General features: G+C 38.1%; 39 protein-coding genes and 3 tRNA genes (1 of these 42 running past the window's edge). 19 read left to right on the top strand and 23 right to left on the bottom strand.

Annotated features, from left to right (window positions below; translation table 11 throughout):
• The 4 genes in view from A6E04_RS09440 to A6E04_RS09425 are tightly spaced (at most 35 nt apart) and all read right to left on the bottom strand, a layout consistent with a single transcriptional unit that may run on beyond the window.
• Positions 1 to 694 carry the 5' portion of a GumC domain-containing protein gene (locus A6E04_RS09440; RefSeq protein WP_017023422.1) on the bottom strand. It extends 65 nt beyond the left edge of the window, so only the first 694 of its 759 coding nucleotides appear in the window; it begins with the start codon at positions 692 to 694; its stop codon lies off the left edge, out of view.
• Positions 695 to 729: 35 nt separating this feature from the next.
• Positions 730 to 972 carry a hypothetical protein gene (locus tag A6E04_RS09435; RefSeq protein WP_012551492.1) on the bottom strand — a complete coding sequence of 81 codons (243 nt, stop codon included), beginning with the start codon at positions 970 to 972 and terminating at the stop codon, positions 730 to 732.
• Positions 973 to 981: 9 nt separating this feature from the next.
• Positions 982 to 2,271 (bottom strand): HlyD family type I secretion periplasmic adaptor subunit, encoded by a 1,290-nt coding sequence (locus A6E04_RS09430; protein WP_065611060.1) that lies wholly within the window; start codon positions 2,269 to 2,271, stop codon positions 982 to 984.
• 14 nt (positions 2,272 to 2,285) lie between these two features.
• Complete coding sequence (locus tag A6E04_RS09425; protein WP_065611058.1) at positions 2,286 to 3,986, bottom strand: type I secretion system permease/ATPase; 1,701 nt, start codon at positions 3,984 to 3,986, stop codon at positions 2,286 to 2,288.
• 181 nt (positions 3,987 to 4,167) lie between these two features.
• Here A6E04_RS09425 and A6E04_RS09420 point away from each other — a divergent pair, with 181 nt between their 5' ends.
• Together A6E04_RS09420 and A6E04_RS09415 are read left to right on the top strand one after the other, a co-directional pair.
• A complete protein-coding gene (locus A6E04_RS09420) occupies positions 4,168 to 5,637 on the top strand; it encodes a DUF3131 domain-containing protein (RefSeq protein WP_244886265.1) in 1,470 nt (489 codons plus the stop codon).
• Complete coding sequence (locus A6E04_RS09415; RefSeq protein ID WP_065611054.1) at positions 5,630 to 6,424, top strand: family 16 glycosylhydrolase; 795 nt, start codon at positions 5,630 to 5,632, stop codon at positions 6,422 to 6,424. Before A6E04_RS09420 ends, A6E04_RS09415 begins: the two co-directional genes overlap by 8 nt.
• Before the next feature lie 74 nt (positions 6,425 to 6,498).
• Here A6E04_RS09415 and A6E04_RS09410 read toward each other — a convergent pair whose 3' ends face one another.
• Genes A6E04_RS09410 through A6E04_RS09385 form a run of 6 tightly spaced genes read right to left on the bottom strand, consistent with a single transcriptional unit; the run spans position 6,499 to position 15,547 of the window.
• Positions 6,499 to 8,652 carry an ATP-binding cassette domain-containing protein gene (locus tag A6E04_RS09410; RefSeq protein ID WP_065611052.1) on the bottom strand — a complete coding sequence of 718 codons (2,154 nt, stop codon included), beginning with the start codon at positions 8,650 to 8,652 and terminating at the stop codon, positions 6,499 to 6,501.
• Complete coding sequence (locus tag A6E04_RS09405) at positions 8,653 to 10,236, bottom strand: ABC transporter transmembrane domain-containing protein (protein ID WP_065611050.1); 1,584 nt, start codon at positions 10,234 to 10,236, stop codon at positions 8,653 to 8,655.
• Positions 10,233 to 11,603, bottom strand: a complete 1,371-nt coding sequence (locus A6E04_RS09400; RefSeq protein ID WP_065611048.1) for a TolC family protein — start codon at positions 11,601 to 11,603, stop codon at positions 10,233 to 10,235. Before A6E04_RS09400 ends, A6E04_RS09405 begins: the two co-directional genes overlap by 4 nt.
• Positions 11,603 to 13,828, bottom strand: coding sequence for a response regulator (locus A6E04_RS09395; protein ID WP_065611046.1), 2,226 nt, complete (start codon positions 13,826 to 13,828; stop codon positions 11,603 to 11,605). The genes A6E04_RS09400 and A6E04_RS09395 overlap by 1 nt, the downstream gene beginning before the upstream one ends.
• Positions 13,829 to 13,834: 6 nt before the next feature.
• Positions 13,835 to 15,163: an HlyD family type I secretion periplasmic adaptor subunit gene (locus A6E04_RS09390; protein ID WP_065611044.1), complete on the bottom strand. Its 1,329-nt coding sequence runs from the start codon at positions 15,161 to 15,163 to the stop codon at positions 13,835 to 13,837.
• A gap of 54 nt (positions 15,164 to 15,217) precedes the next feature.
• The gene (locus A6E04_RS09385) at positions 15,218 to 15,547 is read right to left on the bottom strand and encodes an Hpt domain-containing protein (RefSeq protein ID WP_017023412.1); all 330 of its coding nucleotides are present in this window, start codon (positions 15,545 to 15,547) and stop codon (positions 15,218 to 15,220) included.
• Positions 15,548 to 15,718: 171 nt separating this feature from the next.
• Between A6E04_RS09385 and A6E04_RS09380 the strand changes: the two genes are divergently transcribed.
• The 6 genes from A6E04_RS09380 (at position 15,719) to A6E04_RS09355 (ending at position 28,236) form a co-directional block, all read left to right on the top strand.
• Entirely contained in the window at positions 15,719 to 24,229 is an 8,511-nt protein-coding gene (locus tag A6E04_RS09380) for a tandem-95 repeat protein (RefSeq protein ID WP_065611041.1), read from the top strand.
• Between the two features lie 130 nt (positions 24,230 to 24,359).
• Positions 24,360 to 26,816 (top strand): ATP-binding protein, encoded by a 2,457-nt coding sequence (locus A6E04_RS09375; protein ID WP_065611039.1) that lies wholly within the window; start codon positions 24,360 to 24,362, stop codon positions 26,814 to 26,816.
• 38 nt (positions 26,817 to 26,854) lie between these two features.
• Positions 26,855 to 27,754: a GGDEF domain-containing response regulator gene (locus A6E04_RS09370; RefSeq protein WP_065611037.1), complete on the top strand. Its 900-nt coding sequence runs from the start codon at positions 26,855 to 26,857 to the stop codon at positions 27,752 to 27,754.
• A gap of 160 nt (positions 27,755 to 27,914) precedes the next feature.
• Positions 27,915 to 28,005 (top strand) — tRNA-Ser (locus A6E04_RS09365).
• 48 nt (positions 28,006 to 28,053) lie between these two features.
• A tRNA-Thr gene (locus tag A6E04_RS09360) sits at positions 28,054 to 28,129 on the top strand.
• Between the two features lie 31 nt (positions 28,130 to 28,160).
• Positions 28,161 to 28,236: transfer RNA gene (locus A6E04_RS09355), tRNA-Asn, on the top strand.
• Between the two features lie 210 nt (positions 28,237 to 28,446).
• Here A6E04_RS09355 and A6E04_RS09350 read toward each other — a convergent pair.
• Positions 28,447 to 28,947 (bottom strand): DUF1097 domain-containing protein, encoded by a 501-nt coding sequence (locus A6E04_RS09350; protein WP_012551478.1) that lies wholly within the window; start codon positions 28,945 to 28,947, stop codon positions 28,447 to 28,449.
• 526 nt (positions 28,948 to 29,473) lie between these two features.
• Between A6E04_RS09350 and A6E04_RS09345 the strand changes: the two genes are divergently transcribed.
• On the top strand, positions 29,474 to 32,119 hold the full coding sequence (locus tag A6E04_RS09345) for a beta-N-acetylhexosaminidase (RefSeq protein ID WP_065611035.1): 2,646 nt from the start codon (positions 29,474 to 29,476) through the stop codon (positions 32,117 to 32,119).
• Between the two features lie 85 nt (positions 32,120 to 32,204).
• On the opposite strand, the gene A6E04_RS09340 is transcribed toward A6E04_RS09345, so the two are convergent.
• On the bottom strand, positions 32,205 to 33,035 hold the full coding sequence (locus A6E04_RS09340) for an FTR1 family iron permease (protein ID WP_017023400.1): 831 nt from the start codon (positions 33,033 to 33,035) through the stop codon (positions 32,205 to 32,207).
• A gap of 352 nt (positions 33,036 to 33,387) precedes the next feature.
• Between A6E04_RS09340 and A6E04_RS09335 the strand changes: the two genes are divergently transcribed.
• A complete protein-coding gene (locus tag A6E04_RS09335) occupies positions 33,388 to 36,036 on the top strand; it encodes a molybdopterin-dependent oxidoreductase (protein ID WP_065611033.1) in 2,649 nt (882 codons plus the stop codon).
• Between the two features lie 262 nt (positions 36,037 to 36,298).
• A complete protein-coding gene (locus A6E04_RS09330) occupies positions 36,299 to 37,666 on the top strand; it encodes a GGDEF domain-containing protein (RefSeq protein WP_244886264.1) in 1,368 nt (455 codons plus the stop codon).
• A gap of 185 nt (positions 37,667 to 37,851) precedes the next feature.
• On the opposite strand, the gene A6E04_RS09325 is transcribed toward A6E04_RS09330, so the two are convergent.
• The 3 genes from A6E04_RS09325 to A6E04_RS09320 all read right to left on the bottom strand — a co-directional run bounded on the left by A6E04_RS09325 (position 37,852) and on the right by A6E04_RS09320 (position 39,647).
• Entirely contained in the window at positions 37,852 to 38,400 is a 549-nt protein-coding gene (locus tag A6E04_RS09325) for a disulfide bond formation protein B (protein WP_065611029.1), read from the bottom strand.
• Between the two features lie 8 nt (positions 38,401 to 38,408).
• On the bottom strand, positions 38,409 to 38,564 hold the full coding sequence (locus tag A6E04_RS21295) for a DUF5993 family protein (RefSeq protein ID WP_175286789.1): 156 nt from the start codon (positions 38,562 to 38,564) through the stop codon (positions 38,409 to 38,411).
• A 693-nt stretch (positions 38,565 to 39,257) separates the two neighbouring features.
• Positions 39,258 to 39,647, bottom strand: coding sequence for an LIM domain-containing protein (locus A6E04_RS09320; RefSeq protein WP_244886263.1), 390 nt, complete (start codon positions 39,645 to 39,647; stop codon positions 39,258 to 39,260).
• 397 nt (positions 39,648 to 40,044) lie between these two features.
• Here A6E04_RS09320 and speF point away from each other — a divergent pair, with 397 nt between their 5' ends.
• Complete coding sequence (gene speF / locus A6E04_RS09315) at positions 40,045 to 42,237, top strand: ornithine decarboxylase SpeF (protein ID WP_065611026.1); 2,193 nt, start codon at positions 40,045 to 40,047, stop codon at positions 42,235 to 42,237.
• Between the two features lie 50 nt (positions 42,238 to 42,287).
• Complete coding sequence (gene potE / locus A6E04_RS09310; protein ID WP_065611024.1) at positions 42,288 to 43,601, top strand: putrescine-ornithine antiporter; 1,314 nt, start codon at positions 42,288 to 42,290, stop codon at positions 43,599 to 43,601.
• Between the two features lie 312 nt (positions 43,602 to 43,913).
• Here the strand turns inward: potE and A6E04_RS09305 are convergent, their stop codons facing one another.
• The 3 genes from A6E04_RS09305 to A6E04_RS09300 are packed head-to-tail and all read right to left on the bottom strand — an operon-like array spanning position 43,914 to position 45,608.
• Positions 43,914 to 44,525: a toxin-antitoxin system YwqK family antitoxin gene (locus A6E04_RS09305; protein ID WP_065611022.1), complete on the bottom strand. Its 612-nt coding sequence runs from the start codon at positions 44,523 to 44,525 to the stop codon at positions 43,914 to 43,916.
• A gap of 28 nt (positions 44,526 to 44,553) precedes the next feature.
• Positions 44,554 to 44,682, bottom strand: coding sequence for a hypothetical protein (locus A6E04_RS21565; protein WP_017023393.1), 129 nt, complete (start codon positions 44,680 to 44,682; stop codon positions 44,554 to 44,556).
• 56 nt (positions 44,683 to 44,738) lie between these two features.
• The gene (locus A6E04_RS09300) at positions 44,739 to 45,608 is read right to left on the bottom strand and encodes a LysR family transcriptional regulator (protein ID WP_026025614.1); all 870 of its coding nucleotides are present in this window, start codon (positions 45,606 to 45,608) and stop codon (positions 44,739 to 44,741) included.
• A gap of 113 nt (positions 45,609 to 45,721) precedes the next feature.
• Here A6E04_RS09300 and A6E04_RS09295 point away from each other — a divergent pair, with 113 nt between their 5' ends.
• Complete coding sequence (locus A6E04_RS09295; RefSeq protein ID WP_175365420.1) at positions 45,722 to 46,915, top strand: MFS transporter; 1,194 nt, start codon at positions 45,722 to 45,724, stop codon at positions 46,913 to 46,915.
• A 12-nt stretch (positions 46,916 to 46,927) separates the two neighbouring features.
• Here the strand turns inward: A6E04_RS09295 and A6E04_RS09290 are convergent, their stop codons facing one another.
• The 3 genes from A6E04_RS09290 to A6E04_RS09280 all read right to left on the bottom strand — a co-directional run bounded on the left by A6E04_RS09290 (position 46,928) and on the right by A6E04_RS09280 (position 50,051).
• Complete coding sequence (locus tag A6E04_RS09290; RefSeq protein ID WP_017023390.1) at positions 46,928 to 48,514, bottom strand: sensor domain-containing diguanylate cyclase; 1,587 nt, start codon at positions 48,512 to 48,514, stop codon at positions 46,928 to 46,930.
• Positions 48,515 to 48,870: 356 nt separating this feature from the next.
• Positions 48,871 to 49,410, bottom strand: a complete 540-nt coding sequence (locus A6E04_RS09285) for an adenosyltransferase (protein WP_012552287.1) — start codon at positions 49,408 to 49,410, stop codon at positions 48,871 to 48,873.
• 53 nt (positions 49,411 to 49,463) lie between these two features.
• Positions 49,464 to 50,051 carry a hypothetical protein gene (locus A6E04_RS09280; RefSeq protein WP_065611018.1) on the bottom strand — a complete coding sequence of 196 codons (588 nt, stop codon included), beginning with the start codon at positions 50,049 to 50,051 and terminating at the stop codon, positions 49,464 to 49,466.
• Positions 50,052 to 50,328: 277 nt separating this feature from the next.
• Between A6E04_RS09280 and A6E04_RS09275 the strand changes: the two genes are divergently transcribed.
• From A6E04_RS09275 to A6E04_RS09265, 3 genes are read left to right on the top strand one after another with little or no spacing between them, the layout of a single operon-like run.
• The gene (locus A6E04_RS09275) at positions 50,329 to 51,246 is read left to right on the top strand and encodes an ABC transporter substrate-binding protein (RefSeq protein WP_065611016.1); all 918 of its coding nucleotides are present in this window, start codon (positions 50,329 to 50,331) and stop codon (positions 51,244 to 51,246) included.
• Positions 51,246 to 52,286, top strand: a complete 1,041-nt coding sequence (locus A6E04_RS09270; protein WP_065611015.1) for a FecCD family ABC transporter permease — start codon at positions 51,246 to 51,248, stop codon at positions 52,284 to 52,286. The genes A6E04_RS09275 and A6E04_RS09270 overlap by 1 nt, the downstream gene beginning before the upstream one ends.
• Complete coding sequence (locus A6E04_RS09265) at positions 52,283 to 53,062, top strand: ABC transporter ATP-binding protein (RefSeq protein ID WP_065611013.1); 780 nt, start codon at positions 52,283 to 52,285, stop codon at positions 53,060 to 53,062. The genes A6E04_RS09270 and A6E04_RS09265 overlap by 4 nt, the downstream gene beginning before the upstream one ends.
• Positions 53,063 to 53,144: 82 nt before the next feature.
• On the opposite strand, the gene A6E04_RS09260 is transcribed toward A6E04_RS09265, so the two are convergent.
• Positions 53,145 to 54,515 (bottom strand): L-serine ammonia-lyase, encoded by a 1,371-nt coding sequence (locus tag A6E04_RS09260; protein WP_065611011.1) that lies wholly within the window; start codon positions 54,513 to 54,515, stop codon positions 53,145 to 53,147.
• Positions 54,516 to 54,834: 319 nt separating this feature from the next.
• Here A6E04_RS09260 and A6E04_RS09255 point away from each other — a divergent pair, with 319 nt between their 5' ends.
• The gene (locus A6E04_RS09255) at positions 54,835 to 55,821 is read left to right on the top strand and encodes a zinc transporter ZntB (RefSeq protein WP_065611009.1); all 987 of its coding nucleotides are present in this window, start codon (positions 54,835 to 54,837) and stop codon (positions 55,819 to 55,821) included.
• Positions 55,822 to 55,861: 40 nt separating this feature from the next.
• Here the strand turns inward: A6E04_RS09255 and nfsA are convergent, their stop codons facing one another.
• Positions 55,862 to 56,584, bottom strand: coding sequence for an oxygen-insensitive NADPH nitroreductase (gene nfsA / locus A6E04_RS09250; protein WP_065611007.1), 723 nt, complete (start codon positions 56,582 to 56,584; stop codon positions 55,862 to 55,864).
• A 390-nt stretch (positions 56,585 to 56,974) separates the two neighbouring features.
• Here nfsA and A6E04_RS09245 point away from each other — a divergent pair, with 390 nt between their 5' ends.
• Positions 56,975 to 57,379: a hypothetical protein gene (locus A6E04_RS09245; protein WP_065611005.1), complete on the top strand. Its 405-nt coding sequence runs from the start codon at positions 56,975 to 56,977 to the stop codon at positions 57,377 to 57,379.
• The last annotated feature ends 292 nt before the right edge of the window (positions 57,380 to 57,671 follow it).

The raw sequence follows: 57,671 nt of genomic DNA, 5'->3' as shown, positions 1-57,671 counted from the left end.
GATAATAATTCGAGTCCATTTGGTTTTTCTGTAAATACGTTCTGATGTGGTTTAAGGTGCTTTTTGCTTCGTTATAACGATATAGGTAGTCTTTATCACATTGGTTTTCAACACTTAGATCAACTTGGTAAGCATCGAATTTTTTCATTAATTCTTCTACTCGCTCTTCGTCAATCGCCTTTTGATCTGCGGCGGTGACTGTTTTTTCTGGTGGTGGGGTATTTTTTAATTTCTCTAGCTCTACACGCTGTTGTTCAAGCTCATTTTCTTGAGATTGTAAGGCAACTCGCTCTTTGTCTAACTGAGCATTGAGTTTCTTCTGTTCGTTAGCTAAACGTGATTTCAGGTTTTTATTGTAGCTTGATTTATAGCGAACTAATTTACGTCGCTCGGCCGCCAGTTGTTCTTTAAGCTGACTAATGGTTAAGTTTTTCTCAACTAAGGTTTCACTTATGATACTTAGATCACGGCGAAGGGTGTCATTCTTTGATTGCAGTTCAATGATGACTTTGTCGTAATCTGTTAATGAACTTGATAGTAATTGTTCTGCAATGAGGTCATCCGTTAAGCGTTGAATTGTTTCGTTCTTATTATTAATCGATGAGCTTAAAGAAAGTAGGGTCATACCACTAATAAAAAGACAGGCAATAAGGAACATAAGGAAAATTTGCAGTTTCTTGGTGTGTTTGATCATATAAATGTTCTCTACAATGTTTTATTTAGTGTCTATTAAGTTAGGGCGTGCAGTACTTTGTTATCACAATTTGGGCAAAAATAAGAATGTTTATGGATAAGTGCTTGGCAATGTGGACAGGCCAATTTAAGGCGATTCTTACTTAATAAAATAAGGCATAAACCGACAGGGCCAAGGACATAACCAAGTAAAATACCAGCAATGAGGTTGCCTTTTCGGTACCCAATAAATGCCGTTAAGGCGAAGAAAAAGAAATAAAAACTGAGCCAAAAAATCATGATATATCCTTATTGTTCACGAAATGCTTTGTAGTAAGAGTTAAATAATGGTGCGGTAAAGTAATCCCAGAGCGTCCGATTTTCTAATAAGATTAAAACATCAGTTGGCATACCAGGATAAAGTTCTACGTTAGTGAGTTTGGTTATCTCTTCTTGAAGCAATTGAACTTTCACCAAATACCCGCTTTCTTTCTCCCCTTTTTTATTTAGTCTATCCGCCGCGACATAAATGACTGTTCCCGTAATTGGGGGTGTTTTACGGACGTTATACGCATTTAGCCTTACTTTTGCGGTTTGTCCTGTTCTTACTACATCAATGTCTTCGGGCTTAATAATAGCTTGAACGATAAGTTGTTCATTGTTTGGTACGATTTCCATAATAATATCGCCAGGATTAACAACCCCCCCAATACTATGAATGTTCAAACCAACAATGGTGCCAGTATGCTCACTTCTTACTTTGATGCGTGATCGAACATCTAGAGCTGTTTTTAAGGCCTGATTAGTGTCTAACCATTCTTTTTCTAACTGATTTGATTGAGAGGAAAGGGATTGTTTTAATTCAATGTCTTTGGCTTCAAAATCTTGTTTGAGTGAGGTTAGTTGACGAGTTGAGACATTAATCTTAGTTTGTAGCTCTTCTCGTTGAGATTCAATACTGGCTTGATGACGTTGTATTTCAAACATTTTAGTTTGGGAAACGTATCCTTTTTTTACTAGCCCTTTCATCATGTTAATTTCTTTACTTACCAATTGAAGCTGACGTTTTATGGATTTTAATTGGGATTTAGAACCACGAATTTGTTCAGTTAGTTGTTCTTTATTTTGAGTGTATTGGCTAGTTCGAAGCTCATTACGTAATAAAAATTGCTGAAATTGAAGTGTCTGATTGTTTAAAATGTTCATGACATCAGCACTGTTTGCTTCGTCATGATATTCCTCTGTCCATGACACGATGTTGTTATCGGTTAACTCGGCTTGAAGTCGCTCAATGGTTGCTTTTAAAGAAATAGATCGTAGCATTAGGCGATAGTAATCAGAATCAGCTTTGGTGTTCGCTAGCTCAATTAATAAGTCGCCTTTCTCTACATGTTGGCCTTCAGTGACATGAATTGCTTTTACCCAGCCACCTTGTAGATGTTGAATTTTTTTACGCTGAGACTCGACGATCAACGAACCATTAGCAATAGAGGCAGAGCTTAATTGTGCGGTGGTTGCCCACCAAACAAACCCACCTATGGTTAATAAAATAAAGGCAGAGCAGAGAGTAATAATACGAGTGGTACTAAATTGAGTCATAAGTTCATCCTTGCTTACGCTATTTTAGGAACAGCAACAGAGTTAGGGTTATCAATGGCAGACATCTCTTCTAAAAATAGTTTTGATGGCCCCGCCTTCTGAACTTGTCCTTCTTTTAACGAGATCACCCAATCCATTTGACGTAAAAAACCAGGGCGGTGGCTTATCATAATTACGGTGATTTTGTTTTCTTTACAGTATTGCAGAACAATAGCCAACGCAATTTCACCTTCGGGATCAAGGTTTGAGTTTGGTTCGTCCAACACAAGAATTGAGGGATTGGAAAAAATAGCTCGAGCTAAGGCGATACGTTGTTTTTGTCCACCAGAGAGTTGAGAACTGCCCCCTTCTTCTAAGTAGGTATCGTAGCCCTGAGGAAGAGAAATAATCAGTTCATGAATACAGGTTAAACGAGCGGCTGCGATGATGTCTTTATCTGGAGCTTCGGTAAATCGACAAATATTTTCAGCAATGGTGCCGGATAATAAACCGACTTGTTGCGGTAAATATCCGATGTGTTGACCAAACTGTTTTTCTGGCCAAAGATGAATCGCGGCACCGTCTATTTTTATTGAACCGACACTCGGCGCATGAATCCCCATTAATAATGACGCCAATGTTGATTTACCTGAACCGGAATTGCCTAAAATAGCGAGTGCATTACCATGACCCAATTTGAAATTGATGTTTTGCAAAACGGGTTCTTTTTTATGTGGCAGTTTTAATCCCACGTTTTGAAAGAGAATGTCACCTTTAGGGTTGGGTAGTGTGGTTTTTGCTGCGTACTCTTCAATAAAAGAGAAGTTTTTAAGGCGCTGATACGCTTTAAATGCACTGAACCATGACTTCCAGCCATTAACGGCTTGTTCGAAAGGAGAAAGTACTCGGCCCATAATAATGGAACTTGCGATTATCGCCCCGGTTCCAATCTCTTGTTGTAATGCCAGTATTACCCCAACCGTTAATATAAGCACTTGTAAAATCGTTCTAAAATAGCGGCTGATGGCGAGTAACTGCCCGATACGAGAATTTACTACCCACTGTAAACCAAGCATCTTATGATTTTGTTTATTCCAATATTTACCAATGCTTTCTGCCATTCCCATGGCTTTAAGTGTTGATGCATTACGGAGATAGTCATTTAATTCTAAGGTGGTTTTTGCTGCGACCTTGTTACTTTCAATGGTCGATTCTTTGGCTGAATGCATCATGACAATGGCTAAAATAATGAAAATAACGCAGCCAGATAAGGTGATCAAACCAATTGCAGGATGGAGCATAAATAGAATACCAAGGAAAAGAGGGATCCACGGCATATCAAAAATAGCAGAGCTAGAAGGGGATAATAAGAAACGCCTTATCTCAGACAGATCTTGTAAACCTTGTTTATTAATATTCTTTGATATGGCTGATTGTCGAATACTTTCAGATAACATGATGGAGCTAATAGAAACATCGAGTTTCAAGCCTGAACGCTGTAACAAAGCAATACGGAAATATTCGATAACGGCTTGTGCTGTTAAAAGAAAAACAGCAATAAACAATAAAGCGTACAGGGTGTCTAAGCTAGAGCTACCAAGCACTCGGTCAAAAAGCTGCAAACTGTAAATGGGTAATGTAAGTACGAGAAAGTTGATTGCACAGCTAAAGAGTAAGGCAAACGATATGTCTCTCTTTGTTTCTGACAGTGATTTTTTCAGCTTATCCTTAAACAAAAGCACACCTCAAATATTGTTATTAATCCAGTGTAAGCAGTATAGGAAAAAGAATGCGGTATTCGTAATGAGAAAAGAGGATTTCTTTATATCAAAATATAGAGGCTGTTATTTGACTATTATTCTTACGAAAATGCCTTGAGTTATCCTATGCTTAGGAGATACGCACAAAGGAGGTGTGATGGGGCGAACTAGGGTCTGGATAACGCTAATAGGGATTGTTTTATCCTCATTCACAATATCAGTAAAGGCAGAGACAGATTCCCCTAGTTTTTATGGGAAGCGCTCTGTTGCGCCTAATGAAACTCTCCCAGATCAAGCCGCGCCTACTTTTCAGCGGCGTTCTATTGTTATGGCTCCGCAGATAGCTGAACCCATTGATGAACGTGCCGTGACCGACGAATCAACAGATTTGACACCTGCTTTCGTTCAAGACGCTAAAGACTCACATGATCTTCCTCTTCCGTTAATTGAATTGACTCGTAATGAAAAGTTACTAGCAAAAAAAGCACAATATTATTTTGATCGTAATTGGAATGAAAATACGGGACTGACTGACTCCGTTCAAGGTTATCACCACGTTACGATGTGGGATGTTGCCAGTGATATCAGTGCTCAGTTCTCACTTGAGGGCTTGGGTTTACAATCAAAAGAGTTCACTCATCGTAAATTAAAAAGGTTATTGACTACGTTGCTAGAAGCGCCTTTGTATCAAAGTAAATTACCTAATCGAGAATACAGCACTAAAACTGGGAAGCCATCAGGACGGTACAGTAATACAAAAAGCAATGGCAATGGATGGTCGGCATTAGATATTGGCCGCCTGCTCATTTGGTTGCATATCATCAAACAAGAAAAAGAAGAGTTAGCCCCGTTAGTGGATAATATCGTAAGTAAGTGGTCACTTGCTTCTTCAGTGCACAATAAAACCTTGTATGGCACTAAATTAGGAAAGCAAAGTGAACATTATCGCCAAGAAGGGCGTTTAGGGTATTTACAATATGCAGCGTCTGGTTTTGCTTTGTTTGGTTTTGATGTCAGTGAAAGTTATCAGAAAACAGACATCGATAAAGTGATTATTGATGACATCCCTTTTTATATTGATTCGAGAAACATGCCATTTTCAACACCAGATCCCTATGTACTCACTCGTTTAGAGTTAGGGGAGCCGACAGCGTGGTGGGATCAGCTTGATACTATTTATACCTTGCATAAAGCAAAGGAAAAACAAACTAAAAGACTGTGGGTGTTTGGGGAAGACGCCATGAACCAAACACCATGGTTTGCTTACAATAATATCTTTTTTTATGGTAAAAGTTGGCTAAGTACTTCAGCGGGAGGAAAGCCGATAGAAGTCTTTCAGGTGTTCAGCAATAAAGTCGCCTTTGGGCTCAGTGTTATTTACGATGACGAATACGCTGAACGCTTAGTTGAAAATGTGATAGCCAATAGCCTGTACTCTCGTTCTGTTCCTACGGGAATATACAGCGATGGTTTGACGAATACGGCGCACAACATTAATACCAATTCAATGATTTTGTCTTCTTTGTTGTACAAGAGGAAGAATAATACCGCGATGCTACATACTGACGCTAAGCTTGATAATAAGGCGGTAACGGTACTTGCTGACATTAAGGAAAGTGATGAATAAATACGATGCGTTATTAATTGTCGGATTATCTTCTTTTACTGTGGAGGCGTGTGAAGTGGATGAGTGCGAAGTGAGTTATTTTTCGGAATCACTGAAAGAGTTAAACCGTGATTTGTTTGAACGAGCACACCATTGGAGTAACGGTTTTCCATTTTTGAATCGATGGGAGGCCGGTGCAATTGGTTTTTCTGAAAAAGGAATGAATATTGAGTTGAGTGACGAGCCTCAGAGTAATGAGCAATATAAATATCGTTCAGGGGAGTTACGCAGTCGGAATTTTTATGGTTATGGTTGTTTTTCTATTGAGATGAAGCCTATTTCTTCTCCCGGTATTGTGACGTCTTTTTTCCTTTTCTCGGGTAAACACGATAAATACGAAGGGAGTAACGCCAAGCACAACGAAATTGATATTGAATTTTTAGGTAAAAATACGCATGAAGTTCAGTTTAATTTTTGGACGAATGACGATGAATACCTTAGTAAAAACTCGGTGTTAATTCCATTAGAGTTCGATGCCTCTAAAGACTTTCATCAATATGCAATGTTATGGCAACGAGATAGCATTCAGTGGTTTGTGGATGGTGAAATGCGTTATGAAGTACAGCAATCTAAAGATAATCCAATTCCAGACATGGCTGATTCTCGCTTAAAAATCATGGCTAATGTGTGGCCTGTAGATGATGAGTTATCGTCGTGGGCAGGTAAAGTTAATGTGTTGAATCAACCGTTAAATAGCACTTATCGTAATCTGTCTTTCCAGCCTATAAATGCGTGCGGAACAAAGTAATTCTCCCTTTTGTTCCGCATTATTTTTCTTTTTCTTTTTCTTTTTCTTTTTCTTTTTCTATTTAAATTATCAAATTAAGTCAGCATCACGGGTGCAGCCTGTAGTACTTTATCGGGTGCGCCGTAGAACTTTTGAGATCCATCTTTTTCAAGTAATAAACACTGATCAGAGGTAGCTACCATTGATTTACTTGTGGTGCTAAAAATAACGGTACTGTTGGCTAAATATTCACTGAACAATGAGGTGAGATATTTACTGTTTTCATGCTCAGAGCCGACAAAAGGTTCATCCATGATAACGACTCTTTTTCTGCAATATCCAATGCCAATCGCCAGAGTGAGTTTGCGTTGTATACCATCTGGTAATGTCGAAAGAAAATCAGCACTTAATAGGGTCTTTTTTCCTTGAGGAAGATAAGGCAATAAGTCTAAAAAGTTAAGCATTTCATCAATGAAAGCGGGTGGAACATAACCATTGTACATTGTGTAATTGGCGTGAACCGTACCGTGGTATAAATGCATATCAAAAGGAACATAACAAATGCTGTTTCGGAACCGGAAATTATTAAATTGGTTTACGTTATACCCATCAAACAATAAGCGACCTTGAAAGCGAGGTTCAATGCCACTCAAAATATTCATCAATGTTGTTTTGCCACTGCCTGATGGGGCACAGACAGAGACTTTATTGCCTGATTTAATCGCAAAAGAGAGGTTAGTTAACCCTTTATTTATCCCTTGATAGCGATGAGATAAGCCGTTAATGGAGAGTTCACCACTGAACTGATGAATCGGGGGGCTTTTTTCTATACGACTCTTATCATCATCTAAAGACATTAATGCGTTGATTTGTGCGGTTGAGGCTTTGATGGTATCAATTTTTGCTAAGGAGTTATAAATCCCCATGATTGGGGTTAAGGTTTTCCAGACCAAGATAATGATGGCAAGCATGGCGCCGGGGTTCGTGTCTCCCGCCATGACGGCGGTGACGGCGATCACAATGGTTGTTGTGCCGATGACTTGAATAAAACTGCTGCCCAATTGCTGTATTTTTGCATTGGTTACTGAAACATGATGAGAATCTTGTAAACGCTGAGTTAATGCTGAATTAAAACGAGATTTAATGACCGACAGTAGCGGCAACTTTTGAATTGAACTGACATTACTCAATACTTCATTCCATTGATAAGACACCATTGCATTTGCTCTAGAGCTTTTTGATGTGGCTTGCATATAAATATAGCGTGCGTAAATGCAAAACAAGATCATGATAACGATACCAATAATAACGGTTATCGCGGCGCTGCCAGACATAATGAAAATAGCAATTAAGAAAATAAAGATAAAAGGCAAATCAAAATAGCTCAGGCTAGATTCTGCGGTGACAAGCTGACGGAATTGGTCGATATCTTTCAAACGAGCAAGTTGAGAAGACGTTGCCGCATTAGACGTTAATGCATACGGTAGCCATAGTAACTTTGAGATGACTTGATAAGAAATATAACGGGCTAGCTCTTGGCCTGATGTATTTAAAATGGTCATACGTTGTTTTTTAAATAGATATTCCATTCCCGCTATGACGACGGCTCCAGAAGCAAGCCAATAGAGAGTAGAGGTAGATCCAGCGGTTAAGGCAAAGGTATACACTCCCATAATAAAGAAAGGCTGAAGCGTACCTAATAAACTAATTAAAAGGCTTAATAATGCAAGGCTCTTGAATTCATTGTTGTAGTGATAAAAAACGTGTTTTATCCAATTACGTTTATCTTGTGATTCAGGTGGCGGCTCTCTGAATAAACGTGAATACTTAGAAATCGAACACACTTTAGCTGAGATTTTGCCTTTCGCTTCACTTTCTATGGTGATGTCATTTTCATAGTCATAAAGGTAGAGAATATCGTCATCAAAGTTTAATAAAATATAGTTCTGATCTTGCAAAGAAATAAAACTAGGGCAATCCAATTCTAGAAATTGATCGGCATGAGTAATGTCACTTTCAATGCATTGATAGCCAAGGCGAGTCAGCGTTTTATTAAATGAAAGCGCATGCTCACTGTCAGATAAGAACGCATCAGACAGAATGTCAGGCGTACCTTCCCATTCAAGCGTGACTAAAGTGTAAGCGAGCCCAAGCAGTAATGGGTTTTCAGAATATCGGGTCTGTAAATGCCCATTTTTGAAATGATGAAGACGTTCTTGTATCTCATCAAAAGCAATTAATGTATCCATCTAAGCCACCTCATTAATTGGCGTGTGTTGGATCTTAATGTCGGTGTCTTTAATCTTATTGCTAACAATGACAAACAAATAAGACTGAATGCGCGGACGAAGGCAAGAGAGTAAGTTAAGGCTGAAATCGTCATCAAAAACCAAATCAAAATCGTCAATGAGAATGACTTTTTTATTACTTAATAATGCACGTACAATTAATAATGCAAAATGCACTTTACGAGAAAAAGGCTTGATACCCGTGGTGGTAATGTCGGTATAAAAACCGAGTTTGAGATCATCAATGTCGCTCTTTATCGATAATGCTTCACACAGGGAATACGCCGCTTTGTGTAATTGAGGTCGAAAGCAGGTGATGTTATCAATAATGGTTCCATCCACAAAAGTGCTGTGTTTATCGACCAATACCACGTTGCTAATGGTCTCTGATTGATAATAGTTATCTGCATTTAACCCATTGATAGATAATCGGTACTCTTGTGTTAATGGCTTATTGGTAAAGGCTTTTACAATGGAGGACTTCCCTGAACCAGAAGGGCCAGAGACGATGGATATTTTTTCTGCCGTAAAATGATAGTCTTTACTGCCGTGATAACTCAATACTCTTGGAGTTGGTTGAGGTGCCGTCGTTCTTTGTTGAGATTCTTCCATTGATAAAATGTCATTCAGGCGTTGGATATAACTTTTATTTACACGCCACTGACTAATGGTTCTCATTGTTTGCTGGTATGGGGCAAAATAACGGTTAGTTAATAGAATGATTGCCGCCATGACCCCTTGGCTGATATCCAAATTAATCACCGCCATCGCGCTGCTTACGACAGTAAAAGTAACGGCTAATTGTTGAATTAAATTTAGAGTTAGATTGAAGCGAGATTCTTGTTTCTCAAATTCAGTGGTGTGATGTTCACGCTCATTAACCATCGTTTCCATTAAGTTTTCTAAGCGGTATTCCATTGAGCGGCTTTTTATATCTAAAGGATAAGAAATAATCTCAATCACTTTTGAATTGGTAATGCCTTCAATGTCTGATTTTTTCTCCATTAATGCGATTTTTGTTTTGGATAAATGCAAAGAGATCAGTAACAAAAACAAGGAAGACAGAGTTAAAATAACCCCTGCACCAGGGTTAATCAGACTGATCACCAGAAGAGTGATTAAGCAGGTAAAGGCATTGATGGCCGATCGAATAAGATCGCCACTGAAAAAGGATTTTAGCCCAGGAATTGTGGTCAGTCGCTCTAGGTATTCTCCAGTTTCTAATCGTTTAAACAAAGAGAGATTAGAGTGACAAATTGCGTGAAATAATTGATTGGTGATTTTCTTTTCAAAGCGATTCCCAATGCGAGAAACTATAGCTTCTTCTAGGTTTTTCACTTTGTAATCTAAGAAGATCGCGATCAAGATGATGGCAAAAATGAAATAGAGTGAAGAGCTTGAATTATTCGGCAATATGCGGTCAAAAATAATTAAAATGGAAAAGGGTAAGACTAAGCCGAGCAAGGTTGTTGTTAGGCTTGATGCAAACAAAAAGAAAGCATCAAAGAACCCTAATCTCGGTAAATAATGGAGTTTATTCATCATTTAACTCCTTCTGATGTAAAGCGTTCTAAAATCGAGATGTCAAAGGTGTCACTAATGGGTTCCATTCGATTCGATACCTCTTCAATCGAGACTAAATCTACCGCTCCAAATAGAGCGTAGAGCTTGGTCATATTAATGATGTAATCGTATTGATTGGTATGATATTCACGGATGTTGTCGTATAAATCCGATTCTGAATTGAGTAAATCCGTGAGTGTTTTTGTGCCTAATTTAAACGCGCTTTGATTACCTTTATAGACAAGGTAATTGGATTTTATAATGGATTTTAAAATAGCTAACGATTCTACATTGGTATTGATATTGTAGATAAGTTCTTCGAAATTAACTCGATTGTCATTTACTGCTTGATCATATTGAGATGAGAATTGATTGATTTTCGTTTTACTTTTTTGATAATCGTAATAATCAGAGCCTCCGTTAACAATAGGGATGTCGACGGTGAGGGCGTAAGTCGCGTCATCGCTTCTTGAGCTATCAAAATTACTGTCGGTGTATTCATAATTAGCGGATGCAGATAGGGTCGGATAGAAATCAGAACGAGATTGAGTGAGAGATCGTTTCGATTTATCTAAGTTGGATTTTGCAATCGCAATATCATAATTACTGCCAATGAGATTTTTCTCAAGAGTGCTTTTTTCATAATAATCAATTTCAGCGTATTGATTATTGAGTTTCACATCATAAGACGGTCGAATAGGCGCTTGAGTGGTAGATTGCAATTGAACTAACGCGAGATTAATACGTTTACGAATGTCGGCCAATTGCTTATAGGTTGATTCTTTCTGAGCTTGGGTTTCGTAGACGTCTGTTTTAGGTAAATTACCCAATTCATTATTACGACTTATTTGCTTTAATCGTGCTTCTGATGAGCGAAATTGTGCATCGGTCGCTTTTTTCTGAGAGTGATATTTCAGATATGAAAAGTAGTTTTCTACCACCTGAATAATGATGTCGTTTACGATTTTATCGTGTTTTAGTTTGTTGATTTGTAAATCAATGCCACTTTCTTGATAAGAGCGAATTTTTGACATATCTAAGATGGTTTGGGATACCGAAACGCGATAGCCGTAGCTGTTGTATTCATTGTTTGATGGAGTACTTGAATCGACTTCTGAATCATTCCATGTCGTATTTGCACTGGCATTAATCGTCGGGTAAAAAAAGGCACCACTGATACTTTGGTCAAACTCTGAAGACTCGACTTCGTATTTAGAGTTTATGATTTGATAGTTATTTTTGAGTGCTTCATTTATCAAGGCAGATAATTCACTGGCGTGGCTTATTGGTTGCCATGCCGCAAATAGGCCGACCAGAAAAAAAGCACGAGAGCGGTTTGTTTTTGTCATTAGCCTACTTTCCTTATGGCCATGTACTTCTTAATGACAGCATAGATCTCTTCGTTTTTGTACGGTTTACTGATGACGTAATCCATTCCTGCATCAATACATTGTTTATGTTCTTTATTACTGGTTAATGCGGTAGCACCGATGATTGTGGTTGGTGGTAAATGGTGCTCTTTTTCGTATTGACGAATTAACGATGTTGCTTCCATGCCACCCATGCCCGGCATAATGCAATCCATAAAGATAATATCGAAGTTATTTTCTTTTACTAAAGCTAAGGCTTTCTCTCCGTCATCAACGCCTTCACTTTGGAACTCGAAGCCGATTAGAATTTTGTTTAAGATGAATTGTTGTACTTTGTCATCTTCGACAATTAAGAATCGGCTGGTGATCTCTTCTGCTTTTCCTGAGTCACTGTCGAGCGTCGTTAGAATATTATCGATGAAATCAACTGGGGTGAATGGGTGATAGAACACGTAATCAACATGATTGTATACATCATCAATGTCAGATGAATTTGAAACCGATAAGAAGAGTTTAATGTTTCGCTTGGTTAATCGTGCTTTTAAGGTCTTACAGAAGGAATCAAGGGTAATGCCTTTAATTCTATCGGTTAAGAAAATGCCATCGTTGGCGCTTAATCGTTTCATTGATTTGAAAATATCATTAGCGGTGTGAGCAATAATCACATTCGCCCCTTGATTGGACAAGGTATTGGCAATGACATCTACCTGAATACCGGAAGCACCGCAAAGAAGAATCGTTTTATCTGCTAAGCGATTATTGTGCGTTTGATATTCTGAGGTATTGATATCGAAAGAAACGTGCAGTTTTTGAGCATAGCCTAAATCTTGTGTAATGGCGGTGTAGTTATTAATGCCATTCAATAGATGAGTAGACAATTCATCGTTAGTCACGTTTTTCTCTGGTGCTTGCTCCCACGCTAACGCATCAATGGTTTTCATGGTGTCGTAATCGTCTAAGTACAAGTACAGAGTCAAATGTATGGTGAGTTTATCGACACGGTCAGAACTGCTACAGGTTGCATTAAATAAGATCTTTGGTTGGTTAGACGCAGAGATCATATTTGAAACTTGCAGTAGTAATAACCAAAATAAGCCAGTTTGATTACCGTACATTTTTAGAGGGATAGCATTATCAACAAAGCACTCGATACTCTTTGATTGTTGCTTGGCTTTGGTTGATGTTAAGACGATTAATTCACTGATTAAATGGTAGAAGTGAATGGTCTTATTATGACTCATGGCATCAATGTTTGAGAGACGATTAAAGTTATCTGCTAGGTTTTCAAGTGTATTTGTTGCTGACATGATTTCTTTTGCTAATAACGCACCGCTTTCATCGGCGTCTTTAATTAACAGTTTCACACCACCTTGAATTGTATTTGTGATACCACGAACCTCATAACCTAATAAATTATACAGTCGTTGATATAAATCGGTTTTTGATTTTTGGTCTTCAAGTTGGTCGTAGCTAGAGAGCAGTTTGGCATAGATGTTTTTTTCAATACTACTGGTAGATATATTTGAAATACGCTCTTTTACTTTATCGTGGTCAATGGTTTTTAAATCATTAGAAATGCTTTTAAATGTGCTTGATATGCGGTTCTTTTCGGTATGGGCCGCACGTATTAATTTGGTGTTCAGTAAGTAATAAAGAGCAAACACTAAGATCAAACTGCCGTTTAGCATGAGTAAGGTATAAAGATGATTATCTTGTTTCTCTTTGCTTAATCTGGCGTGGTTTAGTAATAAACTGTCTATGATGGAAGTGCTGTTTGTAAAGGCCACTCCCAACGATTGTTTGAGTTCATTTAAATCAAAAGTACGATTGTATTTTTTGATATAGAGTTGAATTAGGTCAAACCCCAATATGCCACTGGATGAGGCGAGGGATTTTTCATTGGCAATAAGTGCGTGGAAATTATCAATCTCAGAAGAGAGCTCGCTAGTAAATAATTGCACTTGTGCGGTACTGCAACTTGAATCACTTCGGGTACAGACCTCTAGTGTGGCATTTAATCGGCTGATGCCATTGAGTATCTCTCTTGATTTGTTTACTAACAGTATTTGTACTTTACTCTCATTGTTATCGCTAACAGATAATACTTCACGAAGAGAGTAAGCGCCTTGTGCCAATATTATCCCTAGAGTGATAAAAAAAAGGACATGAATAAGAGGTGTGTTCGGTTGAAGAAGTCGTTTCATTACTCATTACCTTTCATCAAAAGATTCATCTAGTGCGGCCATTACGGGTTTCAATGCGTAATCGATAATTTTTCGGTTACCCGTTTTGATGTCAGCCGTGAATTCCATATAAGGGGAGATATGATATTTAATGCCATTACGCTCTAAATAGTTCTGAGTGATGTCTATTTTGGCGAGGTAATATTCTTCTTCTTTTTCTTCATAAGAACTGCGTGAAATAGAAGAAATACTGCCGGTGATCACGCCATATTTAGCGAAATTATAAGCATCAAATTTCAGTTTTACTTCTTGCCCTTTTTCGATAAACCCAACGTCTTTACGAGGGATTTTGACTTCAGCATGAAGTGTGTTTTTTAATGGGGTAATGTCGGCAATACTGTCACCGGGAGAAATGATGGCGGATAAATAGTTATAGTTAACTTTATCAACGGTACCATCAACAGGAGAGAAAACCAATAAACGATCAACTTTATCACTGATGGTTGGTAATTGAGTCAGTTTGATTTTGAGTTGTTTGTTCACTTCAGTCAGCTTGGCATAATAATCTGTGCTACGTGTTTTTTGTGTGTCATCAAGCAATTTTTCAAGGCGAACTAATTGGAACTCTTCGTTTAAAATACCTTCGCGTAAATTCTCAATTTCTCTCACCATGTTCATGTGCTGAACTTTCATGTTAAGTACATCGACATAAGAAGCCATTTCTTCATCAAACAGTTGTTGCTTAATTTTAAGCTGCTGCTTGATCAGTCCTAATTGAGAATTGGATGATTTTACACGGCGTTGCATTGATGCAATTAAACTTTGTTTGTGTTTGATGTCATGTAAGATCAATTCATCGCTAGATCGATTACGATTACTTTCTTCTTCCCATGACAAAGAATGAGTTTCGACCAGCTCTGGAAAATTAATATAAGCGGTAAAATTAGGTGTGCTATTACTGATTAGGGCATTGTATTTTTGTTGCTCGATTTGCAATCCAGTGATCTCGTATTGCGTTGAACTTAATTCGGATACACGGTCTTTGGAAGTCAATAATGCGATTTTTTGTCCTTTAAAAACCAAGTCGCCAGGAGAGACATAAACTTCGTTTAAAATCCCGCCTTCAAGATGCTGTACTTTTTCGACATCAGAATCGAGAAGCGCTTCACCCCGTGTTGAGACAGTAATATCAATACTGGCTTGAGAAGACCAAACCAACAGAAACAGAGCGAATACGACAATAACGATAAAAATCTTATGAGTAGAGACTTTTTTTTCACCATCTTCCGTATGGTTAAATCGCTCGATATGAGTGTTGTTGATGGATCGTTCTATAATTTTATCTAAATTACTCATGGGATAAATCCATCCTTAATTTTTTACCTATGATGTCCTATCAAGTATGCGTACTTATCGAGAAAGATAACTTTCCATTTGTTCTTTGATTTCATTTAGCCCTTCAACCACGGTATTGATTGTTTCTTTGTTCGGCTGATTACTCGTTTTCGTTGCGGCTTCAATTTCTTTAATAGCCGGAAGAATATCCATCTCACATAAGTTCCCTAATGCGCCAGAAAGGGTATGAGTTGTATGGAAAAGTGTTGGTAAGTCATTGGCTTCATATTGTTCTAATATGGTATTGCCCATTGTTGAATTTTCAGAAAGATAGAGTTCAAACAATTGTTGAGTGATCTCTTTATCTCCGCCAAACATTTCTTCTAACATATCTATATTAATCACAGCCACTAACCTATTAATTCAATACATATTGTTAATATAGGACAGAAGTTTTTATTGTCCACAATAAATATGTCTCTTGGTCTTTTTGGATTTCCTTTCCTATGCTCCTTTGTGAATCTCATACTCTTTATTAGTGTGTTTAAGTCAGTACTAGGTGACAAGGAGCAACATATGGCTATTGGTAATAATAACGACAACGAAGATCTAAATGGTGCAGTTGAGCAAGTAGTAACCGAAGATAGCTCATCTTCTTCAAATAGCCCTACGGGTAATCAAAATAATCAACAATCCACAATGGCGAATACAGTTGCAACAGGGACTGATGCTGTTGCTCCATTAATTGCCGATGATGAATCACAACAGAATGACGAAGATGATTCGAGTGGTTCACCAATAGCGGAAAATTCAGAAGAAAGTAACACTGAAGCCGGTAATGACGATGAAAGTAATGAAGCAAATGATGATACTGGTTCAAATGTGGTTGATGGTGAGTTGGGTGAGGATGAATCTACTGACTCTAATGCGCCGGCGGTACCATCTAGCAGCGACACTCAAAATGTAGGGGGCGAGTCTTCAGATTCGGAACCTGCGTCTCAAAATGCTCAAAATCCTGATTCGCCAGCCCCTAACGGCCGCTCGTCTTCTGTCAGTAGTGGTGCCGAAGGTACCAGTTCTGAAGGTGGGGTATTTAGAGATGAAAGCATCGATACTCATACCTTTGGTGTCAATGTAGAGCCTGAACGATCCGTTTATTCAAATGAATTAGAAAACTCAAACGTCACAACAGATACGATGACGTTTGCGGTTAATGTGTCTCCAGTGAATGATACGCCAACCGCGGTTGATAAATTATTTACGATGCAAGAAGATGGTGTTATCACGTTTACGGCAGAAGAATTGTTAGCAGGATCTGCGGATATTGATAGTGAAACGCTACACATTGATACCGTGACTTATACCGGTATCAATGGGGTTCTGTCTGAAAATATGGATGGCAGTTTTTCTTTTGCGCCAAATGAAAATTTTAATGGTCATGTTGATCTGAGCTTTACGGTTTCAGACAGTGAAGCAACGGTTGAGGCCAATATTGGACTAACGATTGAAGGGGTTAACGATATCCCTGTTGCGGGATCGACCTCTTACCAAGTAGATGAAGATCATGTGCTTACCTTTAATAATCAACAGTTACTTGCGAATTCAAGTGATGTTGAAGGCGATGTGGCGGTTCAATCGGTTGTTTATTCTGGTTTTGAAGGTGAATTGGTTGATCATGAGGATGGGACATATTCGTTTACGCCGAATGAAAACTACTTCGGTGAATTAGACTTTGATGTCGTTATTATTGATGAGGAAGGCGCTACCGCAAGCACAACGGCCAATATTCAAATTGTCTCTATTAACGATCCTGTTATTGCTGTAGATGACTCTGAATTAGGGGCAAGTGAACCACTGATTAGACTTGATTCTGCGCCTGAACATGGAACGTTAGAATATCTAAATGATGAGTTTGAATGGGTTGAAATGGTGGTTGGGGAAGAATACTCAGCTGACACTGAAGTTCAATTTGTTTCTGATGCGCTAGAGGTACAATCTGCCACTTGTGATATTGAAGTTGGAAGTTTTGATAATAATACCGAGACCACTATTTTTGATGGTACAGCAAGAACATCTGATTGGGGTGAAGTGAGTGGTAACACTGCGGTATTTACCAAGGAAGGTGTCACGATTACAACCGAAACCACCAATGGTGACTTGTTTGCTTGGAATGGTGCTGGTACAGCAATGGGAGCCGGTATTGGTGATACAAGTGACAATGGGTTATCTAATGATGATAAGTTAATTGTCACCATTGAGGGCGAAGATGTAAACCAAATTACATTCCAACTTGATGGTCTTGGTAGCTGGTTCGATGAATCTGATTCTCATGCTACTGAAGTGATGATTACGGCTTATGACGCAGAAGGTAATGTTATCGATTCTCAAGGTGATTACCGAGAATCGGGTGATTTCCAAGACGAATATTCATTTACGACAAATCAACCTGTACATCATTTTGAACTAGGAACATCTGGCGGCGGTGGTACTTACGTTGTTCAAAATATGACGGTATCTCGTACACTGTCAGAAGAACTTCAACTTGTTACTATTCAACCAGATGGCAGTGAAACCAACAGTGAGCTCACACTTGATTTAAATTACAATACTGCAGGTCAGCCCATTGATGTAACCGAAGAGTTGATCAATGTAGATGGCAGCATTACTTCAACACCGATTCAAGTGCTAGAAGACGGTCAATTAATATTGAATGTCAGTGATTTATTAGCCAATGATACCGATGCCGATGGGGATCCTCTGACTATCGTTGATGTGCATACCACGGATAATTCTCACGGTGAAGTGACACTAACTGAAGATGGACAAATACTTTATACGCCAGATCCAAACTATTCAGGAGAGGCTGATTTCCATTATGTCGTAACCGATGGTAATGGTTCGTTTGATTCAGCAACCGTTACTGTCGATGTTATCCCTCAGCAAGATGCGCCAATTACAACAGGTAACCTTGAGCTTACTATTGATGAAGATGGGTCAATTACCTTAACTCAAGAAGAGTTATTAGCGAATGCTGTCGATGTTGATGGTGATGACTTAACGGCATCGAATCTTTCTGTGGGTGAGAATGCTGTAATTGTTGAGAATGAGGATGGTTCATTTACGATTACTCCTGATGAGGATTTTAATGGTCAGTTAGACATTCGTTTTGATGTGAGTGACGGCATTGATGTTGTTGCAGCGGGAATTGATTTAACCGTCGATGCAGTGAATGATTTAACGGTGGTTTCTGGTGATGTGTCTGCGTCAACGGATGAAGATCATTCGATCACGATTACTCAAGCACAATTATTAGCAAACGCTGCAGATATTGATGGCGATGCTTTATCTGCACTTGATTTGATTGCTGAAAATGCAGAAATAGTGTCGCATGATGATGGTTCATTCACTATTACGCCGCACCAAGATTTTAATGGGATGATTAATGTTAACTATGGTATTCATGATGGAACCGATACCGTAGCATCGAATCTACAGTTAACGGTTGATCCTGTAAATGATGCTCCTGTTATTTCTGCTGATGTCCAAATTATCATTGAAGAAGATGGGTCTTATACGGTTACTCAAGAAGAGTTACTGCAATTTGCTACCGATGTTGATAATGATGACTTAACGGCGAATATTGGGAATCAAGGTTCTGAAACAACAGCGACTGGGGTTGTTGTTAATGCAGAAAATGGCGAACCCATTGCAGGAGTAGAAGTTGAACTAAGTGATGAGTACGGTAACAGTGCGAGTACACTTACTGATGTTGATGGGTCGTATTTTGTTACCGGATTGATTGTTGGCGAAGGAACGGTAACCATCGAAGAAGAGGATTGTATTACTTCATGCTTTACGATTAATGAAGGAGACACATTAAGCAGTGGCACTGTTGCTATATCTGAAGTCATGGATGTGACCGATATGCGCATTGTTGTGACATGGGGAGATTCAAGCGAAACCCGTGATTTAGATAATCATCTGTGGTTATACAATACCGAGACTGGTGCAGAGCTCGATCATATTTACTACCAAGATATGTCGCACCAATTGGGGGACGGAACGGTTCAGCAAGATGTTGATGATACTAACAGCTATGGCCCAGAGACGATCTCTGTACCGAATTACTCTGATGCGAATATGCATTACTCAGTACATAATTATACGGCACGTTCATGGGATGTAGAGGGTGTTGATGACGTTAAAGTTGATGTCTTTGTTGGCGATACCTTAGTGACCTCATTTGTGCCAGATTTACCTACTGATGCGACAGGCGACCATTGGCATGTATTTGATGTCGTTGATGGTATTATCGTTCCTGCTCAATTTACAGGTTCGGAAGATCAATTTACGGTACCAACATCTGCTGAAGTGATCGGAAATCTAGATGCGATTGAAATTAGTGATGTGGTCGATGGTTCTGAGCATGAATCTGAAAATACCAACACTGAAGGGGCTGGTAACTCAGAGCAAGGAGAAGGAAATTCAGGTAATGGCGAGGCGTCTATCGCCGACATTTCAATGCCCAATGGCGTCATTACTGATAATGGTGATGGTACTTACACCATTACCCCTGATGAAAATTTCAATGGTGAATTCTCAATAAATTACAGTGTTGATGATGGGAATGGCGCCGTTGTTCCTGCTCAAGTCGATGTCTCTGTTACTGCTGTAAATGATCTAGCGGTAGTACAAGATCATGAATTTACACTAAATGAAGACGGTGTACTTATCATTACTGATGAGGAGCTTCTTGCGGGTTCATCTGATGTTGATAACGATGAACTGAGCGTTGATTCCGTGTCTTACACTGGTGACGATGGAACGTTAGTTTCGAATGATGACGGTACTCATACCTTTACACCAAATGAAGACTTTAATGGTTCTGTAAACCTTGAGTTTTTTGTCACGGATGGAACAGAAAGTGTCGCGGCAGCGATCAATATTACTGTTAATGCAGTAAACGATGCCCCTACATTTACAGAAGCCAATTTTGTTGTTAATGAAGACGGCTCCATTTTAATCACGGCTTCTGAGCTACTGCAAAATGCATCAGATATTGATGGTGATACACTTTCTATTTCTGGAATTTCAGTCCCTGAAGATCAGGGCATGGTTGTTCAGGATGAAAATGGAGATTGGCTATATACCCCAAACCCTGATGCGAGTGGAGAGGTGGCATTAACGGTGAGTGTTTCTGATGGAACCGTCGCTGTTGATTTCGCTTCAACGATCAGCATAACCCCAGATGCCGATGCTCCTACCTTAACGCTTTCACTGGGTAATGCTTCGATTACTGATTTCCCCACAGAAGATGATGGCAACGTTAATGACATCCTTGCACAGTGGAGCACTGATAATGCGTTAGGTCTCATTGAAACCAATCAAGAGTCTGTTTATACCGGCGTTGATGATGGGCGAGGCCGAGTTATTGAACTTGAAGCTCACCCTGGTGATGAGTCGAATATCTATCAAGACTTGGATCTTCAAGCGGGAGAAACGATCTCTTTAACATTTGATTACTCAGCACGAGAGGGTTATGTCGGAGAAGGGTCACAAATTGATGTTTATTTTGATGGTCAACTGATCGACAGTATTACTCAACCCACGGTTGGTTGGAGTACTTATAACTATGAATTAACCGCAACAACAGACAATCCGCGTCTGGAGTTTGATGCTCCAGGAAGTGACAGTTTAGGCGGTGTACTTGATAAGATACAAATCGTAGAAGTACCCGTTGAAGACCAAAATATCGGAATTGATATTAGTGCGGCTCTAACGGATATCGATGGATCTGAAAGTATGCAATCGGTGCTTGTCGAGAATATACCTGAAGGCGCAATGTTGAGTGATGGTGTTAATACCTTTACCGCAACAGCAGATGAAAACTCGGTAGATGTAAACGGATGGGCGCAAAATGATGTGCAGTTTTTACCAGCAGAAAATTTCAGTGGTGAAGTGAATCTTCAAGTGTCTGCTACATCAGTAGAGAATTCAAATGGAGATACAGAGACAACAACGTCACCATTAACATTTACTGTTGAAGCGGTGGCTGATGCACCAGAGCTAGTGATTACCGATGGCGATGGGCAAGTGATTGAAGAAGGCGATGAAATTAGAGATGATGCTAATATCATCGAGTTGAATTTGGGTGCCGAGTTGGTAGACCAAGATCTTTCTGAAACGTTAAGTGTGACGGTTGGTGGTGCACCAGAAGGCAGTGTGATTCATTATGATGGAAGTACCATTATTAATGATCAAACCAACGGCTTAACCAGTTATGCAGATACCAATATTACCGTGACTTTCGAAGGTGAAGATGCAGGATTCCAAAACTCTGCAGGTTACTACATTGTAGAAGAAGATGGGTCAATTTCGGGTGTTGAGCTGATTTATGATAATGCTTCACAACAAGGTTCCGGTGGGAATTTGATCCCGGGTAGCTCTTCTTTCTCGTTTGCTATTGAAGAAGGACAAAGCTTTAACTTATTTGTTGTGCCAAATGGGTTTAACCATAATAACTTTAACTCGATGCAAAATGGTCAGTTTGTATTTAGAGATGAAGACGGTTCTCAATCAACAATGAGTTCTGTTGACCCACAATTAATATTTATTAATGAGGATGGCATTGAAACTCTGGTTCGGAGCCAAAATGGGGATACGGTTTATCATGGTGGTAACAGCACTAACTTAAATCAAGATGGCGTTGAACATACTCGAACCACGATGAATGAACAAGGTGAACTGGTTTATGGCATTGAGGATCTTTATGGTGGTGGCGATCGAGATTACGATGATTTTACCTTTACCATAGATTTAGGTGAAGTGAATCAATCCATTTATAGCGGTGAAATCCCAGTGATTGGTGATGATCCTATTGTTATCCCTACCGTGATTTTGGACCAAGTATTAACACTTGAATTACCCGAAGGGTTTAATGATGAATTTGATTTAATCATTGAAGCAACATCAACGGAAGAATCGAACCAAGACAGTGCAACAACAACACAAACAATCCATATTGATGCCATTGAGTATGCACCTGAAGTCACGCCAATAAGCGCAGTAATTGATGAAGACAGTTCAATTACACTAACTCAAGATGAGTTGTTAGCAAATGCGACCGACATTAATGGTGATGATTTAATCGCGACGAATCTTGTTGTTACGAATGGGGGGGCAACTGTTGTCTTAAATGAGGATGGTTCATATACCATTACTCCAGATGAAAACGTGAATGGTGCTCTTGAAGTGAGTTTTGATGTGAATGACGGATTGCATACCGTTGCCACAGAACTTCAATTGGCGGTGACTCCAATTAATGATGCGCCTATTGCTCCAACGATAGTGGTAAGTGAAAGTGAAGATGACGTATTACTGATTGACCCTAATTTTATCTTATCTCAAGCAAGCGATATCGATAATGTGGATCTGATCCTTGAAAGTATTAGCATTCGTTCACCAGCACAGGCGTCACTGACTCAGAATCAAGAGGGTTTATATCAAGTTGTTGTGCCTGAACATTTCAACGGGCCAATTGATATTGCTTATGTCGTCAGCGACGGTGAGCTAAGTACCGAAGGAACGGTAAATGTGAATATCATCCCTGTTGATGATGCGCCATTCCAATCGGGGAATGCACATGTAGCGACGGATGAAGATGGTGCAATCACCTTCAATAGCGCGGATCTTATAGACCTATTTGGTGATGTAGATAGTGCATTAACGGTATCAAGGGTGATCACGGCAGAGGGGGAGGAAGCAGAAGGTACCGTCATTGACAATGAGGATGGTACGTGGACATTTACTCCAACAGATGACTTTGCTGGTACAACGGGCCTACAAGTTGTTGTTACCGATGGTTCGACAGAAGTTAGCATGGACATGAATGTGTATATTCGTCCTGTTGCTGACGGCGTTGCTATAACGACCAGTTTTGATGGGCCACTGGTCTTCCCTGAAGATTCAATGGGTCATTTCGGGCTGAACATTGAGCAATTAGATACCTCTGAAATTATGACGAGTGTTGTGATGACAGGGTACCCAATTGGGTTTGTTGTTAGTGATGGCGAGCATACCGTAACGATAACTGAAGAAGGCCAAGGTGTTGATATTGGTGATTGGAACCTCGATAGCATGACAATGGTACCGCCAGCGGATTTCAACGGTAATTTCTTTGTTACCGTGTCGGTTGTGTCATTGGATGAAGTCGAAGATCCAGCAGATAACCCGATTACCCAAGAATTGGGCAGTAATCATTCGGATGAGTCTCCTTTTGAGCTTGATGATGATGGTTATGCTCTATTATTGAGTGCTGATTTACTGAATTCTCTTGATAATAATAACGCTGAGAATGTCATTTCTGATGTGACGTATTCAGGAGACAACGGAACTCTTATTGATAATGATAACGGGACGTGGAGCTTCTGGACAAATCCAGATTATGATGGAGAAGTAAATGTCAATTTCTCAACATCTGACGGTGTAAGTCACCAAGTTATTCTGACACAAGACAGCGTAGATAGTGACTCTGCACCAATAACTCAAACGAATGTTGCAGAGCCTCAAGGAGCACAAACTGAACCAGAAACAGAGGCGGATTATACCGTTGCGCCGGGCGATACTCTTAATATAGATATTCCGACGGAAATATCTGAAAATGCAGACGTTGATCATATTCATATTATTGGCCTACCTGATGGTGTGGAGCCAACTCAAGGTTTATCCGATGGAGAGGGTAATTATATTATCAGTGATACTTCTCAACCGATTACACTTAGTATAGATGAGAGTGTTTTTGGCGATGTCAGAGTTGAGATGATGGGAATGACAGCAATGGATGATCCTATTGATGGTGCGGTTGGTTTCAGCTTGATTGATGTAGATTCAAGCTATGAAATGCAAGGGAGTAGTGCCGATAATGCGGACGCGTCGGTTCAAGGTGGTGATGATTCATCAGGCCAAGATTGGACAACTGCAGACAATACAGACGTTGGTGTCGATGTAATGGATGACAGCTCAAGCTTTGATTCAGCAACTCAAGAAACAACGGCAGACGATGATTTATCGATGCTTAATGATAATTAATTAAGTCATCGTGTCATAAAAAGCCTTGGGATCTCTATCATTTTATGATTAAAGAGGTGCCAAGGTTTTTTTTATTATAAGAAAGTATCCTAAACTGTTTTTAACAACATAAAATGTCATAAGGATATGCATGAAACGTTTAGCTTCTTTTTCAATTCAATTGCTATTACAGACAGCTGGGGCAGTAATCACGGCGCTTTTATTATTGTATTTCTATATGAATTTCCAGTTCCATGAGCACGAAGAGCGACTCACTGAGCTGCAACTCGAAATTAAATTAGCTAAAAATGACATGTTAATGTTACGTCGTAATGAAAAAGATTTTATGAGCAGAAATGAAATCAAATATCACGATCGTCTAGAAGTCGGAATTAAAAGCTTTAAAGGAAAACTCATTAATATTCATCGAGTATTAGTGGTTGAGGGAATAGATATTAACTCTGACAGTTTGGGGTTAATTCAATCGATTGATGAGTATGGGTACTCCTTTCATGAATTGAGTGAATTATTAGGGACACTAAATGGAAAGGGCACAGAACAAGGGTTATTCGGAAAGCTGAAAGATGAATCGATCCAACTAGAAAGAGATCTGCTTGTCTTACATGATATTGAATTGAATCAAATGATGTTGATGTTACAAGAGAAAGTTTACGATTTTTATTCAGAAATGTCAGGGCAAGAAGAAGTAACGGTTTTGTTTAAGTTGGAACAGATCTTTCAATTGCTTAATTTCATGGAAATGGAGATTGCCCGTTTTGATAATGAAGAGATAGACAAGACTTACCTGACATTTAAAAATAGCTTTATTAATATTCAAAAACTGCACAGTGTTGTTGGTTATAATTATCGCTTAGGCCTGCATGGTGAAATACGAGCGACAATTCATGATGTAGAAGAACGCCTTAATGTATTATTTGATACTGTGTCTGTAAAAGCGACAAACAAAATTGAGCGGTTTTATTTTTATAGCCAAGTGCTTTCCGTTGTTATTTTCCTTCTTATTATTAGTGTACTGATTACAGCAGTTGTGATGACTTCTCGTTTAGAAAAACGAATATTGCGATCACAAAACCAAGAAATTAAAGCCAACAAAGCAAAAAGTTCATTTCTGGCCAATATGTCTCATGAGATCCGTACCCCACTTAATGGGATTATTGGTATGACTGAAATATTGTCAGTATCGACATTAACGGCCATTCAAAAAGATTATCTAGCCACTATCAATGCCTCGTCTCAAACCTTATTAATGCTCATTAATGATGTGCTTGATTTGTCTAAAATAGAATCAGGAAACATAGAAGTAAATGCACATAGTTGTAAGATAAAAGAAGTTATTTTTGATACTGCAGCGTTGATTGCCCCTAAAGCACAGCAAAAAGGGGTTAACATTAAAATTATTATGAGTGAAAATTTTCCTACTTATGTAAAAGCCGATGAGCAAAAAATCAGACAAGTTCTCATGAATTTAGCTTCTAATGCGATTAAATTTACAGAGGCAGGCTCTATCTCTTTTGAATTGTCATTAATTGAAGAAACAGACACGTCTTATCGTTACTTCTTCTCTGTAAAAGATACCGGTTTGGGGATTGAAGAGAGTAAACATGAGCAGGTGTTTGAAGAATTTAAGCAAGAAGACGATGACACATCAAAGAACTACGGAGGAACGGGGTTAGGTTTGGCTATTTCGTCTAAAATGATCAAAATGATGGGCGATGAAATTAAATTAAAATCCAGCAAAGGTGTTGGTAGTGAATTTTATTTTTCGCTTGAATTAGAAAAAGACCATGCGCCTGAGAAAGTGTCAAAAACAAGAAGAAATAAAACCATTATTTATTGTTCAAAGTCACCCAAAGAACTGTTTATTAGTGAAGTGAGTGGTTATGGTTACCATGTTGAGAAAGTGTATTCGATTGAAGAAATTAAAGTTCAAGAAACCTCTGATTCTTTGGTTGTGCTAGAAAAAGAAGATTTCCAAGATAAAATTGATGTCGTTAAAGAAAAATACCCACGACTGCCTATCGTACTCGTTCGAAATAACACCGATAACAATGCAGAAATAGACAGTGTGAGTGGCTATGTGACGTATCCATTATTAGGTTCACGTTTAGATAACTTACTGCATTCTGTTTTTGAGCATTCACATGAGAGTGAAACCACAGAGGTTGAAGCAAAAGAAGGAGAAACCGAGCGTGGCAATGGTATGGTTCTTATCGTAGAAGATAACAAAATTAATCAGCAAGTTGTCTCGATTAACCTTAAAATGTTGGGTATAGAATATAAAATTGCTAACAATGGTGCAGAAGCGGTTGAACTGTATAAAAGACATCATGAAGAGATTCTTGTGGTATTAATGGATTGCATGATGCCGGTTATGGACGGCTTTGAAGCAACAAAAGCGATTCGGCAGTTAGAAAAAAATGAAGATATGACGCTTACAACGATTATTGCGCTTACAGCTTCTATATTGGACGATGACATTCAAAAATGTTTTGATAGTGGTATGGATGATTATTTACCTAAACCATTTAGAAGAGAGATTCTTCAAGAAAAAATAGCGAAACTTCAGTTAATCTATAAAAAACGATGAATTAGTATCAGTTGGATAGACGATAAAGGTGACGATGTATGTTAAGCGAACAAAAAATATTAATTGTTGAAGATGATCCAGTCAGTCGTCAGGTATTGCATCATCTATTAAAGCCGTTACCGTCTATTTTAACTCAAAATGGGGCTGAAGCTCTTGATGTTATTTTGAATGAAAGTATTGATTTGGTCTTACTTGATATTCATATGCCAGTAATGGGAGGCTTTGAAGTCATTGAAAGGCTAAAAAGTGACGATAAAACAAAAGATATCCCTATCATCGTTATTACGGTGAATCATTCAACAGAAGATGAAATTCGAGCATTAGATTTGGGTGCCGTTGATTTTATTACCAAACCGTTTAATGCGGTTATCTTGCAGAAACGTGTACGTAATCAGTTAGCTTTAAAATTGAAATCCGATTTACTTGAAAAACACGCGTCATTAGATGGATTAACGAATCTTTTAAACCGCCGCATGTTTGATTTTGATTTAGAAAGTAAGTGGGCTGAAGGACGCAGGTTGAAGACCAACGTTGGGCTTATCATGTTCGATATTGATCACTTCAAACTTTATAATGATAATTATGGTCATTCAGCAGGTGATGATGTACTCGTGCGTGTATCTAGAGCTCTAATGGGAGCTCTACAAAGAAAAACTGACAGAGTGTATCGATATGGCGGTGAAGAGTTTACTTTAATTCAGTTCGATACCGATGTTGCACAATTAAATCAAACCGCAGAATTATTAAGAGAATGTATTTATAACTTGAACATTACTCATGAGCACTCTTCTTATGGCAAAGTAAGTATTAGTGTTGGGGTGGCCTTAATTGAAAATGATAATGATCAGTCAGAGCATTCATTGTTATTGGCTGCGGATGAACAGTTATACAAAGCTAAAGATAGAGGACGTAACTGTATCGCATCAATAACTGTATGATAATTGGAGGTTATTTATTCATTTTAAATAAAAAACAATCAGTTAGGTTTACTTTTAATCAAACGAACATTTTTTTTCAAAAAAGACTTGCGCCTGATCTCATTTTCTCTATAATGCGCGACATCACTTGATGAAGCAGACGCTTCAGATAGAGTCCCGTGGAGGGATGGCTGAGTGGTCGAAAGCACCGGTCTTGAAAACCGGCAACCGTTAATAGCGGTTCTAGGGTTCAAATCCCTATCCCTCCACCATATTCCATTACCAAGCTATTAGCTTGATGATGACAAAAGATAAAGTGTGCCGACTTAGCTCAGTAGGTAGAGCAACTGACTTGTAATCAGTAGGTCACCAGTTCGACTCCGGTAGTCGGCACCATCTTTTTCTCTTTAAGAGAAGTAATACCTGTTCCCTTTTAGTTCAGTTGGTAGAACGCCGGACTGTTAATCCGTATGTCGCTGGTTCAAGTCCAGCAAAGGGAGCCACCTTTAAAAACGCCGCTTGATAGCAATATCAAGCGGCGTTTTTGTATCTGTCATACTGTGTTTTTAGTTTTTTATATCAAACGATAGCGTGTTCGTTATGATTGAATTTATTACTCACATGAGTTCAAAAAATCGTCAATTATCTAACATTTAACTATCATAAGCCTTTGGTTATTTTTATCCGCAGACTAATGTTATTCAAATAATGCTTTATTTTGACTGGTATGATTCTTTCGTATTAACTAATGCCTCATTCTTTTCTGTGTCTAATTTTTCTTTTAACCACAATCCAGATGTCTTCATCGCGTAAGCAAAGAAAACACCCAGAATAAGAGAAGGGATCACTACTTGCCAATTACCATTGGACGCGAAAGTTGCGCATGAACCAATGAAAGTTCCCGGAATGAAATTTAACCAAGATTTTTTTGCTTGCGCGCACATAAAGAAAGCGACAATCGCGGTTATTACATAGCCAATAATTTCTAAACTCATCATTGATGACAGTTTAATGATTACCATTGCCCAAAATACACCGCTTAGGTTTGTTGCAATACTTAACCCAATGCCTTTTATACCGTTTATAGGTGATGCGAAATAGGTGGTGCAACCAAGAAATCCAGCCCAGCTTAATAAACCTAAACTGACGGCTACCCAACCCCACACACCTGAAAGTATGCCTGTTGTAATAGCTATTGCGATAAGTGCACTCATTATGTAAATCCAGTTCTGATTGTCATTGTAGTTGTATAGTAATGATTTTCTTGTCGATATGAAGTGATTTAGATCGCTTTAATTGTTAGAGGTTACATTGCTTTCTTTTTAAATTGAGATGCCAATCGATTGCTATTAATATTTGTAACAATTAGTGAGTGTAAAAGAAAAATTGACTGTTTTAGAAATAAAACGACATAACTTGTTAAACTTTATTTACACTGGAAATAAGCGTTTTAGGTTCAATTAAATGCAAAGTGTTTCTAATAAAAATCAGTCTCTTACGTTATTTGAAATTATTATTGAGAGCTACTTCACGTTTATTTTTTTTTGATCGTTAAATTTAAATAAAACTCCATTCTGTTATTTGTTGATACAAATCCCACTATTTTAATTTATACCGTGAATTATTCAATTTAGTGTGATTTAGGCCATGAATTTGAATTTACTTAATTTTTAAAGATAAAAAACTTTTGTATTGTAATTCCAGATTTGAAATTTAATTACTCATAACGGAATTGATCTTATGTTTAAAAAAACGCTTTTATCGACCCTTATCCTTGCAGGCTTAGCGGCATGTTCATCAACAACGCCAGAGCAATCAACAGTTAACCTATTGGCTGAAAACCTAGATGTTAATTACACCGTGATTACTAACCAAGGTGCAGATGACGGTCTTGCTTGTAAAGATCTTCAAGCTGAATTTGCATCATGTAACAAAGTAAACATGACGCTAACCAATACAGGTGCTGCGGTTGATTCAAGTGATTGGACAATCTATTTCCACAGCATTCGTTTAATTCTAGATGTTGAAAATGACCAATTTAAAATTACTCGTGTAACGGGTGACTTACATAAACTTGAACCAACAGATAAATTTGATGGTTTTGCTGCTGGCGAAGAAGTCGTTATTCCACTGGTTGCTGAATATTGGCAGTTATTCGAAACTGACTTTATGCCAGGTGCATTTGTAACGGCTCCAGGTGCAGAAGCGCGTAATATCATTTCTTTAGATACTGAAAATACGGGCGATTATGTTGATGAAATCATCGGTGTTCAACTAAAGCGTACGCTTGCAGATAATAACGTAGTAGCAACAGCAAATACGCGTTTTGAGAAAAATGCAGATGTTGCTGAAGTAAATGCGTCTTCTCACATTATCCCAACACCTTTGAAGACAACATTAACGAATAAAACCGTTGATTTAGCGAAAGGCATCTTAATTAAAGCTAACGGTATTGATGCAGACCAACTTGCAGCACTTAACCAACGTGCTGAATTACTAGGCCTAGAAACGGCGGGTGAATATCCAGTATCGGTAACGGTTGATAAGAGCCAATTTAAAGATGGTGTATCTGGTGCATACACACTAGATGTAACTGAAGGTAAAACAACGGTTGTTGCTTTTGATGAAGCTGGCGCGTTCTACGGTGTTCAATCTTTATTAGCACTAGTAAGCCTAGACAGTTCAGAAATCCCGACTCTAAACGTAGAAGATGCTCCTCGTTTTGAATACCGTGGTGTAATGGTTGATGTTGCTCGTAACTTCCACTCAAAAGAAGCAATTCTTGCGACGGTTGACCAAATGGCAGCCTACAAGCTTAACAAACTGCACCTTCATCTAACAGATGATGAAGGCTGGCGTTTAGAAATTCCTGGTCTTCCAGAACTAACTGACATCGGTAGCCAACGTTGTTTCGATGAATCAGAAACATCATGCCTATTGCCTCAATTGGGTTCAGGTGCTGATTCAGACAACTTCGGTTCAGGTTTCTTCACAACAGAAGATTACCTAGAGATCCTAACGTACGCTAAAAACCGTAACATTGAAGTGATTCCAGAAATCGATATGCCAGCTCACTCACGTGCAGCAGTAATGTCAATGGAAGCACGTTACACTCGTCTTGCTGCTGAAGGCAAGATGGAAGAAGCAAACGAATACCGTCTGATGGATCCAAAAGACGAATCAAACGTAACAACGGTTCAGTTCTACAACAAACAAAGTTTCATCAACCCATGTTTAGATTCATCTGCAACGTTCGTAGATAAAGTAATTACTGAAGTTGCTGCAATGCACAAAACAGCTGGTGTTCCTTTATCAACATGGCACTTCGGTGGTGATGAAGCGAAAAACATCAAACTTCACGCTGGTTTCCAAGACATCAATGATGAAGAAAAAATCGGATGGAAAGGTGACTTAGACCTATCTAAACAAGATTTCCCATTTGCTAAATCACCACAATGTCAGTCTTTGATTGCAAGCGGTGAAGTTGCAGATTTCGAACACCTGCCAAGCCATTTTGCTGAGCAAGTATCGAAAATCGCAGCTAAACAAGGCATTCCACACTTCCAAGCATGGCAAGATGGCTTGAAACACTCTGAAGGCGCTGATGCATTTGCAACTGAATCTGTACGTGCAAACTTCTGGGATACTCTGTACTGGGGCGGCGGTGCTTCAGCATACGAATGGGCAGATAAAGGCTATGACGTAGTTGTTTCTAGTCCTGATTATGTTTACATGGATTTCCCATACGAAGTGGATGCGAAAGAGCGTGGCTACTACTGGGCAACTCGTGCAACAGATACTCGTAAGATGTTCGGTTTCGCACCAGAAAACCTACCTCAAAATGCGGAAACATCCGTTGACCGTGACGGTAACGGCTTTGAAAGTGCGGGCACAGTAACACCGAAGAAACCTTTCTACGGTTTGTCTGCGCAACTTTGGTCTGAGACAGTACGTACTGATGAGCAATATGAGTTCATGGTATTCCCACGTGTTATTGCAGCAGCAGAGCGTGCATGGCATGAAGCGTCTTGGGAAAATGAATACAAAGCAGGTGTTAAATACTCTCTAGATACAAACCTAGTGAACAAGAAAGCACAGCTTGCTGATTGGACGAACTTTGCAAACACTATGGGTCAACGTGAATTAGCGAAGCTTGAAAGAGCGGGTATTGATTACCGTCTACCAATCCCAGGTGCAGAAATTGCAAACGGTGAATTAAGCATGAACATTTCATTCCCGGGTGTAACGCTGCAATATTCTGTAAATGGCGGTAAAACATGGGCTGTATACGATAATGCGAACAAACCAAAAGTAACGGGTGAGGTTCAAATTCGTTCAACATCATTTACTGGCGAACGTGTTAGCCGAGTAACTAGCGTTAAATAATAGAGTTAGAAACAGTCATTAAATAATCAAACGGCACCTCTTTAATAAGAGGTGCCGTTTTTTAGGATCATAATGTCAGTATCGATTAACTTGTTGTACTTTTTTGAGTCAATTTTTTAGTTTGCTTCTTAGTTAAGATAAACAAGATACTCAATGTGGTAAGGTAAGCAATTAACTGAGCTAAACTTGGTTTTTCGGTATAACCAAAAATGACATGAACGAAAAGACCGAACCAATTAGTGTGGTGATCAAGTAACGCTGTACTGTTCCACAATGGATTTATTATTGGGTTGATTAATCCTGCCGAGGTAAATTTACTTACCGCATTCATTGCCATACCAGCAGCTAAAAATGACATTAATACAGCAAAGAAATTGAAGACTTTACCTAAGTTTATTTTGATAAAACCAAAGTACATCGCAACACCACAAACAATAGCACCCACCGACCCAACTAAACTGCCAGTAAGTATAGATAACCCAGTGATTTCACTGTCACTTGTGAGGCCTAATAGAAACAGAACAACTTCGATGCCTTCACGGAAAACACAAAAGAAAGCGACTAAACTTAAAGAAAACAGAGGTTTGTTACTACTTTTAATTTCGCTAACAGAAGCTTTAATTCCTTGTGAGGCTTTCATGCCATTTGATTTCATCCAAATAACGGTATAACCGATAAGAATACTTGATAGAGCTAGAATGATCCCTCCTGTCATTTTCCCTTCTATTAATGTTGTGATTACCTCACTATTTAAAGCGGTAATAGCAAGTAATAAAGAGACCAAAATTCCGATGCTTGTACCTCCTAAAATCCATCTTGTTCTGTTTGGCATACCTTTGGTTGCAGCCAAAAGTAAAGATACAATAATGGCCATCTCTAGCCCTTCCCTAAATACAATTGTCATACTTGCAAACATAAAAAACATCCTGATTCGTTGAGTTGAATCATGGTAATGCAAATTATTATCAATGCTATTTGTATTTGTGGGTTCTTATATTGACAAAATGAACGATTAAAAAGGATCTAGAATACCTATCAAAAATGGAATCATTCTTTTAGTTTTTAAATGTTCATCACTATGCAGCTAACGTGATTAAAATTACGTAACTTTGCTGACAACATGTAATTTATGATTGTTATTTGAACACGTTGGGTTTTAGTGCCTTAAATATGCATATAAAATGGATCTTTATAGGTTTAAAATACATCTGTTGTTCTATTCATCAGCTTATACGCATTAATAAATATTTAAATAAACGGAATGTATTATGGCTATTTCTCGACGTACTTTTTTAAAAACATCCATTGCTACCGCGGTTGTCGGTGGCGGTGGTTTACTGATTTATCCGGCATCTAAAGTCTTTGATAATGAAGAGGTTGATGTGATCCCACATGCCAGTCATTGGGGACCATTTAATGCCATAGTCAAAGCGGGGGTACTTGTTGGTATTCAACCGCGTAAAGAATTAGACGCTATGCCAACTGAAATGCTAACTGAGGGCTTAATTGGGCGAGTATATGATAAAACTCGTGTTAAATACCCAATGGTAAGAGCCTCTTATCTTGCCGATCCAAAAGGCGATACTAAGCCGCACTTACGCGGTAAAGAACCGTTTGTAAGAGTGAGTTGGGAAACTGCATTATCATTAGTCGCTGATGCGATTCAAACCACCGCCACAGATCATGGCAATGAAGCGATCTTCAGCAGCTCTTATGGTGGCTGGTCACACGCAGGCCTAATGCGGCCTCAAGTATTGCAAGGTCGATTCTTTAACTTGATTGGCGGTCAAAGTACCACTACTGGCGATTACTCAGGTGGTGCGTCTCAAGTGATCTTGCCGCATGTGATAGGTGATATGGAAGTATATTCACCACAAACTGCATGGCCTGTAATCGAAAAACATACTGAAATTTTTGTATTAATCGGTTGTGATCCTTGGAAAAATAATCGCATTGAATTTCGTGTGGCTGACCATCAAATGTACCCGCATTGGAAACAGTTTGCTGAGTTAGGTATTAAGTTTATTTCAATTAACCCACAACGCACTCGAACTGATGATGAGTTGGATGCTGAATGGGTAAAAATTGTGCCTAATACAGACACGGCTTTATTTCTTGCCATGGCACAGCATGTATATGTGAATGAACTCCATGATACGGCTTATCTGGATCGCTACACTGTCGGTGCTGATAAATATATTGATCATCTGATGGGTAAGACGGATGGTGTTGTTAAATCTCCTGAATGGGCGGCAAAAATCACAGGAATATCAGCCGAAGATATTCAAAAAATGGCCACGAAATTTGCCACAAGTAAAACGCAATTTGCAGCAGGATGGTCACTGCAAAGAGCGGATCATGGTGAGATGGTTCATTGGGCAATCATTAATTTTGCTGCCATGTTAGGAAAAATTGGCAAGCCTGGGGAAGGCGTTGGTTTTAGTTGGCATTATGGGAATGGTGGAATGCCTCAATCAGGTAAAGCATTACCGGTAGGTTTATCTCAAGGTAAAAACCCAGTTAATGCAATTTGTCCTGCTTCACGCATCTCTGAAATGCTAATGAATCCGGGTAAGACCTTTACCAGAGATGGTATCGATTATGTTTATCCTGATGTCAAAATGGTTTACAACGCAGGTAATAATTTACTTTCACACCAACAAGATACGAATGAGCTTATTGAAGCGCTTAATCAAAAAGTTGAAACGTTTGTGTGCCAAGACCCATGGTGGTGTGCATCATCGCGTTACGCTGATATTGTATTGCCAGCAACCAGTACGTTAGAACGAAATGATCTCTCTTCTGGCGGAACTTACAGTAATGATAAAATTTATGCGATGCGCCAAGTTATCAAGCCTTATGGTGAAAGCTTAGATGATTTTGAAATCTTTAGAAAACTGGCTGAGATCTTTAAGGTTGAAGATAAATTTACGGATGGTTTGTCTTTTGATGATATTTTAAAACGTGCTTATAAAGCCTCTTCTGCAACGTTATCGTTTGATGAATTTTGGAAAAATGGCGTAGCCTTACTACCTGTACCAGAAGTCGCTAATCATTGGGTAAGGCATGGTGATTTTTATCAAGACCCAGATAAGAATCCGCTTCATACCACATCAGGTAAAATAGAGCTGTATTGCCAAGATATCGCTAATTTTGATGTAAAAAACTGCCCGCCAATGCCAACGTTTTTAGAACCGTTTGAATATTTAGGCAATGCGAAACCGAATGAAGTTCACGTCGTTAGTCCGCACCCATACATGCGACTGCATTCTCAACTAGCCAATACCGAAGTACGTAAATATGAGAACGTACAAGGGCGACAGTATGTTTTAATTAATGATCAAGATGCAGAGAAGCATGGTATTCGTTCAGGGCAACTCGTTGAGATATTCAATGAACGTGGGCGAGTGATTGCAGGAGCAAAGGTATCAGATCAAATAATGCCAGGAGTGATCAGTTTAGAAGAAGGCGCGTGGTTGCAATTTGATAGTCAAGGACGTTGTAACAGTGGTGCAATTAATGTGCTGACATCAAGTCAGGCATCGAGCGATTTAAGCCAAGCAACCAGTGCGAATACGTGTTTGGCGTATATCCAACGTTGCCGAGATCCTGAGTCTTCAAATTTGGCGTTTGAACCACCAAGAACCATAATGGTAGATAAAGATTTCAGTATTGGAAAAATAGATGCCACGTTGGGTGCTAAAAATGCTGCAACGAGGGATACCAAGCAAAGTATAGGCGAGGCGTTATTTTATCAACGCTGTACTATGTGCCATTCAGCTAAAGATCCTAAGCAATATACGAAAGTGCAATGGAAAGGGATAACGAAAAGTATGTTCCCTCGTGCAGGGTTAAACCCATTAGAGCGTGAAGAAGTGATGGCTTTTCTGGAAGCAAATGCCAAGGATGGAAAGTAAAGGTTTATAGCATAAAAAATAAGAATAGATGAATAAGGTCTGTTGTCTCTTATTTCATCTATTCTTATTTTTTTGAGGGGGAAACATTACTTCCTGTAAACATTAGCTATTTTAGTTAATCGAAGCGTCTCATTTTTGATATTTCAACCCTTATTTATTGTAATTATATTGCTATAGGCATAGTTATTTCTAATTAAAATAGAAATGCCTTAATTAAGCGATTTTATTATTGATAATACTCGCATAATAATAGATAGGGAATATGATGACATCAATTTATTTTAACAAAAGTATCGTTATGATCTCGATGCTTTTTTCTATCATACTTTATATTTTAGTTGTGATATTAACGTCTAACTACTTCCTTTCTAATGAAAAAAAATCATTTACTATTCTGGTGAATAAAATTGATAACGCGAAGAATATTACTTACCTAATCTCTCAATATATTGAAGGCAGACTATTAATTAAAGGTGCCTTTAAAAATGAAAAAGAAGTGAATGGAATCGTAGAGAATCTGAGTAAATTAAGGTATAGCACTTATGGGAATACGAATAGAACAGATAGAACAAACCATATTATAGGCTTTCTTTACGACATTAACTACGATTTACCCTCTTTGATTAGGCGCGGTGGTGATAGTTACTACCGTTCATACAATGATGAGTTCCTCTTTACAACTCGCCCTGTTGATGATTACAAAAAATTTTTTTCTAAAGATGCATGTGAGGTTCAAAAAACATGCTCATTATTTTCGAGTGAATTTTTATTAAAAGATAGAATTCTTGTTTCTAACATTTATGACAGTTATTTTGATGAGAGCAAATCAGTTATATCAATATCATCACCTGTTTATTTTCTTGGTAATGTCATTGGTGATTATAATATGGATGTAAATATAGCCAGTGATTTCTTATTAAATAAAAACATCAAATATATGGTGGATAAAAATTTAAAGAAAATAATTACGCTAGAGCAAAAAAAAATATTTTTTAGGAACTTTTCATACTCTATAGAGCGAACAATTAGTAATAATTTAGTTATAAAATATAATATTCCTATGTATATCTTTTTCAAAGATACGTGGTTTGTTTTCTTTTTATTCGTTTTTATTTCTTATCTATTTTTAGTGAAAAACATCAAAATTTCAAATAGTAAGAAAGAGTTAAGTGAAATGAGCGAAAAATCCAATATGGATGAGTTGACTAAAATTTCAAATCGAACGCTTTTATCCAAAATAAAAGAGAAAAATGATATGGATGATTGTCTGTCTGTGATCTCGATTGATGGTAACAACATAAAGAAGATCAATGACTCGTTTGGCCATCATATTGGTGATGAAGCGATTAAACATATTGCGTCGTCAATGCAATTTGTCTTTAGAGAAAATGATTACTTGTTTAGAATCGGAGGGGATGAGTTTCTGGTCATTTTAATGAATTGTCCTTTAGATAAGGCTCAAGAACTGGGGTATAAATTAAAAGAAAACACAAAAAATAAACCTTTTATTATTAATGATTTATCAATAACTATATCAACGGGGATTGTTAATAAAGATAAGAACATGACGATTGACGAAGCTTTGAAATTGGCGGATGTTCAGCTCTATAAAGATAAAAGAAATCAATAGCATGGCATCGTTTTGATGCTAAACACTGATAGTGTTGCAAGGCTCGCTGATAATATCGAGAAAGTAGAATGGCAGGCTCAACATATTTATTTTGATTATATTGAATGAACATCATCGCTTAGCTATAAAAAACGGCACACTTTAGAGGTGCCGTTTATAGTTAGGTTATGTTAATACGGTATTAGTTATGAAAACATATCCAATAACCAATAGCTCACAGGGTTATCTGGGCATTGGTATGGGCCACATTCTACAAAAGTAGAAAGGACATTAACCAGTACAGCAACAATAGCTAAGACGGAGGCGAATTTACCGAATGCATTCATTTGGTAAGTATCAGTAGACCAATCGTTATTCCAAAGCATAAGTAATACAGCAACACCCACAATCGCCATCATAAAGATAACAAATGCCCATGTGTAGTAATGCATACCTAAAATTGGGCTACCAAATCCTGGAGTTCCAGGGATTACGTGAAGTGATACTTGGCGTAATGCGGTTGCTGCACCAAACAGCGCCCCGACAAGAATAACCCCGTAATGACGTTGTTGCGTGCCATAAATAATGTTTAGCATAAAGCCAAACATAACCATAACAAAACCAACTCTCTGAAGCAGACAAAGCGGACAAGGAAGCTCATTCCAAGCAACCTGAAGTACTGAACCCATCAATAATACAAACGTAATACCGAGCAGGCCAAGGATATTTAATAACGTTACATTTTTACTGTTCATACATGCACCTATAATAAAATGGACAGAGAATCTGTCGCGTGATGATGAAACCAGAACAAGCCAATAATGACCGATACCGTAAATAGAATGTAACTGATATTTTTTTTGCCACTAAACGCGCAGAGCATCGCAACGAGTAGTAGCAAGAAGATTAAACTCATCATAAGTTAACACTTCCCTTAAGTTATTATTTTTGATTAATTACCCTAAATCATTACGTTGATTTATGAGTACCTGACTTTATTTTTACTTTCTGAGATCTTAAATATAGATTAAAAATTACATAAATTCATAACGTTGAATTGCAATGGTCAATCTGATCTACTTTTTCATCAACCAGTCTAAAAGAAGTCAGTAGGCTTGTAGAGTCACTTTATTGGAGCGGAAGAGATATTTACGGTGTTTTAGCTGAAAAGTTCGAATCTGATAGGTTCTATCAATAATAATGATTTTTATGGTGATTTACTCAATCAAATTTAACATTTAAGATCTTAACCAGAGTGTTGAAATGGTATTATTTGAGTAGAGGTTGAATCACATGTGAAGATAAATAATATAATGAACAGATAAATAAAAATATATTCGATACTTTTATCCCAAAGGTGAACATATCCGCTTAGTTATTAAACAAATGTTCATGACTGAATGCCTACTAAAAATGGAATATAACATTTAGTTTTTAACGATCTAGCGTAGTGTTCTATATATGGTGTATATTTCTTGTTATCAAGGTGGGTATATTGTTGACATATTTATATTATCTTGTTTTTATAATCTAATTAATTGAGTGTGTTTTTATTTTTTATTATACAAATAATGTGACAAATAAATACCTTTGTTCTGCCAAGAATAATATCTTACTGCTGAATCTTTACTCGAATACATTGTTTTTTACATTTCATACACTCAATAAAATATATCCCTTCTTTTATTTTCATTACATGTAAATTTCTTGAATGACATTTAGAACAGCTTAATCTATTTATTTTTGACGCTTTATCTATTTTTCTACAGAAAGATTCTAGATCATCATTTTCTAGAGATTTGTATATTCCCTCTGATTTTTCCTCTTTTGAAATCAAGCTGTTAATGGCAAATGAGTAAATTGCTGGTATTTTGCATGAATTTGATTCTATGCTATTTATTTTAGATAAAGGTACTCCGAATAGTTTTGCAAGGTAAGCAGTATTAAGTTCAAGTAAAAAACGAGCAGCAATGAATTTATAATACGTATTAATATCATACATAGCTATGTCCCTATATTAATTACTAACCAATAATATATTGGCGTTTAAAAATACAATTGTTTGTTTTTATTATCTCAATCGAGATGTTTATTTTTAGAATATAAATTACGGATTGAAATAATGCAACTGTATATTTACAGCATGATATAAATGTCAACTATGTTAAAAAGGTTAAATTTAGTAACAGATTCTATAGCGATCTTAATTATATGCGTGCGTAAATATCACCTTTTATTTTTAAATGAAAGTAATGAAATCGTATATTTATAAAATAAAATATTAATAATATTAATAATATTAATCTTGTGAATGAGATCAACAAATTACTCTTGATGTTGTTCTTCATATTCTAAATCTTTTAATTTCGGTTCTGTCATTCAAACAGAAGAAATTAATTATGAAAAATTTAAGCATTGCGATAAGTAATAATCTTGGTGATTACTTCATGCCTCTCGCTGATATGTTGGTTGAAACGTTTAACCGAGAATTAAGACCGATTGATACTGTCGCATTAACGGATGTGAGTGCTGTTATTCTTTCCCTTGATGATGTGTCAGGTAAGGTACATCAACAAACTGAAGAAACGTGTTATGGCATTCCTGTTTTTGTTATTTGTGGTGATGGTACTCGCCAACTTTGCTCTTGTGATTATGCAAAAGTAACCAGTGTTATTGATTTAACTCAACAATCTATTTCATATTATTGCCGTCAAATTAACGAAGCTGCTCATAAATACGAATCAAAAGTGTTGCCACCATTTTTTGAAAAAATAACCCGATATGTTGATCAAGGGAATGCGGCGTTTGATTGTCCTGGACATCAAGGTGGACAGTTTTTCAAAAAACACCCTGCAGGTAAACAGTTCTACGATTTCTTTGGCGAGAATTTATTCCGAAGTGATTTATGTAATGCGGATGTGGCATTAGGCGATTTGCTAATCCATGAAGGTCATGCGTGTGCAGCACAAAAACACGCTGCAAAAGTGTTTAATGCAGATAAAACGTACTTTGTTCTTAATGGGACATCTGCATCAAACAAGGTTGCTTGTAATGCAATTTTAACTCCGGGAGATTTGGTGCTATTTGACCGAAATAACCATAAATCAAATCATCACGGTGCGTTGTTTCAAGCGGGTGGGATTCCTGTCTATTTAGAAACAGCTCGAAATCCATACGGATTTATTGGTGGTATTGATGAACATTGTTTTGATGAAAGTTATATTCGCGATCAAATTGCAAAAACAGATCCAAAAAGAGCAAAAGAAGAACGTCCATTCAGAATGGCGATTATTCAATTAGGAACCTATGACGGTACGATTTATAACGCGCGTTTTGTGATGGATAAAATTGGCCACTTATGTGATTACATTTTATTTGATTCTGCATGGGTAGGCTACGAGCAATTTATTCCAATGATGAAAGATTGCTCTCCATTATTGTTGGATTTAAAACCTGAAGATGCAGGTGTTTTGGTTACTCAATCGGTTCATAAGCAACAAGCTGGTTTTTCTCAAACCTCCCAAATCCATAAAAAAGACCGTCACATCAAAGGACAAGCTCGTTACTGTAATCATAAACGCTTCAATAATGCCTTCATGATGCATGCGTCAACCAGCCCATTTTATGCTTTATTCTCAGCATTAGATGTGAATGCCAAAATTCATGATGGTGCATCTGGTCGTAAGTTATGGCATGAGTGTGTAAAAATTGGTATTGAAACGCGTAAAGAATTATTGAATAGCTGTGAATATATTACGCCATTTATTCCTGAAATAGTTGATGGCCAATTATGGCAGGACTATGACACGGAATTAATTGCGAATGAGAAAAAATTCTTCTTATTTAATCCTGAAGACACATGGCACAAATTTGAAGGTTACGGTAAGGAACAATACTTTGTTGATCCATGTAAATTGTTATTAACGACAGCAGGGATTAATGAACACGGGGATTATGCTGAGTTTGGTATTCCAGCAACGCTACTCGCTAACTTCTTACGTGAAAATGGCATTGTTCCTGAGAAGTGTGATTTGAATTCTATTTTGTTCTTGCTTACACCTGCTGAAGACATGGCGAAAATGCACCAATTGGTGGCACAAATTAATCGATTCGAACAATTTGTGAAAGAAGATGCTCCATTGCAAGTGGTGTTACCAACCGTGTATGAAGCAAATAAAGAGCGTTATAAAGGTTATACAATTCAACAGTTATGTCTTGAAATGCACAATATGTACCGTGAGTTGAATGTAAAAGAGCTGCAACGTTGTATGTTCCGTGAGGCTTATTTCCCTGAAATGAAAGTGCTTCCTCAACAAGCAAACACTCAGTATTTCCGTGGAGAGTGTGAATACGTCGAACTGAAAGAAGCAACGGGACGAATCGCCGCTGAAGGTGCACTTCCTTATCCTCCTGGTGTGCTATGTGTGATCCCTGGTGAAGCATGGACCTGCGAAGTTACCCAATACTTCTTAGCATTAGAGGAGGGGATTAACCAATTCCCAGGGTTCGCTCCTGAAATTCAAGGTGTTTATTTAGAAGAAGTAAATGGCCGAACTACCGCATTTTGTTATGTCCTTAACGAATCAAACTAACAACTAATGAACGTGGTGGGAGCTCCTGCCACGTCACTCAGGGTGATCTTATGACGCAAAAATCTAAAATGGGCGTAGTTCAACTTACGGTCCTTACTTTTATTAACATGGCTGGATCCGGCATTATTATGTTGCCAAGTAAATTGGCACAAGTGGGTTCCATCTCAATTATTTCTTGGCTTGTTACTGCGATTGGTTCGATGAGTTTAGCGTATGTTTTTGCTAAATGTGGGCGATTTAGTAAACGTCCGGGTGGTATGAATGGTTATGCCTCTTATGCTTTTGGTGATTCAGGCGCGTTCATGGCTGGATGGACTTATGGTCTTTCTTTATTGATTGCGAACATTGCGATTACGTCGGTGGGTTATGCCCAAGCGTTCTTTGAGATCTCATTGACTCCGATTCAAACGTGTATAGCAACGATTAGTGTGTTGTGGTTATGTACTGTTGCAAATTTTGGTGGCGCAAAAGTTACAGGGCAAATCGGTACTTTTACGGTATGGGGCGTTATTTTACCTGTATGTAGCTTAGGAATAATTGGATGGTTCTGGTTTAGTCCTGAAATGTACGTTAACTCTTGGAATCCACACAGTTTACCCTTTGGTGACGCGGTGAGCGCATCGATAGCTATGACGCTTTGGGCGTTTTTGGGTTTGGAATCTGCCTGTGCAAACAGTGACTCTGTTGAAAATCCAGAGAAGAACGTTCCTATCGCAGTGCTTTGCGGTACGTTAATAGCGGCGGTGGTTTATATTGTCTCTACTAACATTTGTGCGGGTATTGTTGAAAATGGGGCTCTAGCGGCATCAACCGCGCCATTCAGTTTGGTATGGCAAGTTATGTTAGGGTCTTGGGCTGGTAAGGCGGTTGCTGGTTTAGCTGTAATTGCTTGTACTGGGTCTTTACTAGGGTGGCAGTTTACTATCGCCTCTGTGTTTAAAAGCTCGGCTGATGAAGGTTTCTTTCCAAAGGTATTCTCTGAAATTGATAAACGAGGAACACCTGTAAAAGGAATGATCATTATTACGGTGATTCAAACGGTATTATCGCTAATGACAATCAGTCCAACGTTGAACGAGCAATTTGAATCGCTAGTCAACTTAGCGGTGGTTACCAACGTCGTGCCTTATATCCTATGTATGGCAGCTATCTTCATTATGCAAAAGTTCGCTCATGTTAGTAAAAAAGAGATGAGTAAAACGAATTTTATTGCGGTTGTGGCAGCAGTATACAGTTTCTATGCTCTTTATGGGGCAGGTTATGACGCAATGATGTGGGGGTCTATTGTTACTTTCCTTGGTTGGACTATATATGGTTTTATTGCATACAAACATGAAGACGTAGAAGCAGAAGAAGTTAGATAGAAGTGGATACTGTCTCATTAAAATACGTTGACGATTTTTAATCAGAAGCTAAGTGCTCATGCGCTTGGCTTTTTTATGCATTTGATTTGGTGTCTTCATTTCAATCAATCATTGGTGGGTTAATGTTATTTTCATTTAACGTAAACGGATAAACTTTGAGTAATATTGTGCCCCTTGATCTGAATCGATAAATAATGAGCCTACAAATAAAAAGCCCTTATGTACTTTGCGTGCATAAGGGCTTTATTTTTGTAGGGCGAACTTTTTGTTATTGCATTAACGTTAACTATTAATTGTTATAAAATCTGTTGATTAGCTTTCTGGTAACCATGTTTGTTCAGAAACGACTTTTTGATTTTTGAAGGTTAATTGTTCTACTTTATCACCATGATTATTCCAATGGGTGAGTGAACCGTCTTTGATTTTTCCTTCATCATAGCTTGCTTGAGTCGCTTTCTTACCATTTGCATAGTAGCTGGTGTATTGGCCGTCTTTTTGGCCATCATCGTAGCTAATGGTTAGGTTTTTCTCGCCGTTGTCATACCAACGTGTTGCTTTTCCATCGAGCTTATTATTCTTGTAAGTGAACTCTGTTTTTTTCTGGCCATTTACATACCAAGTTTGCATTACGCCTTCAAGCTTACCGTCGTTATAGTTCAGCTTAGAGGCCATTTGACCGTTCGGGTACCAATTACTTTCGGTGCCTATTTCTAACCCTTTATTAAATTCCACTTTTGTTGATATTTGTCCGTTATCGTATTTTTGAACAAACTGACCAGTATAAGGGCTGTCTTGATTTACTTGATAAGCAACACCGTTACGCATTTGTAAATAATCAGCAGTATCTGCCTTTGGCGCAGTTGCCGCATAGCTAGCACCAGAAACTGCACTAAGAGCAAGTAGGACAGGAATATATTTCTTCATTGTGGCACCTCATTTTTTGGCTAACATTTCACATTCGTTGCGTGACTTTTAACTTAATATTGCTTTCATCATTTTTATTATTTTGATGTTGAAAGCTAAGCTGGTATTCAATATTCCACTTATTTTCGTTAATGTCAGTACCGAATTTGGTAGTCATATTTTCCATTTATGAGGGCTTAATTTGGGGAACTTTTCGAGAAATTTAAGGTAGTTCTAGTGGTTCTGTTTCACAAAGTCTAAGAAGGTTCGGTCTGCTTTTGAGAGATAACCATTCTTTCTCCACGCAATAGAGATATCTAAAAATATAGGATCACTAAAAGGAATAGAGACAATATCAGGTTCGTTTTCTGTGGCTAACTCAAGTAATGCACTGATGGCGAAATCCCGTTTTACAATTTTCAAAATAACAGGTAATAGGTTGGTTTCAAAAGAAAAATCGGCAGTTAAGTTCTCTTGCTCACATATGGCATCTAGTCTTTCTCTGTGAAAGTAGCCTTGTTTAAACATCACTAACTCTTGAGAGAAGAACTCTTTAAAAGATAAGGTTTTCTTTTTTGAAAATTCGTGGTCTGTGCTTACCACCGCAACCATTTGAGACCGAACTAAATGGTCCGAATCGAGTGCTTCGGGTAAGTCTCGAACTTGAGTAATGCCTAAATCTATCTCCCCATCGAGCAGCATTTTTTGTATAGATTGTGCGCCTGCTTCAATCATGGTGAGTTTTAATTTTGGGTATCGACTTTTGAAGGCCATTAAAACATCAGGGAAATAATAAGTCCCCATGATACTAGGGACACCTAATCGTACTTCCCCTTTCTCTAGTCCTCTTAGTTCTTTCATTGCAAGAGTTGCATCATCTAATTGTTGAAGAATGAGTTTTGCATGAGTCAGTAAAATTTCACCTTCATGGGTGAGTGCTATTTTTCGTTCGTTGCGACGAAAGAGTTCAAGCTCTAGCTCGTTTTCTAATTTCTTTATTGCAACACTGAGCGCTGGTTGTGCAATATGCAGTGCTTTGGCTGCATGAGTAATATTTTGATGCTCTGTAACTGCAACAAAGTACCTTAGTAATCTTGTATCCATCCGCATTGCCTCGCCATAACTAAAAACTATTAAAACGATAATTATTATATATTTTCACTATTCCAATGAACTTGCTACTGTTTTGATATTGTTTCCTAATGATGATCACTAAGATGATTGAATTTCGCAGTCGAGCGTATTATCAAGTAAGTGCCGCATTGGCCTTTGGCTCGTTTTTGGTATTTTGTAATTTGTATTTGTTTCAACCAATGCTTCCTGCACTGGCGGATCATTTTGCGGTATCTGCAACTAAAATTAACTGGCTACTTGCCGCTGGAACATTCACTCTTGCGTTAATGCTACTGCCTTGGGCTATTGCTTCAGAGATGATAGGGCGTCGAAAAATCCTATTAATCAGTCTATTTTTATTGCCAGTGATCGGATTAACACCATTACTAACGAACAACCTAATGTTGTTGATTATTAGTCGGGGGTTAATGGGAATGGCATTGGCAGGTTTTGCTGCGGTAGCGGTGGCTTATATGGCAGAAGAGTTTTCGGCCAAAGCATTCAGTCACGCCATTGGTGCTTACATTAGTGCAAATTCTTTAGGTGGGATCTCTGGTCGTATTTTTGGCGGCATGGTTACCGACCATTTTGATTGGCAAACTGCTGTGTTTTGCATGGCGGTACTCAGTTTAGTGGGGGCTATCATCGTGGCGCTTGTACTTCCGAAGAAAGAGCAACCACGAGATAATGCGCCTTCATTATCTCAATATCATCGAATTATCTTTCAACATTTAAGAAATAACAAAATCTTGTTTGCGATGCTCATTGGTGGCGTTAATTTCGCTTTGTTTGTGAATTTATACACCGTAACAGGGTTTCGATTGGTGGCCGAACCTTACTCTTTGCCAATCAGTATCGCTTCTATGATTTTCTTATGCTATTTGTCTGGCACGATCAGCTCAAGACTGGTTGGAATGTGGTGTCACCGTTTTAGTGCGGTATCTGGGATGTTTCTTGGTTCGTTGATCAGCTTATGTGGGATGTTAATTGCAAGTAATAGTTCATTAGTTGTGATTCTAATTGGTTTGAATGTATTAAGTTTTGGTGCTTTTTTTACACATTCATTGGCGTATGGTTGGGTGAGTCAGCAAGCAGTAACGGCTAAATCGACAGCGACGGCGTTATATCTGGTTCATTACTATGTGAGCGGGAGTCTTGGTGGATTTTATTTGATGTATTGTTGGCAGCACGGTGGCTGGGATAGGGTTATTTTAGGCGCAGGTGTATTGTATGGCGTGATATTTTGGTTATGTTGGCGTTTGTATCACCACACCCATACCAAGGCGGCATGGGCATAGTAGAAGATAAGATTAAAGACTAAAAATTTGGAATCCATTTTTTCCTGAACGTTTGATGTAATACATTGCTTCATCGGCATTATGCATTAGGTCATTGATGTTAGTGCCGTGTTCAGGGAAGAAGGCAACCCCAATGCTTGTGTTTAGCATGTATTGCTTATTATCAAGCGTGAGTGGTTGATGGGATAAATACAAATACGCTTCAACCTGTGAAATGACTTCTTGTGTGTCATTAACATCATAAATCAGGACTGCAAACTCATCTCCACCAATACGAGAAACATACGCATTAATAGAAAAAGCATATTCTAAATTTTTAGAGATAGCTTTTAATGCGAGATCCCCAACGCTATGACCAAAGCTGTCATTGAGATCTTTAAAACCATCAAGATCAATATAGATCAGAGCTAGCTTTGATTCGAATCGTCGGGCGTGTTGCATTTTCCAATGGAATAATTTTTTAAAATATCCGCGATTAATTAAGCCGGTTAAACTGTCGTGATGTGCCAATTTTCGTATTTCATTATGATCGATGCGTTTTTTAAGTTGCAGCTGCGCGATAATGTAAGACATGCACAATGAGAATAGAATCATACTGCCTAAAATATGCAAATCATTCGATGAGGTATTCGCAATGGTCCATTTTGTTGAATTCGGCACAAAAGTGATTAAACGCCAACACGTATCTTGTTTAACAATGTGAATTGAATTAGATGAATCGATATTTTTTGGGTACGAGAATACCGAATCAAAAGTAAGCACGCCAGAGCTGATATCAACTTGGCCTGACGCTTTGTGATTTAAACAACGGTATGTTTCTGGGTAAATAGCGGAGTATTTTTTCTCTTCATTATTAGGAAACATGAAGGCAAATTCTAACTCTGGTCTTCTGTCATAGAACAAGAAATAATCGTTATGATTGATTAGCATATGATGATCATTCTGGTTCAAATTAAATATTTTTAATCCATCCAGTAAGTGTTCTGCTAAGTAGTTGAGTATAACAATCCCACGTTTTTTACCATTGTCATCATAAACAGGCGTGGCAAGGCGGAGCATCGGCTTATGTGGGATTTCTATCTCGCCGTGCTCAATGTTGAGATCAAGTGCTGAGATGTAAACATCACCATCATGCAGCTTTAAACTGTCTTTCACGTAATAACGATTCGCTTTATTTTGTAATTGTGCCTTAGGGACAATAGAAGGATCTCCGTCATTATAATTAACTCGGATAATTTCATTGCCTTCTAGATCAATATAACGAAGTTGGTCATACAAACCTTTACGTAAACTTAATGCAAGTGCATTGGCTTCTGTGAGTTCAATTAGCTTTTTATTATGGATATTATAGGCATGATGTATCTCAATAAAGTCTGACAATAATAAGAGATCTTGGCCGATACTATCAAGAGTCATTGAGATGTATTTCTTCTGTGCCGCAATAATTGCTTTCTGTTCAGATTTTATTTTGTTAACGTTTATTTCATTCTCTGAGTACTTGTAAAAATAGAAAACAGAAAATAATAAAGAAAAGAATAATAAGAATAACACGATAAAACGTGGCCAAAAAAAGAAGGTATTAGGCTTATTTAATTCCATGATGTAAATCGCTTACAAAAAATTAACAAATAATAAGGTAATTCAGCGATATACCGCATAAATTATGCGAGGAAAATCACTAAATTGGAAAGGGTAACGTAAGGAGAGACTTTATAATATATGAGCAGGTCTATCAATACTTATGGAATAGTTAATGAATATTAATTGATCTATTTTGTATAAACAATAAGGATTATTCAAAATAAAGTGTTATTCATTCACCGTGATTACATCGTTGACACAACTGCAACAAAATTCGCCATTAATTAGAATGTTAATAAGCATTTAATATATCTATTGGTTTTCTTATATATATTCAGTTAAGAAAACCAATAAATTATTAGCCAAATAAGGGTTTAATTTTTCGGCATTGGATAATTAATGCTGATGTATTCTGGTTCTTCTATTCCAGAATCTTGATTTAATACTCGAGTCAGCGCAAAGTAATAATTCGCAAGTACATTAGCAAAACGAGGCAGGGTTTCTGGGATTTTTTTCGTGGTTAATTTATCTACTTGGACGAGTGCTCGAACCACTTTTTTACTTAAACTACGGCATTGGTGCAATTGAATTACGGCACCTGTACCTCTTGGTAATACAAAGCGTTTTGCATCATCGGTTACTTGAGATTTAAAGTGATATAAATCTGTGAGCAGTTCTTGAATATCGTCTTCAAAAATGCCACATTTTCCACGAATAGAACCATTTAAATTAAAGATCTTTGGTTGTAAACGTTCAAGTGATTCTCGAACCTCGCCTGAGGCTAATTGAGATAAAGCCAACCCCGTATAAGTACATAACTCATCGGTTAAAATTTCAAAATCACACAGTGGACTGTCTTCAAAAATAAAAGGGTATGAAAGCTCACCAACCACACCAGATGCTTTTAGTGCCATAATTAAATCACTTAGTTATCAATAAAGAGTGAACGTACTTTATCACGTCTACTCTAGGATTGATTATCCTTTTCTTGGCTAAGTAGATGCAAAATGTTGTCGTGATTTTTGTTGGTCATTTCAAGAGATAAGGCCGAATTTTCGATGGCTTTTGCCATGGTTGAAATATTGGTGGTGGCTTGCAATAAGGTGTTTTGCAGTGGGCGAAGAATAAACCAATAGAAGCAGGCAATAATGGCGACCAAGGCAAGAACAACAAGAGAGAGTAACAAAATAACCTTAAAAGTTAGATCATCAAAAAATTGTGAGCTGCTTTCTGAGAGTGTTTCTTTAGATTGCTTTAGAAAGGTCGGCAGTGTTCTAAGGGAATTGGATGAGATATCAACCAGATTATTAATATTTTCAATCGTTTGGTAAATGTGTTCTTGCTGCTCTGGTGTGAGGTTTCTATTTTTTGCGATTAGCTCAAGGGAGTTGGCCATTTTTCGCATCGCTTGTGCGCCTTGTTCAGCCGATTGCTCAAGGCCTTTTATATCAACAGTGGCATTAATGCTGACGAGTGGCTGAGTGATTTGTTCTTCAGTATTGGCAAAACTAACAGAAGCGAACATGGTTAATAGAAGCAACAACGTGTATTTCATTTTTTATCCCTTGAGTAATACATCCTATATAGAGTCACTATAGAAAGAAATCGCTTCTATTACTATGGGTTAGTCCGAATTAAACAAATGGTTTCAAGGTTTAAAGATAGAATATAGTGCCGCAGCAAAGTACAATACGCCCCATCTTCGGAATACGGTGAAACTCCGTAACGGGCGCGCCACTGTAAGAATACATTAAGTATTTAAGTCAGATACGAAGAGTTCGGTTTACAAGAAGTAAACTATTTTACTAGGTACGCGATTTACAGGAGTTACCATGCATTGGCCGGCGTTTAAACCTTTTCTCATCACGCTTTCGTTATTCTTGTCATTTTCATCAATGGCTGACACCATATATCCGCTCTCTTTAACCGATGGTTTAGGCAATCAAGTCATCATTGAAAAAGAGCCAATTAAGATCTCATCGAAAACGTTGTTTACTGACGCGGTATTATTAGAATTGGTTAATAATAATCGCTTATCCAGTCTAACTGATTTAGCGGATAACCCAAACTACTCAGCAGTAAAAGACATTCTTCCTAAATCGGTTCCGCTATTGGCGCTTAATGTAGAAATGATCATTGCGAATCGCCCTGATATCGTTTTTGCTGCTAATTGGAGCGATGCTTCAAAATTAGCCATTATTGAAAGTGCAGGTATTCCTGTTTACAGAATTCAAACCCCAAAAACCATCGCTGAAATTGAAGCCGAGATTTTACGTGTTGGTGATATTGTTAATCGCCGAGACGCTGCAGAAAAAGTGATTGAGATGATGCATTCTCGATTACGTAATCATTTAATTCATCCTAAGAAAGCCTTAAAAGCTCTTGATTATAATCCTTGGGGAACCTCAAGTGGCCAAGATTCCACGTGGGATGAAGTATTAGAACAAGCGGGATTAGAAAATGCGATTGAAGGGTTAGTCAGTGACAAATATGGGCAAGTGCCAGTATCAAAAGAAATGGTGATAGTGCTTAACCCTGATGTGTTGTTTATTCCAGCTTGGGTTTATGGAGATGACAATGGCGCTGAGCAATTTAGGCAAACGATCTTATCTGATCCATCATTACAATCGGTAACGGCGATCAAAGAAGGGCGGGTTTATCAAATGCCACATGTATTAAAAAGCGTGTATAGCCAGTACATTATTGATGCAATTCTATTCGTTAACCATTCTGCTTATAAGAAACAATGATGCCATTTTATCGATTAACGTCATTTCAAATATTGGTTTCAGTCAGCCTATTTATTGGGTTGTTTTTCACTTATCTAAGTGTCGGAGCTGTTCATATTCCAATTATAGATATACTTGCTATGTTTAAAAGCTATGTGCTTGGTGGCAGTGAATTGGCTGCGAAAGAGCATCCTTTGGCCTCTGCCATTGTGTTGCATATTCGATTACCAAGAGCCTGTGCCGCAATATTAGCGGGTGGGGCATTGGCATTCGCGGGAGCATGTACGCAAGGCTTATTTAAAAACCCACTCGCGAGTCCTGATGTATTGGGGGTTAGTTCGGGCAGCAGCTTTGGTGCAGTGGTTGCGATAGTGACGGGCTTTTCATTTATGAACCCAATGTGGTTGCCAATTTTTACTACGGTGGGGGCGTTGGCAGCATCAGCGTTTATTTATGTGTTGGCTTCACGTCATTCGTCTTCTCAAATTTTGTTTTTAATCTTAACGGGGTTGGCATTATCTAGCTTGCTTGGCGGAGCTAGAATGGGTCTGCTATTAATGGCTCAACAATACGAAGTTAGCCAATTTGTGTTTTGGGCAATGGGGGGGTTAGATGGGCGCATGTGGCAACATTTGTTATGGCCTGCTCCCGTGATTATTGTTGTGTCTATATTGCTGCTCAAAGAAAGTCGTTCATTGAATTTGTTAGCTTTGGGTGAAGAAAGTGCTCACGGAATGGGGTTAAACATCAAGAAAACACGCTTTAAATTATTGATGTTTGCAACGCTGCTTACTGCGATGTCGATAGCGATTGCAGGGCCGATTGGATTCATTGGGTTAATGGTGCCGCATTTGGTGCGTTTGCTTGTTGGCCCTGCTCATGAAAAATTATTGCCATTCTCAGCTATCTTCGGTGTAATTTTCTTACTTGTGTGTGATTTGTTAGGTCGCTGGATTATCGCGCCAAACGAATTAAAAGCGGGGATCATTACCTCCTTCATTGGTGGTTGTTACTTCATTGGCTTGATTATTCGATTTCAAAGAAAGGGGCGTTTAGCATGAAGCCATTATTAACCATCTCTAATTTGAGTTACCAAGTGGGTGCCAAAACGCTACTAAAAGACATTTCCTTTTCGATGAGTGCAGGTGAACTGGTTGGCGTGATAGGGCCTAATGGCGCAGGTAAAAGTACGTTAATGAAATGCATTAGTGGGTTTCAAGCGTATTCACAGGGAGAGATCGTTATTGACGGCGAATTGCTACCTAGCCTTTCTCATATTGACCGAGCATTAAGTATGAGCTATTTACCTCAATACAGCGAAGCAGCATTCCCATTCAGTGTGATGGAAACCATAGGATTAGGTTTTCATGCAAAGCAACAGAAAACACTGATCTCTAAAGCGGTGATTGAAGAGCAAAGCCAAGCCGCATTAGAAAGAGTCGGTATTGGGCATTTACATCATCGTACCGTGACTGATTTATCGGGCGGTGAGAAGCAGCTTGTTCACTTTGCTCGTTTATTGGTGCAAGGTACGCCATTAATGCTGCTTGATGAACCGACAGCCAGTTTGGATATTGGTCATGAATCGCAGTTAATGAATGTACTTCATCAAGAATGCAAAAACGGAAAGTCAGCCTTGGTTGCGATTCACAACCTTAATACGGCCGCAGAATTTTGTGATCGCTTAATTTTGATTAATAACGGTGAAGTGATGGCAGAAGGTAAGCCTAATGAAGTATTGAGTGAGGAGAATATCCGATCTTTATATCAAGACTTAGTGATGGTTTCTCATCATGCAGTGACAGGAAATACGATAGTGTCGCCGTATAAAAAGTAATTCAACATTTAGATAGTAGACATAAAAAATCCAGAGCCTCGTTTGAGAACTCTGGATTTTTTGTTGTTAGCTTAACTCGCTATTATTCACACGGTGGTGCCATGTGAATTAACGCTAAACCGCCGAGAGAGGTTTCACGGTATTTACGGTTCATGTCTTTGCCTGTTTGATACATGGTATCGATCACTTTATCGAGCGAGATAAGACACTTACTTGTGCGTTTAAGAGCCATGCGAGAGGCGTTAATTGCTTTCATTGAGCCCATTGCATTACGTTCAATACAAGGTACTTGAACAAGACCACCGATTGGGTCGCACGTCATACCTAACGAATGTTCCATCGCAATTTCAGCCGCCATACAAATTTGCTCATTACTGCCGCCGCGAAGTGCCGTTAAGCCAGCCGCCGCCATTGATGATGAAACACCAACCTCACCCTGACAACCCACTTCAGCACCAGAAATAGACGCATTGGTTTTATATAAAATACCAATGGCACCAGATACCGCTAAAAAATCTTTCAGTTGCTTAGTGTCTAGCTCTTTAATGAAGCGATGGTAATACATCAGTACACCAGGAATAACCCCCGCCGCACCATTGGTTGGGGAGGTAACCACTTGGCCACCCGCCGCGTTTTCTTCGCTTACCGCAAACGCGAATAAGTTGATCCAATCCATTATTTCCATAGGATCACTTTCAATAGAAGCATTTGCTTCCAGTTTTTTTAATAATGCAGGCGCACGACGAACCACGTTTAAGCCACCGTCAAGAATGCCTTCGGTTTGGAAACCTCGTTCCATACACAATGACATGACTTTCCAAATTTGATCGGCTTTCGCATCAATCGCTTCCATTGGTTGAAAAGAGACTTCGTTACGCAGAATAAAGCTGCCTAAGCTTAGGCCTTGTTTCTCAGCTTTTTCTAGCATCTCGTCCGCAGATTTAAATGGGAACTCGACTTCAACACCCGTCGCGCTTTTGCCATTGGTTAGCTCATCAGCGGTTGCAATAAATCCGCCGCCTACGGAATAGTAAGTTTCTATAGCCAGTTGTTGGGCTGCGGCATCAAAGATTGAAATCGTCATGCCATTTTCGTGTAATGGCAAATTGGTTTTATGAAAAAGCATATCAGTTTCATAATCAAAGGTGATTTCGTGAGCGCCTGCGATATGCAATACCTTATCTTCAATGGCTTTTTTCATTGCCAAGTTTGCACTGGTTATCTTGATGGTATCTGGACGGTTACCTAGTAAACCTAAAATGGTTGCGCGATCGGTATGGTGACCAATCCCCGTTAATGAAAGAGAACCATAAAGATCCACCTGCACGCGAGCCACTTGATCTAAATGAGGTTGGATAAGTTGGGTAAAATTATACCCCGCAATCATAGGACCATTTGTGTGTGAGCTAGATGGCCCAACACCGATTTTGTAGATATCAAAGATAGACAGCATAGACATTACCTATTTACAAAAGTGCAGCAAAACCAAGAATGTAGATGAGTGAGCATCATCTACAGGTGTTGCTATTATAATTATTAAGTTTAGTTGTTTTGTAGATTTGTGCTTAAAAATGACGAATCCCAAGAACTAACAACTAGGACCTGAGATTAAGGTGGTGGAACGTAACATAAATAAGAGGTGACAAATACCCCAAAAAATAAAGGGTAAAGGGGTATTTAGAAGATAACCAGAGGTAACAGTTGAATACATGAAGTTAGACATAATATAAGATGTCATATTTATACAATGTCACTGTAGGACGTCGATAATTATGGATGGCACAGAAAAAACACCCGAAGGTTTTATTCATGGAATAGTGTTAGATAACAAGGGTGGAATGAAAAGTCTTTCTTGGGAAGAGAGTTGTCAGGTATGGGCTAGAAATGAAGATATTTGGTTGCATTGCTATTATACCGATGAAGAGATTCATCAGTGGCTGAGTGATAATACAGAATTAAACGAAATTGTATTGGACAGTTTATTCAGTGAAGACAGCCGTCCTCATATTTTAAGTCGAAATAATAACTTATTAGCTGTTTTTCGAGGCATTAACCTAAACCCTAATGCCGAACCGGAAGATATGGTTTCATTGCGAGTATGGACTGATGGGAAACGAATGGTCAGTACCCGTAAGCGTATTCTACTTTCTACTCAAGACATACTAAAACATTTAAACGAAGGTCATGGGCCTAAAGATATACCCGAGCTCTTGGTTGAATGGATTGATCGTATAGTAAGAAAAATGTCTGATACGGTCGATAATCTTGAAGATGAGTTATTAGTACAAGAAGAAGCCTTAGAAGGCGATGATCTTAGGGCGATACGAAGTTCATTACTTAAAATAAGAAAACAAAGTATTGGTATGCGTCGTTATCTTGCACCACAGCGTGAAGCGATGAATAAGCTAATTAACGAGCCTCTAAATTGGTTAAATGATATGCATCGTTTGAATTTAAGGAGCATTTCAGATCGTCAAATTAGACATATTGAAGATATTGATGCATTAAGAGAAAGATCGGGCATGATTCAAGAAGAAATCAGTAATCAAATGTCAGAGCAAATAAATCAACGATCTTATGTTTTGACGCTTATTGCGGCGATCTTTTTACCACTGAGTTTCTTTACTGGCTTAATGGGGATCAATGTTGGTGGAATGCCAGGGGTTGAATCAAGCATCGCATTTTGGATTGTAACGTTGATTTGTATTGGTATTTCTCTTGGGCTTGTTGGTTTGTTCTTTTGGCGAAAATGGGTTTAAAAGAAAAGCATGAGTGACTCGACGGCACTCATGCTCGTTATTATTTAATCGCTAGACCTTTGTTATTTAAGTACCCTTTAATGTGAGGGCGTGATTCTTGAGATAACTTGCTTGTAATTTGCTCCGACCATGAACTTTGTTTTTGATTGCTGTTACGTGTGGCGTAATACTGCAACATGGTTTCATCGTATTCATGGATTTTGTTTTTATCTAATGGCTTGTACGTATTTTCATGAACAATAACCTCAGGGCTTAAGCGTGGTTTTTGTTGTGGCGTTTGATCGGGGTGACCTAAGCACATGCCAAATAACACCGCAGTGTGTTGAGGCAACTCAAGTAAATCGTCCACTTCTTGAGCGTGAGTTCGTAAACCGCCAATATACACGCCACCTAAGCCCATTGATTCTGCCGCGAGTAAGCAGTTTTGTGCCATTATTCCGGCATCGATAGCACCAATCAGTGTTAGCTCTGTGTATTCTGCTTTTACGTCAGGATTCATTTCATGATGACGTTGAAAATCAATACAAAAAACCAGAAATTCAGCGGCACCTTCAACATAAGGCTGGCCGCCCGAAAGTTCAACTAGTGCTTTTCTCTTTTCCATATCAGTAATACGAATAATTGAGTTTACTTGAAGCAAGCTTGACGAAGAGGCGGCAATTCCTGCGCTAATGATGGTATCTAATTGCACTTTAGAGATAGGGTCATTGGTGAAAACACGGATTGAACGGTGATCTAAAATAGTGTCGATAACTGGGTTCATAAGACATTCCATCGTAAATAAAGTTAAAACTAATACTCTTTATAACTGTATTGTTTCAACAATTTGTGAAGTAAATTAAATGATATGGATTATAGTATAATTACTATTTTTAACCATCAGTATTTTTAATGTAATTACGGTACGCGAAAGGTATAGTAGACTACATTTTTTATATATATGTCGATTAGATTTATTTCTTGAAACGATCAAAAAATATGTTCATTAAATCGTTATAAATAAAGTATGCTGCATTGGAATTATTATATTTATGATAATTCGTTAAATAGTATCAATCCTTAAAATTGAATGAATATAAAAATAGATTGATTGCAGTTTATGCTTGAATTTCAGGCAAGTTAATCATGGGAATTTAATTAGTTAAGAGATGACATGATGGAAAAAAGTTACCTTATTGAACAGTTTATAGATAATTTTAAAGGTTTTGCTTGTATTACGTCAATCAAGAGTAGTCAAGTTTTATTTAGTAATGATAGCTATAAAGTGATGTGTCATCATACACTTAGCTTATCAGAAGCGATTAGTTCTGCGGAATCATTGTTAGAAGAAAAATGCATGACTTTTTGCGATTTTGTTGAAATACAATTTAGAAAAACATTAGAGCCTACGTTTGCTATTGAATTGTTTAATGGCATTGAATATTCAACAATTAGGACGTTGATTGAGTATAAAAAAGAACTGTGTATACTTACATTAATTATAATCTGTAGCGAAAATCCATCAATAGAACCCATGAATGATATACATATATGTAATATAAATAAATATAATCGTTAAATTATATGGGTTAGTTTTAAGCTAACCCATAATATTTTGCAATAAATTGAGATTAATGTTCTATTGCCTCATAGAATTTTAATAATAACTCATAATCATAAATTAGACGATTTCCAATATCTATATCTCCCATCGTGATTGATTTTATTATCTGTTGACGTAGATTATTTAATTGTTCTTTTATGTCTGTTTTTATTATTTTTTGTTGTAAAAAGCATTCTTTTTCTATGTAACTCATAGCTTATATCACTAAAATTATTTTATTTAAAATGAATGTTAATTAATATTTAAC

Origin of the sequence: Aliivibrio logei (assembly GCF_001691055.1) — a bacterium.
In the GTDB taxonomy this organism is placed as follows: Bacteria; Pseudomonadota; Gammaproteobacteria; order Enterobacterales; family Vibrionaceae; genus Aliivibrio; species Aliivibrio salmonicida.
Note: the sequence above shows the minus strand (reverse complement) of the source record. Positions and strands in the feature narration are given on the sequence as shown.

Coding starts and splice junctions, on each gene's coding strand:
- A6E04_RS09415 (WP_065611054.1), top strand. CDS start 5,630: ATGAATAAATACGATGCGTTATTAATTGTCGGATTATCTTCTTTTACT.
- potE (WP_065611024.1), top strand. CDS start 42,288: ATGACGCAAAAATCTAAAATGGGCGTAGTTCAACTTACGGTCCTTACT.
- A6E04_RS09430 (WP_065611060.1), bottom strand. CDS start 2,271: ATGACTCAATTTAGTACCACTCGTATTATTACTCTCTGCTCTGCCTTT.
- A6E04_RS09275 (WP_065611016.1), top strand. CDS start 50,329: ATGCATTGGCCGGCGTTTAAACCTTTTCTCATCACGCTTTCGTTATTC.
- A6E04_RS09290 (WP_017023390.1), bottom strand. CDS start 48,514: ATGGAATTAAATAAGCCTAATACCTTCTTTTTTTGGCCACGTTTTATC.
- A6E04_RS09245 (WP_065611005.1), top strand. CDS start 56,975: ATGATGGAAAAAAGTTACCTTATTGAACAGTTTATAGATAATTTTAAA.
- A6E04_RS09410 (WP_065611052.1), bottom strand. CDS start 8,652: ATGGATACATTAATTGCTTTTGATGAGATACAAGAACGTCTTCATCAT.
- A6E04_RS21295 (WP_175286789.1), bottom strand. CDS start 38,564: ATGATGAGTTTAATCTTCTTGCTACTACTCGTTGCGATGCTCTGCGCG.
- A6E04_RS09305 (WP_065611022.1), bottom strand. CDS start 44,525: ATGAAGAAATATATTCCTGTCCTACTTGCTCTTAGTGCAGTTTCTGGT.
- A6E04_RS09330 (WP_244886264.1), top strand. CDS start 36,299: ATGATGACATCAATTTATTTTAACAAAAGTATCGTTATGATCTCGATG.
- A6E04_RS09255 (WP_065611009.1), top strand. CDS start 54,835: ATGGATGGCACAGAAAAAACACCCGAAGGTTTTATTCATGGAATAGTG.
- A6E04_RS09285 (WP_012552287.1), bottom strand. CDS start 49,410: ATGGCACTAAAAGCATCTGGTGTGGTTGGTGAGCTTTCATACCCTTTT.
- A6E04_RS09340 (WP_017023400.1), bottom strand. CDS start 33,035: ATGTTTGCAAGTATGACAATTGTATTTAGGGAAGGGCTAGAGATGGCC.
- A6E04_RS09350 (WP_012551478.1), bottom strand. CDS start 28,947: ATGAGTGCACTTATCGCAATAGCTATTACAACAGGCATACTTTCAGGT.
- A6E04_RS09370 (WP_065611037.1), top strand. CDS start 26,855: ATGTTAAGCGAACAAAAAATATTAATTGTTGAAGATGATCCAGTCAGT.
- A6E04_RS09390 (WP_065611044.1), bottom strand. CDS start 15,163: ATGAGTAATTTAGATAAAATTATAGAACGATCCATCAACAACACTCAT.
- A6E04_RS09270 (WP_065611015.1), top strand. CDS start 51,246: ATGCCATTTTATCGATTAACGTCATTTCAAATATTGGTTTCAGTCAGC.
- A6E04_RS09320 (WP_244886263.1), bottom strand. CDS start 39,647: ATGTATGATATTAATACGTATTATAAATTCATTGCTGCTCGTTTTTTA.
- A6E04_RS09395 (WP_065611046.1), bottom strand. CDS start 13,828: ATGAAACGACTTCTTCAACCGAACACACCTCTTATTCATGTCCTTTTT.
- A6E04_RS09265 (WP_065611013.1), top strand. CDS start 52,283: ATGAAGCCATTATTAACCATCTCTAATTTGAGTTACCAAGTGGGTGCC.
- A6E04_RS09380 (WP_065611041.1), top strand. CDS start 15,719: ATGGCTATTGGTAATAATAACGACAACGAAGATCTAAATGGTGCAGTT.
- A6E04_RS09375 (WP_065611039.1), top strand. CDS start 24,360: ATGAAACGTTTAGCTTCTTTTTCAATTCAATTGCTATTACAGACAGCT.
- A6E04_RS09435 (WP_012551492.1), bottom strand. CDS start 972: ATGATTTTTTGGCTCAGTTTTTATTTCTTTTTCTTCGCCTTAACGGCA.
- A6E04_RS09260 (WP_065611011.1), bottom strand. CDS start 54,515: ATGCTGTCTATCTTTGATATCTACAAAATCGGTGTTGGGCCATCTAGC.
- A6E04_RS09420 (WP_244886265.1), top strand. CDS start 4,168: ATGGGGCGAACTAGGGTCTGGATAACGCTAATAGGGATTGTTTTATCC.
- A6E04_RS09295 (WP_175365420.1), top strand. CDS start 45,722: ATGATTGAATTTCGCAGTCGAGCGTATTATCAAGTAAGTGCCGCATTG.
- A6E04_RS09405 (WP_065611050.1), bottom strand. CDS start 10,236: ATGATGAATAAACTCCATTATTTACCGAGATTAGGGTTCTTTGATGCT.
- A6E04_RS09300 (WP_026025614.1), bottom strand. CDS start 45,608: ATGGATACAAGATTACTAAGGTACTTTGTTGCAGTTACAGAGCATCAA.
- A6E04_RS09400 (WP_065611048.1), bottom strand. CDS start 11,603: ATGACAAAAACAAACCGCTCTCGTGCTTTTTTTCTGGTCGGCCTATTT.
- A6E04_RS21565 (WP_017023393.1), bottom strand. CDS start 44,682: ATGACTACCAAATTCGGTACTGACATTAACGAAAATAAGTGGAATATT.
- nfsA (WP_065611007.1), bottom strand. CDS start 56,584: ATGAACCCAGTTATCGACACTATTTTAGATCACCGTTCAATCCGTGTT.
- A6E04_RS09345 (WP_065611035.1), top strand. CDS start 29,474: ATGTTTAAAAAAACGCTTTTATCGACCCTTATCCTTGCAGGCTTAGCG.
- A6E04_RS09335 (WP_065611033.1), top strand. CDS start 33,388: ATGGCTATTTCTCGACGTACTTTTTTAAAAACATCCATTGCTACCGCG.
- A6E04_RS09325 (WP_065611029.1), bottom strand. CDS start 38,400: ATGAACAGTAAAAATGTAACGTTATTAAATATCCTTGGCCTGCTCGGT.
- speF (WP_065611026.1), top strand. CDS start 40,045: ATGAAAAATTTAAGCATTGCGATAAGTAATAATCTTGGTGATTACTTC.
- A6E04_RS09280 (WP_065611018.1), bottom strand. CDS start 50,051: ATGAAATACACGTTGTTGCTTCTATTAACCATGTTCGCTTCTGTTAGT.